The sequence below is a fragment of the Pseudomonas gregormendelii genome (assembly GCF_017114825.1).
GTDB lineage: Bacteria > Pseudomonadota > Gammaproteobacteria > Pseudomonadales > Pseudomonadaceae > Aquipseudomonas > Aquipseudomonas gregormendelii.
Genome location: NZ_JADEVO010000001.1, coordinates 287530 through 343853, shown reverse-complemented (window position 1 = coordinate 343853; position 56324 = coordinate 287530). Strand labels below are relative to the sequence as shown.

Below are 56324 nucleotides of genomic sequence, written 5' to 3'. Positions count from 1 at the left end.
TGGACAGCATCTTTTTCAGCTCTGGTGCCTGGCACGCAGGGCAGTCGACCAGCGCCGGAGCGCTGATCTTTTGAATGGCTTCCAACTGATGACCACAGGAAGCACATTGATAGTCGTACATCGGCATGGGGGTTGTCTCGGCGATCAGATTGCTACCGCAGACTCGGGGTTTTGCGGCAAAGAGCGGGATTATATCCATTAAATGCAGCCAGTGCAGCCGTAAGACTGCACAGACCGACACTCTGCAACTTTCACCCTGCCGCCCCGGTCAATGGGGCGCTCGACGAGCAAGCCCGCGCCTGTGCAAGCGAAGGAAAAATGGGATATCCAGATGACTTTTTAACCACCCTCGCAGGATTTTACTGCAACTGCAGGGAGATCATGGATGACGGTCCTGCTCCGTACAGTTTCCTGCAACACCCGGTGCAAAATCGTTCGAGGTGAAGGGTGTCGGACCACGCACGGGTGACACCCCCAAGGATGCCAGCCGTGCGCACGCGCCTTATTGGTCCAGCAAGGAACGCAGCATCCACGCGGTTTTTTCGTGAACCTGCATGCGCTGGGTCAGCAGATCGGCAGTCGGTTCGTCACTGACCTTGTCGAGCAGTGGGAAAATACCCCGCGCGGTGCGGGTAACGGCTTCCTGACCGGCAACCAGCTGCCGAATCATGTCCTCGGCATTCGGCACACCCTCTTCTTCCTTTATGGAAGACAGGCGCGCATAGATGGAATAGGCACCCGGTGCCGGAAACCCGAGGGCGCGAATGCGCTCGGCGATCGAATCCACGGCCAGGGCCAACTCGTTGTATTGCTCTTCGAACATCAGGTGCAGGGTCCGAAACATCGGCCCCGTGACGTTCCAATGGAAGTTGTGGGTTTTCAGATAAAGCACATAAGTGTCCGACAGCAGGCGCGACAGTCCGTCGACGATGGACTTGCGGTCTTCTTCACTGATACCAATATCAATTGCCATGCGGTTCCCCTAAAGGTGATTGATTCCATCCAACAGGTGCAGGGACCACTCTAGCAAGGCTGTCGCCACACCGCAGCACCGGATGGCCAGTCCCCGTGCGACAAATTGCCCGCATGACGCCGCTGGACTGCCTGATTTGAGTAGCCACAAGCTTTGCTGTTAAATAGGCAGTGTGTCGCCAGCGTCTATTTTTCCGGACGCTGCGCATAGGCTGACTTCGGGTACGTGCCCAACGCCTCTTATTGTTCTGAAGCGAACCGTGCTCCGTCAGCTCTTCCTTGTGATCCGTCTTAACGTGAGTTAATCAAAATGTTGAAAATCGTCCACCTGCTAATGGGCGCAGCAGCCTTGCTGCTGTCCTTCATCCCTAGCCTGCGATCCGAAGCTGTTCCTTACCTGCAACAACCCGATGCACTGTACCTGGCCTTTTTCGGCCTGCTCAACCTTACCCTCGCGCCTGTCATTCCCTACTGGAACAAAGGCCCGCGTCATCAACTGCAGAACCTGGTCAGCGCCTTGCTGGTCCTGGCTGTCGTATTGCAGACACTGACGCTTCTTGCGGAGATTGCATTTGTCTCCGGTCAACCCAACGTGCTGTTCAGCCTGGCTGCTGCCGTCATTGCCGTCCTCCTGCACCTGGCGATCAGCTTCTACAAATCTTCACCGGCCGCCGCTTCGCCCAGCTACGACATGACCAACCGCGATACCGGCACCGTCAAGTGGTTCAACACTTCCAAGGGTTTTGGCTTTATTTCCCGTGACTCCGGCGATGATATCTTTGTGCATTTCCGGGCCATTCGTGGCGAAGGTCACCGCGTCCTGGTCGAAGGCCAGCGCGTGGAGTTCTCCGTGATGAATCGCGACAAGGGCCTGCAAGCCGAAGACGTGATCGCGGCTCTGCCGCGCCGCTGATTCCCGGCTGAAAAAAACCGCGAACAGCCCGGCTGTTCGCGGTTTTTTTATGCCTACCCTTTAGTAATGGGGCGGCGGGGCTTCTTCTTCGGAAGACTCGAACTGCCCGACCATTTCCTCCTGACGTCGAATCAGGGCCGCCATCTGCAGCTGCAGCCGCTCGACGACGACCTGCTGCGCCACCAGTACATCGTTGAGGGTGTTAATGGTGTCATCCTGAAATGCCAGGCGGCTTTCCAGGTCATTGATGCGCTCCTCAAGACTCATGATTCAACCCTCCAGAAACGTGAAATCTTCAGTTAACACCCGCTGCAGCCGTTCGCGGATAGCTGCCACCTGCTCGGCACTGTACGCCACGGCCGGATGTTTGCCCCAGACCGGGGCCGGCCAGGCAGCGTCTTCGCGCTTGCGCACGATGACATGCATGTGCAACTGGCTGACTACATTACCCAGCGCTGCAATGTTCAGCTTGTCAGCGTCGAACGAGTCCTTCAGCGTCTGCGCCAACGCTGTAGTCTCCTGCCACAGCTGCAGCTGATCAGCGACATCCAACTGAAATATCTCGCTGATATCCTCGCGGCGTGGCACCAGGATGAACCAGGGGTAATTCGAATCGTTGGACAAGAGCAGCCGACAGAGCGGGAAATCCCCTATCGGTAAGGTGTCTTGTTGAAGTCGTGAATCCAAGGCAAACACTGTGCGCACTCCGGCAGATGATCATTTACAACCTGGCCACATCTTCAACGACGCTTGACCAGGCGACAGTTGAGCAGCATACCTGCGAACGTCGCTCGCATCACGACCATCGACGACGGCAGGCAGCACGCTCCGACATGGGCCTTTTCTGTGCAAGACGCACCATTTCAGCACGAACCAGGAAGGCGAAAGCGCTGAAGTGACTGATTATCAAGGCGACGTTCCAAACCACATCATGGCCGCGCTGAGTGAATTGCGCACAGTGCTGCAAATTTTTTGCACCAAAACCGCACATTGCGTCTACGCTGATGGGTCGGGGATCCACCTTTTACTCACTTGCGGGGTGAACCGGTAACATTTTGACTTGTCGCGCTGATAGCCAGAACGGTGAAACACGATGCCAATCCCGGCGTCAAGCTCGAACCTCGGGGCACGAACCCCCCGGTTTTATGAGGCCTTTACGGCTTTTGGCGATATTTCAGAAAAAAAACAGACAGATTTCCGATTTGAGCACGCTTGTTGCATTCACACCCACATCGCCTTTTGCGCCTCCGCTGGAAGTGGAAGCCGCCAGGCATATAAAAACAGTGGCAAGGTAGCCCGATGGAGATTCACTCGTTTCACCAGGGACTCTTTTTACCGATGCTCAGGCCCTGGAAAACAACAAACAAGTTGTCAGTCCTCTTGCATTGGGGCTGTAAATTTGCGACATCTACCCAGCTGTTTGCGACAGGGTCGTAAAGATGCTGAAAGGTTAGATGCGCAAGTATCGCCAACATGGTCGGCGTGATATAAGTTTGCGCCGACACAAAAAGAAAGAGCCGCCCAGATAATAAAACAGGTGGGACGGCAGTACTCTTCTAAAACCAAAGGAGCAAATCACGATGCGCGTGATGAAGTGGAGCATGATCGCACTGGCAGTTGCAGCAGCAGCCAGCACTCAAATGGCTACGGCCGCACCTTTCGTAGGCGACCAGGCCGAAGCCAAAGGTTTTGTTGAAGACAGCACTTTCAACGTGCTGCTCCGCAACTACTACTTCAACCGTAACAAGAAAGACGGCGCAGTCGATGACAAAGACTGGACCCAGGGTTTCCACGGTGTATTCAACTCTGGCTACACCCAGGGCACCGTGGGTGTTGGTATTGACGCTTTCGGTTACCTCGCCATCAAACTGGACGGTTCCGACAAGTACTCGGGTTCGGGTAACCTGAGCACCAACGCTGCTGGCGAAAACAATGACAGCCAGGGTAAAGCAGGCGCTGCACTTAAAGTTCGCATCTCCAAGACCGAACTGAAAGCGGGCGACATGCAGCCTAGCACCGCACCAGTATTTGCTGTTGGCGGTTCCCGTATCCTTCCGCAAACTGCCAGCGGTTTCCAACTGCAAAGCAGCGAGATCAAAGACCTTGACCTCGAAGCCGGTCACTTCTACTCGGCGACCAGCCAGGACAAAAACGGCCGTGACGGCGGTCTGTGGGCCAACTACGCTGGCGTCGAAGCTGACACCATCAACTACGGTGGTGCCAAATACGGCATCAACGAAAACTTCAGCGTATCGCTGTACGGCGCTCAGCTCGAAGACATCTGGAACCAGTACTACGCCAACGCCAACTACACCATCCCTATGGGTGGCGATCAGTCGGTGAACCTGGACGGTAACATCTACCGCACAGACGATTCCGGTAGTGCTGAAGCAGGCGACATCAGCAACACCGCGTTCTCCCTGGCAGCTGCTTTCTCGTTCCTGAAAGCGCACACCCTGACCGTTGGCTTCCAGAAAATCAACGGCGACACCCCGTTCGACTACGTCGGCGTGGGTAAAAACAACCGTGGCGGCGACTCGATCTTCCTCGCCAACTCCATCCAGTACTCTGACTTCAACGGTCCTGGCGAGAAGTCGGCCCAAGTACGCTACGACCTGAAAATGGCCGAGTACGGCGTTCCTGGTCTGAGCTTCATGACCCGTTACGTGAAAGGTTGGGACATCGACGGCTCCAACGCTCCGGTGAATGGCGCTTACGCTGGCCTGTACGGCGAAGATGGCAAACACCACGAAACCAACGTTGAAGCCAAGTACGTAGTACAAAACGGCCCGGCTAAAGACCTGTCGTTCCGCATTCGTCAAGCATGGCACCGCGCCAACGCTGACCAAGGCGAAGGCAGCATCGACGAGTTCCGCCTGATCGTTGACTACCCGCTGTCGATCTTGTAATCGAAAGCTGTTAGTTAGCTCTAGATAAAAAAAGGCCCATCTTCGGATGGGCCTTTTTTATTGTTTTCAGCTTATGCCTGTTACTGCACGGCCCCTTCCTGAACCACTCGAATCACCCGTTGCGGAAACGGAATATCGATACCAGCGGTTTTAAGACGATCCCGGGATTGCTCGTTGAACATGAACATCACGTCCCAGTAATCAGCAGTCTTGACCCAAACGCGCAGGGAAACAGTAATCGAACTGTCGCCCAGGGTGGAAATGACCGCTTGTGGCGCCGGCTCAGCCAATACGCGTTCGTCCTTGGCCAGGTCGAGCAACACTTCACGGGCTTTTTGCAAGTCCGCTTCGTAATCCACGCCCACATCGAACACGACTTTGCGGGTTGGCTGACGGTTGGTGTTGGTAATGATGCCGTTGGACAAGTTGCCATTGGGCACGATGATGGTCTTGTTATCACCGGTACGCAGCACAGTATGGAAAATCTGGATACTGTCCACGGTACCCGAAACACCCTGCGCTTCAATCCAGTCACCGATCCGGAACGGACGGAACAGCAAAATCAACACCCCGCCGGCAAAGTTCGCCAGGCTGCCCTGCAATGCCAGGCCGATGGCCAGGCCTGCCGCACCGATCGCCGCGACAAAGGAGGTGGTTTCCACGCCAATCATCGACGCGACGCTGACGATCAGCAACACTTTCAGGATGATGTTCGCCAGGCTGCTGATGAAGCCCTGCAACGCCAGGTCGGCGTTACGCAGTGCCAGCAGGCCGCCGAGTTTCTGCGTGACCTTGTTGATCAGCCACCAGCCAATGGCCAGGGTAATGATTGCGAGCAGCACGCGGCTGCCGTATTCCATGATCATTGGAATCCAGGCTTGGGACGCCTTGACCAGGTTGTCCACTTCAGCATTCAAATCCATTGTTGCTCTCCTTCGAAATCAATCGCGGAAGTTGTTGAACTGCAGCGGCATGTCGAAGGTTTTGGCGCGCAGTGCGGCGATAGCCTCCTGCAGATCGTCACGCTTTTTCCCGGTAATGCGTACTTGCTCGCCCTGAATGGCGGCCTGCACCTTGAGCTTGGCATCCTTGACGTGGGCGACGATCTTCTTCGCCAGCTCCTTGTCGATGCCTTCCTTCAGTACGGCTTCCTGCTTCATCAGCTTGCCCGATGCATAGGCGTCCTTGACCTCAAGGCACTGCACATCGATTTTGCGCTTGACCAGTGCCAGCTTGAGGATCTCAATCATGGCTTCAAGCTGAAAATCGGCTTCTGCGGTCAGGTTGACGGTCAGGTCTTTTTCCTTGAATTCGAAGGTGCCCTTGCCTTTCAGGTCATAGCGGCGATCGAGTTCCTTGACGGCGTTTTCGACCGCGTTGGTGACTTCGTGTTTGTCCAGTTCGGATACCACGTCGAACGACGGCATGTAATCTCTCCAGTAAAAGGGGTGCCCATGGAGCACGCCTGGCTTGCGGTTAAAATCCGCGCTGATTATAACGGGTCTTTCCGATCATTCACTGCGAGCCTCCGATGCGCGTCATAAACAGAGCAAAAAGCTGATGTCGACCACCTGGCACATCCTCGGTGCGGGCAGCCTCGGCACCCTATGGGCCACTCGTCTGGCTCGGGCCGGGGTGCCGGTCACGCTGATTGTGCGAGATCAGGCGCGACTGCAGGCCTACGAGGCGCAAGGCGCGCTGACCCTGGTCGAACATGGCGAGGCGCGCAGCTACCCGATCCCGGCGCAGACACCGGACAGCGCCGAGCCAATCAGGCGCCTGCTGGTCGCCTGCAAGGCCTATGACGCCGAGAGCGCCGTGGCCCAACTGGCGCCGCGCCTGGCACCCGACGCCGAGTTGATCCTGCTGCAAAATGGGTTGGGCAGCCAGGACGCCGTTGCCGCCCGGGTTCCCCACGCTCGCTGCCTATACGCTTCAAGCACCGAAGGGGCGTTTCGCGACGGCGACTGGCGAGTGGTCTTTGCCGGCCACGGCTATACCTGGCTGGGGGACGCCAGCCACCCGGTGCCGCCGATCTGGCTGGATGATCTGACAGCCGCTGGCATTCCCCATGAATGGAGCACCGACATCCTGACCCGGCTGTGGCGCAAACTGGCGCTCAACTGTGCGATCAATCCGCTCACCGTCCTGCACCAGTGCCGCAATGGCGGGCTTGAAGCGCATCATTGCGAAGTCGCCACACTCTGCGGTGAACTGAGCGAGCTGCTCCAACGCTGCGGCCAGCCGGCTGCCGCCGAGGATTTGCAGCAGGAAGTAGAGCGCGTGATCCACGCCACTGCGGCGAATTACTCGTCCATGTACCAGGATGTCGACAGCCGGCGGCGCACCGAGATCAGCTACCTGCTGGGTTACGCCTGTAAAGCCGCGCGCCGGCACTCGCTGCACCTGCGACACCTGGAGCAGCTCGAGTCGCGCCTGATCGCCCATCTGCAAAGCCTTGGATTGCCCAGCGACTAAGCAGCGGCTACGCTGGCCACTTGTTCCTTTGCAGCGACGAACCTGATGCCATTGCGCCAGCGCCTTGAAAACCTACCGGTCGGTCAGAAATTGCTGGCCGCCCTGTTGGTGCTGTTGACCACTGTTCTGCTAGTCGCCAACCTGACCTTTATCAGCGCCGCTTATTATATTTCCCAGGAAAGCATGGCGCCCCAGGCCTTACAGACCATTGGCCGCCTGGTGTCCAACCCCAGCCTGATCTCCGACGCCTTGCAGTCACCACAAAGCGCCGAACGCCTGCTCAACGAGCTCAACAGCTATTCGCCTCTGCGGGCAGCCGCCCTCTACGATGGCAAAGGCCAGCGCCTGGCGCAGTTGCAACAGGGGGAAAAGCTCAAGTTGCCAGAGCACTACCGGCACATCGAGTCCTGGCAAGCCACCGAATTTCGCAGCAACCAGGTGATCACCCTGCCCCGCCCCGGCACAGCGCCTGGTCACTTGCTGCTGGTTGCCAGCAGCGAACTGCCGATGGCGTTCTACACCGGTACGCTGACGGCAAGCCTGGGGATCCTGATCTTCAGCATCCTGTTGTGGCTGGTGATCGCCCGGCAGATCAAGCGCCTGATTACCCGGCCGATCCATCAGCTGGAAGAGTTGTCCCGGCAAGTCACAAGGGAAGAGAACTACGCCCTGCGCGCCTCTCGCGGCAACCATGACGAAATCGGCAGCCTTGCCGAGGCGTTCAATACCATGCTGTCGCGGATCGAAGCGCGGGAGCAGCAGCTCAAACGCGCCCGTGACGACTCCCAGGCCGCTTACGACCAGGCTCAGGGGCTGGCGGAAGAAACCCGCCATACCAATCGCAAACTGGAACTGGAAGTGCAGGTTCGCAGCAAGATCGAGAAAAAGCTCACGGGCTTCCAGAATTACCTCAACAGCATCATCGACTCGATGCCCTCGGCGTTGATTGCCCTGGATGAACAGCTCTACGTCACCCAATGGAATCAGGAGGCCAGCGCGCTGTCCGGGACTCGCCTGGACGAGGCCCTGAACCAGCCGATCTTCCTCGCCTTCGAACCGCTAAAGCCGTATTTGCCGCAGCTCAAGCAAACGGTCGAACAGCACACGGTGGCCAAGATCGAGCGGGTGACCTGGGTCAAGGATGATGAAGCCAGGCATTACGCCCTGACGTTTTATCCACTGATGGGCGGCGCGGGTCGTGGCGTGGTCATCCGTATCGACGACATTACCCAGCGTCTCTCGCTGGAAGAGATGATGGTGCAGTCAGAGAAAATGCTCTCAGTCGGCGGCCTGGCGGCGGGTATGGCGCATGAGATCAACAACCCCTTGGGCGCCATCCTGCACAACGTGCAAAACATCCGCCGGCGCCTGTCCCCGGAGTTGCCGAAGAACCTTGAACAGGCCGAGCACATCGGCATCGAACTGGAAACCGTGAACCAGTATCTGGTGGCTCGTGAAGTGCCGCAACTGCTCGACGGTATCCAGCAGGCTGGCGCCCGCGCGGCGAAGATCGTGACGCACATGCTCAGTTTCAGCCGGCGCAGCACCCGGCAAATGGCGCCCTGCGACCTGCCGGCGCTGATTGATCAGGCAGTGGAAATCGCTGGCAACGACTTCGACCTGGCGATCGGTTTCGACTTCAAGGGGCAGGCGATCATTCGTCAGTTCGACCCGCAGCTCGGCCCGGTCCCCGGCACCGCCAACGAGCTGGAGCAGGTGCTGCTCAACCTGCTGAAAAATGCCGCCCAGGCCATTCATCAGCGCGAGGACGACCGCGAACCGGGGCGGATCATCTTGCGCACCCGCCTGAACCCGCCCTGGGCGGAGATCCAGGTCGAGGACAACGGCATCGGCATGAGCGAGAGCGTGCGCAAGCGTACTTTCGAACCGTTCTTCACCACCAAGGAAATCGGCCAGGGGACCGGGCTCGGTTTATCGGTGTCGTACTTCATCATCACCAACAACCACAAGGGCCAGATGGAAGTGCAATCGACCCTCGGCCAGGGCACCTGCTTCACCCTGCGCCTGCCCTTGGCGAGCACTGCGCTCGTCTCTCAGGAACTCAATCAGCTATAGAGGTAACCCATGGGCTTTCGCTTGTCGAAAATCTACACCCGCACTGGCGACAAAGGCGAAACAGGCCTCGGCGATGGTCGCCGAGTGCCCAAGGACCATCCACGAATTGAAGCAATTGGTGAGGTTGACACGCTAAACAGTCAGGTTGGTGTGCTGCTGGCGGGATTGGCGCAGGAAACTGCTGCGTATCCTGGGCTTAATGAAGTGGTCGAGGTGTTAGCGCCTTGCCAGCACCGCTTGTTCGACCTCGGCGGCGAACTGGCAATGCCTGAGTATCAGGCTCTGAACATGGCAGAGATCGAGCGCCTGGAGGCGGCGATCGATGTATGGAACGAAGAACTGGGGCCGTTGGAGAATTTCATTTTGCCCGGCGGTTCGGCGCTGATTGCCCAGGCGCACGTGTGCCGCAGCCTGGCGCGCAGTGCGGAGCGGCGCTGTCAGCATTTGAATGCGACTGAGCCGCTGGCCGGGGTCGGGTTGGCTTACATCAATCGGTTGTCGGATTTGCTGTTTGTGATGGCAAGGGTCATTGCCAGGCGCCAGGGGGTTGCGGAAATCTTGTGGCAGCCGGCGGTGAAGCCCACAGAAGCGTAGCGCCTGTTCGGGCGCCATCGCTGGCAAGCCAGCTCCCACAAGTTTTGTCGTGTGCACAACATGTGTGAACGACACCAAACCCTGTGGGAGCTGGCTTGCCAGCGATGAGGCCAGCAGCCTCAATACACAATCAAGCCTCAGGCCAGAACGCGCGGATCCCCGCCACACCCTGAGCCCCAGCTTCCCAAGCCTGCTGCCGCTCAGCCGGGCCCACGCCACCCAGCAGGAACACCGGTTTGCTGAACCCTTCGATCAAGCTCACCGCCTGCTGCCAACCCAGCGGCTGGGCATCCGGGTGGGTCTGGGTCGGCTGTACCGGCGACAGGGTGACAAAGTCCACGCCCATCTGCTCGGCCAACGCCAGCTCCTCTGCGTTATGACAGGACGCCGCCAGCCAGCGCGACGCCGGCAGCGGTCGACCCGCTGCCGCGTATTTGCGCAGTTGGGCGGCCGTGATATGCCAGCCGGCCGAGGGAAAATCACCCAGCCACTCGAACGGCCCCTTGATCATCAACTGCGCCTTGCCCGCACACAGTCCCGCCGCATCCACCGCCAGATCCCGGTATTTGGGATCGTAGCCGTTTGGTGCGCGCAGCTGGATAAGCTTGATGCCGCCTGCGATGGCTTTCTGGATACCGCGCAATAGTGCCGGGGTCTCCAGATCTTCAGGGGTGATCAGGTATTCGGCCGGCAAGCGCGCAGCCGCGACGATCGGCTGGTTGGCCGCCGGAAATTCGTAGTCCAGCAGGTCCCGCGGAGCCACCCAGGCCAGCGGCTGGCCTTCGGCCCCATGCGGCTCACCGGTAAACGCCGAGACTTCCCAGACATCCAGCAATACTTGCTTGTCAGGATAATCGTGGCGGACCTTGATCAGCGGGTGCGCTGCGCTGACCACAATTCCCAGCTCTTCATGAAGCTCGCGAGCCAAGGCGGTTTCGACGGACTCGTCAGCCTCGACCTTGCCACCCGGGAACTCCCAAAGACCGCCCTGGTGCTGGGTATCGGCGCGCCGGGCGATCAGGATCTTGCCACTGCTGTCACGAATAACCGCAGCCGCTACATGTACGCGTTTCACTGCCCAACCTCCTTCAGACCTGCTTTCTGCCAGGCCTTGAACGCTGGCCATTGGTAGATCGTATCGATGTAGGCCTCATCCTCGGCCGGTACTTTCACCTGATAGGTGCGCAGGCGCACAGCAATCGGGGCGAAGACAGCATCGGCCAGGCTAACTTTGCCAAACAGGAACGGACCGGCGTCGGACGCAGCGGCCCGGCACTGCGCCCATAACGCCAGCACTCGTTCGATGTCCTCCTGGACTTCAGTCGGAGCCGACACCAGTGGCGCGTCGCGGCTGAGGTCAAACGGCATGTTGGCCCGCAGGGCGAAGAACCCGGCGTGCATTTGCGCGCAGGCCGAGCGGGCCTGGGCCCGGGCCGCTACATCGCTGGGCCAGAGCCCAGCATCCGGGAACTGTTCGGCCAGGTACTCGGCAATCGCCATGGAATCGGCGATGGTGCCATGCCTGGTTTTCAGCAGCGGGACTTTGCCGGTCGGCGAGTGTTTGAGCAGGCGTTCACGGGTGTCCGGCTGGTTCAGCTTGATCAGTTCTTCGCTGTAGGGGGCTTTGGCCAGATCAAGCGCCAGCGCGCCGCGCAAGGACCAGGAGGAATACAATTTGTCGCCGATGATCAGGTGGAGGCTCATGTTCGGGACCCTTGGATAAGAGGTATGGGCCAGATTTTTCAGCTTCTGGTTGACCGTCATCGCGGGCAAGCCCGCTCCCACAGGGTCAGCGCAATCCTGTGGGAGCGGGGCTTGCCCGCGATGGGCCGGGGTCGCGTTCGACCGACCCGGTCTGACTTAAGTACGGTACTCAGCGTTGATCTTTACATACTCATGAGACAGATCTGTGGTCCAGATCGTCTCGCTGCACGCGCCGCGACCCAGTTCGATCCGGATAGTGATTTCTTCCTGCTGCATCACCGCCGCACCCTGGGCTTCGGTGTAACTGGCCGCACGGGCGCCGTGGCTGGCGATGCACACCTCCCCGAGGAACACGTCGATCTTGCTCGCATCCAGATCGGGCACACCCGCGCGGCCAACGGCGGCCAGGATACGGCCCCAGTTCGGATCGGAAGCAAACAGTGCAGTCTTGATCAGGGGCGAGTGAGCCACGGTGTAACCGACGTCCAGGCACTCCTGGTGGTTGCCGCCGCCATTAACCTGGACGGTGACGAACTTGGTCGCGCCCTCGCCATCACGAACGATCGCCTGGGCGACATCCATGCACACTTCGAACACGGCCTGTTTCAGCTTGGCAAACAGCTCGCCTTCGGCGCGGGTGATTTCCGGCAGCGCCGCCTGTCCGGTGGCGATCAGCATGCAGCAGTCGTTGGTCGAGGTGTCGCCGTCGATGGTGATGCGGTTGAACGACTTGTTGGCGCCGTCCAGCAGCAGATTTTGCAGCACTTCACGGGACACTTTGGCGTCAGTGGCGATGTAGCCCAGCATGGTCGCCATGTTCGGCCGAATCATGCCCGCACCTTTGCTGATGCCGGTGACGGTGATGGTCACGCCGTCATGGTCGAACTGGCGGCTCGCCCCCTTGGGCAAGGTGTCGGTGGTCATGATGCCGGTGGCGGCAGCTTCCCAGTTGTTGACCGACAGGTCGTCGAGCGCAGCCTGCAAGGCGCCTTCGATCTTCTCGACCGGCAGCGGTTCGCCGATCACCCCGGTGGAGTACGGCAGCACCAGGCGGGCATCGACGCCGGTCAGCTCTGCCAGCTTCGCGCAGGTGCGCTCGGCGGCGGCCAGGCCAGGCTCGCCGGTGCCGGCGTTGGCGTTGCCGGTGTTGGTCAGCAGGTAACGCACCGGGCCTTGCACTCGCTGCTTGGCAAGAATCACCGGTGCGGCGCAAAAGGCGTTCAGGGTGAACACGCCAGCGACCGTCGAGCCTTCGGCACAGCGCATGACCACGACATCCTTGCGCCCCGGGCGCTTGATGCCGGCCGAAGCAATACCGAGTTCAAAACCGGCAACCGGGTGCAACGTTGGCAAAGGACCAAGACCAACAGCCATGAATGCGCTCCTTAAAAATAGTCATCGCCGACGCAGATGATCGGCGGTATCAAATGGCAAAACGCCGCGACGGCTGATGCCGGTCGCGGCGCGGGTATTTCAGCGTGCTGAACGGGTTTTACTGGATCTGCCCGTGGCAATGCTTGAATTTCTTGCCCGAACCGCAGTAGCACAGTTCGTTACGGCCCAGCTTCTGTTCGTTACGCACCGGCGCGGTGGCGAGGGCAACATCGACCTCTTCACCCAGCAGTTCCGGCTGCTCCAGACCTGGCGGCTCGTCGTGCTGGAATTGCATGCGTGCGGCCAGAGCTTCGGCTTCCTGGCGCAGGCGTTGCTCTTCTTCGATCGGGTCTTCGCGACGAACCTGTACGTGAGACAGCACACGAATCGAGTCGCGCTTGATCGAATCCAGCAGCTCGGAGAACAGCGTGAACGACTCGCGCTTGTACTCTTGCTTCGGGTTCTTCTGGGCGTAGCCACGCAGGTGGATACCATGACGCAGGTGATCCATGGTCGACAGGTGGTCTTTCCACAGGTCATCCAGTACGCGGAGCACAATCTGCTTCTCGAAGGTACGCAGCGCTTCGGCGCCAGCCTGGTCTTCTTTCTCGTGGTACGCGGCGATCAGCTCGTTCATCAGCTTCTCGCGCAGGGTCTCTTCGTACAGGTGATCGTCTTCGTCGAGCCACTGCTGGATCGGCAAGGCAACACCGAAATCACTCTGCAATGCAGCCTCAAGACCGGCCACGTCCCACTGCTCTGGCAGCGACTGTGGCGGAATGTGCGCGCTGACGGTGGCGTTGAGCACGTCCTGACGGAAGTCAGCGATGGTCTCGCCGATGTTGTCAGCGGCCAGCAACGTGTTACGCATGTGATAGATCACTTTACGCTGTTCGTTGTTGACGTCGTCGAACTCGAGCAGTTGCTTACGAATATCGAAGTTGCGGCCTTCTACCTTGCGCTGAGCCTTTTCGATGGCGTTGGTCACCATGCGGTGCTCAATTGCTTCGCCAGGCTGCATGCCCAGGGCTTTCATGAAGTTCTTCACCCGATCAGAGGCGAAGATACGCATCAGGCTGTCTTCCAGCGACAGGTAGAAGCGGCTCGAACCGGCATCACCCTGACGGCCGGCACGACCGCGCAACTGGTTGTCGATACGGCGCGATTCGTGACGCTCGGAAGCGATGACCTGCAGGCCACCGGACTCCAGCACTTGCTGGTGGCGTTTTTGCCAGTCGGCCTTGATCTGGGCGATCTGCTCAGGGGTCGGATTCTCCAGCGAAGCCACTTCCACTTCCCAGTTGCCGCCCAACAGGATGTCGGTACCACGACCGGCCATGTTGGTGGCGATGGTCAGTGCGCCTGGGCGACCGGCCTGGGCGATGATCTCGGCTTCCTTCTCGTGGAACTTGGCGTTCAGGACCTTATGCTCGATGCCTTCCTTGTTGAGCAGATTGGACATGTGCTCGGAAGTTTCGATGGTTGCAGTACCCACCAGCACCGGACGGCCCTGGGTCATGCATTCCTTGATGTCGTTGATGATCGCCGCGTATTTTTCGTCGGCGGTCAGGAACACCAGGTCGTTGTAGTCCTTACGTGCCAGCGGACGGTTTGGCGGAATCACCATGACCGACAGGCCGTAGATCTGGTGGAACTCGAACGCTTCGGTGTCTGCCGTACCGGTCATGCCGGACAGCTTGTTGTACAGGCGGAAGTAGTTCTGGAAGGTGGTCGATGCCAGGGTCTGGCTTTCGGCCTGGATGTTCAGCTCTTCCTTGGCTTCGATGGCCTGGTGCAAGCCTTCGGACAGACGACGACCCGGCATGGTACGACCGGTGTGTTCGTCGACCAGCACAACCTGCCCGTCCTGCACGATGTATTCGATGTTGCGATGGAACAGCTTGTGCGCACGCAGACCGGCATAGACGTGGGTCAGCAGGCCCAGGTTATGTGCCGAATACAGGCTTTCGCCTTCGGCCAGCAGACCGACGCGGGTGAGCATGTCTTCAATGAACTGGTGACCGGATTCGTTGAGCTCGACCTGACGCGTCTTCTCATCGACGGTGTAGTGGCCAGCTTTGGTGACTTCGCCTTCTACTTCCTCGACGTGCAACTCCAGTTGCGGGATCAGTCGGTTGATCTCGACGTACATCTTGGAGCTGTCCTCGGCCTGACCGGAAATGATCAGCGGGGTACGGGCTTCGTCGATGAGGATGGAGTCGACTTCGTCGATCACGGCAAAATTGAGTTCGCGCTGGAATTTTTCTTCCATGCTGAACGCCATGTTGTCGCGCAGGTAGTCGAAACCGAATTCGTTGTTGGTGCCGTAGGTGATGTCGGCGGCGTAAGCCAGGCGCTTCTCTTCCGGCGGCTGGAACGGCGTGACAACGCCGACCGTCAGGCCGAGGAATTCGTAGAGCGGACGCATCCAGTTGGCATCACGACGGGCCAGGTAGTCGTTCACGGTCACAACGTGCACGCCCTTGCCGGACAGCGCGTTCAGGTAAACGCCCAGTGTTGCCACCAGGGTCTTGCCTTCACCGGTACGCATTTCCGCGATCATGCCTTCATGCAAGGTCATGCCGCCGATCAGCTGGACATCGAAGTGGCGCATACCCATGACGCGCTTGCCGGCTTCGCGGGCGACCGCAAAGGCTTCAGGCAGCAGCTTGTCGAGGGTTTCCCCTTTGGCGATGCGGGCCTTGAACTCGTCTGTCTTGGCACGCAATTGATCGTCCGAAAGGGCCACCATTTGCTCTTCGAAGGCATTGACGAATTGCACCGTCTTGAGCATGCGTTTGACTTCACGCTCGTTCTTGCTTCCAAAAAGTTTCTTTAACAAAGGCGCAAACATATCGGCAGGATCTTCCACACTAAAGGGATGGAGGGCGGCCCCGTGAGTCGCCCGAGCAGCCCTCATGGCCGCATGCGAACGAGCATTCTACCCGGAAACGATGGAGAGGAAAGTGGCGTTATTCCACGATGCTGGCACAGCGCTGTGACGGGGCTCACTTACAATAAGGCCTTTTCTGCCAGTTTCAACCCGGATAAGTACGAAGTTAATCATTGATTTAATGGATAAAGCGTCGCCAGAACGATGGATGGGGTACGGCCAGGCCTTTCTGCTAAGATGGCTGCTCTGTTACTTCAGGTGTCTGATCATGGCATTTCGCCCTCTCACGGCCAGAGCACCCGCCGTTCTGCTTCGCGAAGCCAAACCGCTTAAAGCCATCTTTGGTCACGCTCAACGCCTGGGTCATCTGCAGCGCCTGCTGGAAAGCCAGCTGCAGCCTGCCGCCCGGGAACACTGCCATGTGGCCTCCTGGCGCGAAGGCAGTCTGCTGCTGATCGTGACCGATGGGCATTGGGCGACCCGGCTGCGCTATCAGCAGAAGCGTTTGCAGCGTCAGTTACAAATGTTTGACGAATTTGCCAGCCTGACGCGGATTCTGTTCAAGGTACAGCCGCCCACCGTTCAGCAAGGTGCTGCGGGACATACCATCAGTTTGTCGACGGATGCAGGCGCAACCATTCAGGCCACGGCCGACGGAATCAGCGATCCGAATCTCCGGGCAGCGCTGGAACGGCTGGCGGCTCACGCCAAACCAAAGGTTTAACGGCATCAGATCAAAAGATCGCAGCCTTCGGCAGCTCCTACGTAGGAGCTGCCGAAGGCTGCGATCTTTTGCTTTTAGCGGCGTTTGTTGCCTCCCAGCAACGACCCCATCAACCCCCGCACCAACTGCCGCCCCAGTTGATTGGCCGCCTGACGCATCGCCGACTTGAGCGCCTGACCCGCCGCCGTGCCAAGGAATTCCCCGGCCTTGTCGGTGAAGCTTGGCTCTTCAGCGCCTGCCTTGCCCGGTGTGGCTTCAGGCTCCGGCGCCAAGCCCTTGCGCCCCATCAGCACTTCATAGGCTGACTCGCGATCGATCGGCTTGTCGTAACGGCCTTTGAACGGCGAGCCGGCGATCAGCATCGTGCGCTCGGTCTCGGTCAGCGGTCCGATCCGCGACTGCGGCGGCGCTACCAGCACCCGTTGCACCATCGCGGGGGTGCCTTTGTCCTGCAAGGTGCCCACCAGCGCCTCGCCGATCCCCAATTCGGTCAGCACCGACAAGGCATCAAACGCCGGGTTGGGACGAAAGCCCTCGGCGACCGCACGCAGGGATTTCTGCTCCTTGGCGGTGAACGCGCGAAGCCCATGTTGCACACGCAAGCCCAACTGGGCCAGCACGTCATCCGGCAGGTCACCCGGCGACTGGGTCACAAAATACACCCCCACGCCTTTGGAGCGGATCAACCGCACCACTTGCTCCAGGCGATCACGCAGGGCCTGGGGAGTACCGGCGAACAGCAAGTGTGCCTCATCAAAAAACAGCGCCAGCAGCGGTTTGTCTGCATCCCCGCGCTCGGGCAATTGCTCGAACAGTTCAGCCAGCAACCACAACAGGAACGTGGCGTAGACCTTCGGCGCTTCATGTACCAGGCGGCTGGCGTCGAGCAGGTGAATGCGCCCGCGACCCTCGGCGGTCGGTTGCAGGATGTCTTCGAGCTGCAACGCGGGCTCACCGAACAGCGCTTCGGCCCCCTGCTGTTCAAGCGTTGCCAGGCGGCGCAACAACGCCTGGCTGGAACCGGTGGTCATCAGCGCGGCGTCGTCTCCCAGCAACTGCGGATGATCGCGCAGGTGATTGAGCAGCGCCTTCAGGTCTTTGAGGTCCAGCAGTAGCAGACCTTCCCGATCCGCGACCTTGAACGCGGCATACAGCGCCGACTGCTGGCTGTCGGTCAGTTCCAGCAGGCTGCCCAGCAGCAACGGGCCCATTTCACTGAGGGTGGTGCGCAAAGGGTGACCTGACTTGCCGTGGATATCCCACAAGGTCACCGGATACGCCTGGGGCTGGTGATTCAGCCAGGGCATGCCGGCGATGCGCTCGGCGATCTTGCCCTGGGGATTACCGGCAGCCCCGAGCCCGCACAGGTCGCCCTTGATATCGGCGGCGAACACCGCCACCCCGGCGTCGCTGAAGGCTTCGGCCAGGCGTTGCAAGGTGACCGTCTTGCCGGTCCCGGTCGCCCCGGCGACCAGGCCATGACGATTGGCCAGGCGCATCGCCTGGGCGATAGGGTTACCAGCGAGATCAGCACCAATAACAAGTTGCGAGGAGTCAGGCATTTCGTCACCCATGGTTAATCTTTGATTCCTGATGGCCGATACAGGGGATTGAAGAGCGTCGGTAATTTCCTACAGAAAAAACGGAGCTGTGCGCTTGTGATCGTCACCACCCACTTTCGCGTTCTCTTATAAAAGCACGCCCTGGCCATTAAGACCTTAGCGGAACCTCAAGCCATGAACAAAAACCTGCGTTTCAGCCATAAAATCCTGCTTGCCGCCGCGCTAATCGTCATTGCCGCCTTCGCCTCGTTTACGCTGTACAACGACTACCTGCAACGTAACGCCATCCGCGAAGACCTGGACAACTACCTCAACGAGATGGGCGACGTTACCGCCAGCAATATCCAGACCTGGTTGAGCGGGCGCATCCTGCTGATCGACAACCTGGCCCAGAACATCGCCATCAACCCCGAGCCGGGCACTGTGGCCAGCCTGCTTGAGCAGAAAGCGTTGACGTCGACCTTCATGGCCTCCTACCTGGGCGACGCGACCGGCAGTTTCACCATTCGCCCGGACGCCAAAATGCCTGCCGGCTTCGATCCGCGAGTGCGCCCCTGGTATAAAGGTGCCGAAAGTAGCAGCACCGCCACCCTGACCGAACCTTACATCGATGCGGCCACCGGGCAGACCATCATTTCCATTGCCACTGCCTCGAAAAAAGCCGGCCAGAGCGTCGGCGTAGTGGGCGGCGACCTGAGCCTGCAAACCCTGATCGATACCCTCAGCGCCCGGGATTTTGACGGCATGGGTTACGCGTTCCTGGTCAGTGCCGATGGCAAGATCCTGGTTCACCCGGACAAAACGCTGGTCATGAAGACGCTGAGCGAGGCCTTTCCCCAGGGGGCGCCGCGTTTGAGCAGTGACTTCAGCGAAGTGGAAGTCGATGGCAAGACCCGCATCGTTAACTTCACCCCGGTCAAAGGCCTGCCTTCGGTCAACTGGTACATCGGCCTGTCGGTCGACAAAGACAAAGCCTTCTCGATGCTCAGCGAGTTCCGTGCATCGGCGGTTGTGGCGACGCTGATCGCCGTGGCAATCATCATCGCCCTGCTGAGCATGCTGATCCGCCTGCTTATCCAGCCATTGCACGTGATGACCCGGGCCATGGAAGACATCGCCGACGGTGAGGGAGACCTGACCAAGCGCCTGACCATCCAGAACAACGATGAATTCGGCATCCTGGGCACGGCGTTCAACCGCTTCGTCGAGCGCATCCACGGCTCGATCCGCGAAGTGGCGTCGGCCACCGGCCAGGTCAATGAAGTGGCGTTGCGCGTCGTCGCCGCGTCCAATTCGTCGATGTTCAATTCCGATCAGCAAGCCTCGCGCACTAGCAGCGTGGCCGCCGCGATCAATCAACTGGGGGCCGCAGCCCAGGAAATCGCCCGCAACGCCGCCCAGGCATCAAGCCAGGCCAGCGACGCGCGCAATCTGGCCGAAGACGGTCAGCAAGTGGTGGATCGCAGCATTGCCGCGATGAATCAACTGTCGAGCATGCTCAGCGCCTCGAGCACCAATATCGAATCGCTTAACAGCAAGACCGTGAATATCGGGCAGATCCTCGAAGTCATCACCAGCATTTCCCAGCAAACCAACTTGCTGGCACTCAACGCGGCGATCGAGGCGGCACGCGCCGGCGAAGCGGGTCGTGGCTTTGCGGTGGTCGCCGATGAAGTGCGCAACCTGGCGCATCGCACCCAGGAATCGGCACAGCAGGTGCAGACCATGATCGAGGAACTGCAGGTCGGTGCACGGGAATCGGTGAGCAACATGAGCGACAGCCAGCGTCACAGCCAGGACAGCGTGGACATCGCCAACCTCGCTGGCGAACGCCTGAACAGCGTGACCCTGCGCATCGGCGAGATCGACGGGATGAACCAATCGGTAGCCACGGCGACCGAGGAGCAGACGGCGGTGGTGGAATCGATCAACGTCGACATTACCGAGATCAACACGCTGAACCAGGAAGGGGTGGAGAACCTGCAGTCGACGTTGCGGGCGTGTTCAGACCTGGAGCAGCAGGCGGCGCGGCTGAAGCAGCTGGTGGGTAGTTTCCGTATCTAACATCAGAACCGACGCCATCGCGGGCAGGCTCGCTCCCACAGGTTAACGTCCAGACTTGTGGGAGTGAGCCTGCTCGCGATGGCGCTCTCAAATCAAACACAACGCCAACTGCCCAGCCACCCGGCAAACCTCAACCGAACATCTATCCTTCAAAAAGGTCAACCGAGGGAGAACAACGGACCGGAGGGATGCTCATCGTGCATATCGCTGACATAACCATGTTCTACGCCCCTGCCAGCGGTGGCGTGCGCACGTATCTGGATGCCAAACACCGACGCCTGGGCATCAAGCCCAGCATTCGCCACAGCCTGCTGATTCCCGGCGCCCACCTGGGCGAACAGGACGGCGTATACACTGTTCCCGCCCCCCGCCCTGCCCTTCGGCAAAGGCTATCGTTTTCCCGTTCGCCTCGCCCCCTGGCGAAATGTCCTGCAGGATCTGCAGCCCGATCTGATTGAAGTCGGCGACCCTTACCTCACGGCCTGGGCAGCCCTGGACGCGCGACGTCAGCTGGATGTTCCGGTGATTGGCTTTTATCACTCGGATTTGCCGCTGCTGTGCAGCAATCGCATGGGCAACTGGGTAACACCCAATGTCGAAGCCTATGTCAGGAAGCTGTATGGCAACTTCGATCGGGTACTCGCGCCCAGCCAGGTCATGGCCGACAAGCTGATTGGCCTGGGGGTAAAAAATGTCTATGTGCAGCCTTTGGGCGTCGACCTGCAAACCTTCCACCCTGGCGCTCGCGACACGGGGCTGCGGGCGGAACTGGGCATTGCCGAAGACAGCCGCCTGCTGATCTTTGCCGGTCGCGGTTCCAAGGAAAAAAACCTGCCCGTGCTGCTCGATTGCATGAAGCGACTGGGCCCGCGCTTTCACCTGCTGCTGGTGGGTTCATCGATGCCAACACTCGTGCCGGATAACGTCACGGTGATCGATGAGTTCTGCCCGGCGCCGCACGTGGCTCGCCTGATGGCCAGCTCCGATGCACTGCTGCATGCTGGCGATCAGGAAACCTTCGGCCTGGTGATCCTCGAAGCCATGGCCAGCGGTATCCCGGTAATCGCGGTAGCGGCCGGGGCCTTTCAGGAAATCGTCACCGACCAGTGCGGCCTGCTCTGCGCACCCAACAGTCCGGCGGCAATGGCCAGCGCCGTCCACGCGCTATTCAGTTCGGGCAGTACGGCCCTGGGTCAACAGGCTCGCCGTCATGTGGAACAGCATTACGCCTGGGATACGGTGGTCGACAGCCTGCTGGGGCATTATCATGCTGTGCTGGGCACGCAATGGCCGCTGATCGCCAATGGTTGAATCCGCGAATCCCCCCTGCCTGCTGCTGGTGCTGCACGATGTCGCACCGCAGACCTGGCCCGACTATCAGCCTTTCGTCGAAGCTGTCGATGCCCTGGGCGCGGTGCCGATGACCTGGCTGGTGGTACCTGACTTCCACAAACACAATGACCTGCAAGCGCACCCGGACTTTCGCCGACTGCTGTCCCATCGTCTGGCCCGGGGTGACGAACTGGCGCTGCACGGCTATTTTCATTGCGACGAAGGTTCACCGCCGAGCACCCCACGAGACTGGTTCATGCGCCGTATCTACACCCACGAAGGTGAGTTCTATCACCTGACCGAGCAGCAAGCGCTGTCCCGCCTGCAGGCTGGCATCGAGATGTTCCGTCGCTACGACTGGCCCCTGGAAGGGTTCGTCGCGCCGGCCTGGTTGATGAGTACCGGAACACGGCAAGCCCTGCGCCAGTTGCCGCTGAGCTACACCAGTGATCCACAGCACCTTTACCGCCTGCCGGACTTCAGCGTTGTGGACGCGCCGGGACTGGTGTGGAGCGCCCGCAGTGCCTGGCGTCGCGGCCTGTCGAAGTGGCTCAGCGACCGCCGGGAGCAACGCTGGCAGCAAGCGCCGGTGATTCGCCTCGGCCTGCATCCGGTGGACATGCGCCACCGGTTCTCCCGGGATTACTGGCTGCAAACCGTCAAGCGTCTGCTGGATCAGGGGCGTATGCCGCTGACCAAGGCCGACTGGTTGCGACTGCCAGACGCTGCTGTCGGTCGCCGCGCATGAGCCGCGTCATTCTTCTTCTCGTCGCGCTGCTGGTTGCGGTGCTGATCCCGTCCCTGCTGGGCGGGAATGAAACCTGGTATCGGTTGCGGCATTTCCCCCTGCACTGGCTGCTGATCATGTTCGGCATGATTCTGTTGTGCTGGGTCCTGAACACCCTGCGCCTGCGACTGTTATTGGGCGATCAGTGTCACAAGGTCGGCCGCCTGAAAAGTCTTGGGGTGGTGATGGCCGCCGAGTTTGCCTATTGCGCCACGCCTGGAGGCAGCGGCGGACCTCTGACGATCATGGCCCTGCTCTCGCGCCAGGGCGTTCGCCCGGCCAGGGGCAGCGCGGTGTTTGCGATGGATCAGCTCAGTGACCTGGTGTTCTTCCTGTGCGCGCTGAGCGGGATCCTGATCTACGCACTGTTCCAGCACCTGAGCCAGCGAATGGAATGGCTATTGATGGTCAGCGCCATTTCAATGTTTGGCGGCCTGGTCAGTTGCATCGCGGTGGCGCGCTACCACCGATTGCTGATCCGCCTGAGCGGCCGCCTGCTGGCGCGTCTCAATGTCAAAGCCTCAACGCGCCTGCGTTGGGCACGCAAACTCCTGCACTTTCTCGCCGCATTCACCGACACCCTGAAACTTCCCCGTCAGACGCTGATCAAGGTATTTGCACTGACCTGCCTGCATTGGGGTTTGCGTTACAGCGTGTTGTACCTGGCCGTGCGCGGCCTGGGGGCGGACCTGCAGTGGGCCTGGACGTTCCTGATCCAGATGCTGTCTCTCAGCGCCGGGCAGTTCAGCCTGTTGCCCGGCGGCGCCGGAGCGACAGAACTGACCTCGGCCGCGTTGCTGGCGCCGATGGTGGGCAAGTCGACGGCGGCCGCGGCCATCCTGATCTGGCGGGCCGTGACTTATTACTTCTACCTGGTGGTGGGAGGACCGGTGTTCTTTTTGCTGCTGGGGCGACCGCTGCTGAGGAAATTGATGAGGCTCAAGCAGGCTTAGGGGTGGTTTGCCCCGAAGTTTCCACGGGGCCCAAATCCTCGTCCTCTGGATGCAACGTCTCCCACAACTCCCGCGCACCTGGAAACTCCGTGCCATCCTCGGCACTCAAGTCATCGGGATCGTAACGACTCAAACAGCCCTCCCCCAACGTCGCGGGAGGCGTGGAAGTCGCCTTGTCGATTGGATCAGCCATTAACAAATCCTCACTGCATAAACAACAAAGGGCCTGCAGCGATTGAACGCCCAGGCCCTTCGAAATTCAACAAGGTTGTGCGGCTATCAGAACACCACAGTCTTGTTGCCGTGGACCAACACCCGATCTTCGAGGTGATAACGCAGGCCACGGGCCAACACCATCTTCTCGACATCCCGGCCAAATCGCACCATGTCTTCAATGCTGTCGCTATGGCTGACACGCACCACGTCCTGTTCGATGATCGGACCGGCGTCCAGCTCTTCGGTCACGTAGTGACAAGTGGCACCGATCAACTTCACGCCACGCAGCGAAGCCTGGTGATACGGCTTGGCGCCAACGAACGAAGGCAGGAAGCTGTGGTGAATGTTAATCACCTTGTGCGCGTACTCGCTGCACAACTCCGGCGGCAGGATCTGCATGTATCGGGCAAGTACCACCACCTCGGCATCGTGCTGTTTGACCAGACGCGAGACTTCCTTGAATGCCGGTTCCTTGTCCTGCGGGTTCACCGGAACGTGGTAGTAAGGAATACCATGCCATTCGACCATGCTGCGCAAGTCATCGTGGTTGGAAATCACGCAGGAGATTTCGCAATCGAGCTCATCGCTGTGCCAGCGGTGCAGCAGGTCAGCCAGGCAGTGGGATTCACGGCTGGCCATCAATACAACACGCTTCTTCTGCGCGGTATCGGTAATGCGCCAATTCATCGAGAACTCTTCGGCAATAGGCGCGAAGGCCTCGCGAAAAGCTTCAATACCAAAAGGCAGCGAGTCGGCACGGATTTCGTGACGCATGAAGAACCAGCCACTGAGGTTGTCCGAGTGATGGCTCGCTTCAGTGATCCAGCCATTATGTGACGCCAGAAAGTTACTGACTTTAGCAACGATACCGACGCGGTCCGGGCAAGCAATCACCAGCCGAAAAGTGCGCATGAGGGGGAAACTCCAGAACTTCGCAAAGGCCGCCATTCTAGCGATTACGCAGCAAAACTGCAGTACTGATGATGGCGGGTGTTGCGCCTGGCCCGGGGAAACAGCTCCGGCAACCGTTCCGCTGCGCGCGATGGTGGTCTGACAGGCGATATTCAAGCGGCAATTGTGAAGATGGGCGAAGACAGGTTCAGAGTATTTAATTGCCCGCACAATTTAATGCCTACTCATCGTAAGTGAATTAAATAAACTTCGGTTAAATGTTTACTTGATGAAACACCCTGACTATTATTGGCGCACTGTCACCTGCTATCCAGCGTCCATCATAAGGTAGTCATCATGTCCTTGATCAACGAATATCGCGCCACCGAAGAAGCTATCAAAGAGCTGCAAGCCCGTTTGAAGAATCTGTCCCAAGACGACAAACTGCAAACCGAGCTGGAATTCGAAGGCAAACTGCGCACCTTGATGGGCGAGTACTCCAAGTCCCTGCGCGACATCATTGCGCTGTTGGACCCGGAATCCAAAACCAAGGCTCCACGCGGTGGCGCAGTAAAAACTACTGGCACCAAGCGTGCTCGCAAAGTTAAACAATACAAAAACCCGCACAACGGTGAAGTCATCGAAACCAAAGGTGGCAACCACAAGACTCTGAAAGAGTGGAAAGCCAAGTGGGGCGGTGACGTGGTTGAAGGCTGGGCGACTCTGCTGGGCTAAGCCACAGAGCGTGGCGCAGACTGATCCGCGCCAAAAAAAACGCCAGCTAAATGCTGGCGTTTTTTTATGCCCGGCATTCAACACCGGGCATGTTCGTTTTCAAAGGTTCAAACGAACCCGTAATACTTGGACATATTTTTGCCAGTCATCCAGCACTGCACATTGCTCCGGCGTGGCAGTAAGCATCAGTTGAGCTGCGGCCTCTGCAAAAGAGTTGAGGGTATTGGGCGCGCCCCACTCAGGTGCAGACAAACGCTGCCGACAGAATATCTGCCAGCGTTCCTGTTCTTCGAAACTCAGGGTGTCAGGGAAGTTGCGCGCGCGATATCGAAACAATAATTCAGGCAGGCGCTCATCATCGAACGGCCACTTCTGTTGTGCCAGTTGGGCGGGATCTGCCGCCCGGACTTGTTCACACAAACGCCGATCCCGATCGCCGATAAAACCATCGTATAACTGTTGTTCCGGGTCATCACTGGAAGGAAAACCTTCGCGGGCATAGATCGCCTGAACTTTATCTTTCCAAACTTGCTGTGCGTCACTTAGCCGCAGCGCACGCGCCTGATAAAGCGTCATGTCCAGCCCAAGGCGGTGCTGATCCTGCTCACGCAGTACCGACAAGGGCGCTACGACCGGGCACTTGTTGATGTGAATAAGCTTCAACGGCACCGGCAACTCGCCCTCGGCCAGATCATCGCTGCGGGTATACAGGCGCTCGCGAAGCGCTTCGGCATCCAGATCGAGCAAGCATTGGGGATCGAGGTGCAAGTCGCAGACGATCAGGGCGTTCTTGTTTTTCGGGTGCCACGCCAGGGGCAAGACCACCCCGACATAGTTGCGCGCCGCCGAGAAGCGCCCGGAGATGTGCACCATGGGTTGCAGCAGACGGATCTGATCCAGCACCTTCTGCTTGCCGCGCAACTGAAAGAGCCAGTCGTAAAGTTTTGGCTGCTTTTGCCGGATCAGCCGCGCCAGGGCGATAGTGGCGCGCACGTCCGACAGCGCTTCGTGGGCGTTGCCGTGGTCGATGCCGTTGGCTGCCGTCAGGCGTTCGAGCTTGAGTGTCACCCTTCCCTGTTCGTCCGTCGGCCACGCCAGGCCATCGGGGCGCAGGGCGTAGGCGGCGCGCACCACGTCGATCAGGTCCCAGCGGCTGTTACCGCCCTGCCACTCGCGGGCATAGGGGTCGAAGAAATTCCGGTACAGGCTGTAACGGGTCATTTCATCGTCGAAGCGCAACGTGTTGTAGCCGGCGCCGCAGGTTCCCGGTGCGGCGAGTTGGGCGTGCACCCGGGTCATGAAATCGGCTTCGCTCAAACCTCGCTCGGCCAGGCACCCGGGCGTGATGCCGGTGATCGCACAGGCGGCAGGATGCGGCAGGATATCCTCGCTGGGCTGGCAGTACAGGTTGACCGGCTCGTCAATTTCATTCAGCGCGAAGTCGGTGCGGATGCCGGCAACTTGCAGCGGGCGATCGCAGCGCGGATTGATGCCGGTGGTTTCATAGTCGTACCAGAAGATGGAAGTCACGGGCTGTTCCTGAACTGAAGATCGGCAAAGTCTAGGCGTTCAAGCAAGGCTGCGGCCAGTGCTGATGTGATTCCGGCAGCGCGAGTTGCATACGGGGTATTACATTGTGATGTCGTTTCCCCCCGGGAGGCTGTTAGCATCCAGTCGATCGAATCCCGAACAGGCTACATCAAGGTTGCCCATGCTCGAGACCCCGGCACTGCCAAGGAAAGCGACGCTGTCACCGCCACTGGACACGCGGCATCAGGTCGAGACGCCAGAGGGCATCGACCTGCCACTGCGTCCGGCCGGGTTGGTGGTACGTGTACTGGCTTTCTCCATCGACCTGGCCTTGCGCGGGTTGATCCTCGGCTTGCTGTTCATCGTGCTGTCTTTTCTGGGAAAGCTCGGCGCTGGCCTGGGTTCGATCCTGCTGTTCGTCGTGAGCTGGTGGTACATGGTGCTGTTTGAAGTGCTCAACCAGGGCCGTTCGCCGGGCAAGCAGTGGATGGGGTTGCGCGTGGTACAGGACGATGGCACCCCGGTCGGCTGGTCCGCCTCGCTGTTGCGCAACCTGCTGCGGTTCGTTGACATGCTGCCCTTCGGCTATGCCCTGGGCGCGATCAGTTGCCTGCAACACCCTACCTTCAAACGCCTGGGCGACCTCGCCGCCGGCACGCTGGTGATCTACCGCGAACAACCGCTCAAGCGCCCGGCGCTGCCTGACGTCGAACCCCGTCGTCCCGTGGTGACCCTTACCCTGGCCGAGCAGCGGGCCATCCTCGGATTTGCCGAACGCCAGGGTGACCTTTCTGCAGCACGGGCCGACGAGCTGGCCGCCATCGTCGCCCAACCCTTGCAACTCCACGCACCGAAGGCCGTCGCCGAACTCGGCGGGATTGCCCGCGGCTTGATGGGGCCGGCATGAAGCAGAGTCTGTTCGAGAACCGCCACAGGGTTGAGTGGGATCGATTTTCCCTGACGCTCGACGGCCTGGAACGGGGAAAAAAAACCTCCGGCGCGAGCAGTTTTCCTGCGGACTACCGTCGCCTGTGCCATCAACTGGCGCTGGCCCGTGAGCGTGGCTACAGCAGCTTCCTGGTTGACTCATTGCAGCAACTGGCCCTGCGTGGTCATCAGCAACTGTACCGCCAACGCGGCCAGCTGGGAGCCAAGGCCTTGGCGTTTATACTGGACGGCTTTCCGCGACTGGTGCGCGAGCAGTGGCACTTCGTCCTCGCGGCAGGCCTGCTGTTCTTCGCCAGTCTGATCGGCTTTGCGCTGCTGGTGTATTGGATTCCGGAGCTGATCTACAACCTGGTTCCGGCGGAGCAGGTCAGGCAAATGCAGGAAATGTATAACCCCGAATCCGGTCAGCTGGGGCGCACGCCGGAACGGGCCGCCAGCGAGGATTGGGTGATGTTCGGCTACTACATCATGCACAACATCGGCATCGCCTTTCAAACCTTCGCCAGCGGGTTGCTGTTTGGCCTTGGCAGCGCGTTTTTCCTGGTCTTCAACGGCTTGATGATCGGCGCGGTGGCCGGCCACCTGACCCATATCGGCTTCGGGCAAACCTTCTGGTCGTTCGTGATCGGGCACGGCGCCTTTGAACTCACAGCCATCGTGCTGGCGGGTGCTGCGGGCCTGCAACTGGGCTGGGCGTTGATCGCGCCGGGACGGCTGAGGCGCGCAGAGGCCTTGCGAACGGCGGCCAGGACAAGCGTGGGCCTGATCTGCGGAGTGATGCTGTTTCTGGTAATTGCCGCCTTTATCGAAGCGTACTGGTCATCGATGACCGGGCCGGCACCCGCCATCAAGTACCTGGTCGGCGCCGTGCTCTGGTCATTGGTCAGCGCGTATCTACTGTTTGCCGGACGGACGCGCCATGCGCCTGAGTGATGCAACGGTCGTGATTCGCCCCCGCCGAACCTGGGAAGCCATGGACCTGGGTGTGCTGCTGAGCCAGCGTCATCGCCGCTTGCTGATGACCAGTTGGGCCATCGTGACCCTGCCGGTGTTTGCGCTGCTCAGTGTGCTGCTATGGGACTCACCCACCCTGGCCGTGTTCATCTTCTGGTGGTTGAAACCGGCATTCGAGCGCCTGCCATTGTTCATCCTTTCGACAGCACTGTTCGGTGAAACACCGACATTAAAACAGGCGCTGCGCCAATGGCCGCGGCTGCTAAAGCCTCAGTTAATCGCCAGCCTGACCTGGCGCCGCCTGAGCCTGAGCCGCAGTTTCCTGATGCCGGTCATGCAACTCGAAGGCCTCGATGGCCAGGCAAGGGAACAGCGCCTGCAAGTCCTGATGCAGCGCGACGCCAATGCGGCGCGCTGGCTGACGATCATCGGCGTGCACCTGGAGAGCGCATTGTGGATTGGCCTGATGGTGCTGTTCTATCTGCTGCTGCCGCAACAGATTGAAGTCGACTGGGGCTGGCAAGCCTTGATTTCCGCCAGTCAGCAGGACTGGGGGTGGCTCGAACACCTGAGCAATCTCTTTTACGTGCTGGTGTTGATCGTGTGGGAACCGATCTATGTAGCCTGCGGTTTCAGCCTGTACCTGAACCGGCGCACGCTGCTGGAAGCCTGGGACCTCGAACTGGTGTTTCGCCGACTGCGCCAGCGCCTGAGCACTGCCGCCGTTGTACTGCTGGCGAGTTTTTTACTGATGCCCACGATGCAAGATGCCTGGGCCGCAGAGCCGGCCGTTTCCCCTGATAGCCAGCGCCTTCTGGAGCAACCCCTGACCAGTCAGGCCTCCCGGGACAGCATCAAGGCAATCGTCGATAACCCGCCGTTCAAGAACATGGAAACCGTGACCCGCTATCGCTTCGGCGAAGAGCAAGCGGGCCCTGGGAACGCTGATGATGACCCCACCCCTGGCTGGCTCAAGGCATTGCTCGAGCTGCTCGACGCCCAGCGTTTCGGCGCAGTGGCGACGTTGCTCGAAGCGTTGCTGTGGGGCGCAGTGATCGGGGCGGCGGGATTGTTGATCTGGCATTACCGCGACTGGCTGCAGGCCTTCGTCAGCCGTCGTCCGCCGACAGACCGAAAAACACTGCGGGCGCCGCCCCGGCAGGCATTCGGCCTCGACCTTGGCCGCGAAACCTTGCCCGCCGACATTGCCGCCAGTGCCGAACTGCTATGGCAGACCCAACCCCGAGAAGCCTTGGGCTTACTCTATCGTGCCCTGCTAAGCCACTTGCTGCACGACTTCAACATGCCGCTGAAACCGGCCGACACCGAAGGCCAGGTGCTGCAGCGTATCGAACAATTGAACCAGCCGGCATTGGCCGCCTTCAGTAAAAGCCTTACCGGCCACTGGCAGAACATGGCCTACGGGCATCGCGTGCCTCCCACACTGGCACAACAGCAGTTGTGTGACGGCTGGCGTGCCTTGTTCGGCCCGGGAGCCTCGCGTTGAAACGCGGTTACGGCCTGGTGCTCGGCACGATCATCGCGGTGCTGCTGGCGTGCCTGGCTATCTACCTGTATCTGAAGGCCACGCCTTATCAGGAGCAGATCGATCACGGTCCCGCGCCCGAAGCCCTGGCCAACCCTTATCTGGCAGCCGAACATTTCCTGCGCAAACAGGGCCTGAGCGTCGGCCACGCCAATGGCCTCGACATCCTGCCCTCGCTCGATCCGCGCCAGCACAGCCTGTTGCTGTTCGGCGACCGGTACAACATGACGCCCAGGCAGGTCGACCAGATCATGAACTGGACCCGTGCAGGCGGGCGCCTGGTGTTCGTCGCCGAATCCCTGTGGGATGACAGGACCGGGCAAAGCAACGACCTGCTGCTCGACCGCGTACAGCTGCATCAATCCCTGAGCAAAGACCTGAAAGATCCGCCGACAGCGCCCGGTGATGACCCCTACCCCAAACTCACCAAGCTTTACCTGGAAGATGACGCAGGGCCGGCCTACGCCGGTTTCGACACCGCCTTTCATCTCGAAGACCCGCACAACCTGGCGCAGGCCTGGGCCAACAGCGCCAAGGCTACGCACATGATGCAACTCAATCACGGATTGGGCTCGATCGTGGTGGTTACCGACGCCGACCTGTGGAAAAACCCGCCCATCGACCAGTACGACAATGCCTGGCTGCTCTGGTACCTCACCGCCGATACGCAGGTGACGTTGGTGTTCAATACCGATCACGACAACCTGGTGACCCTGCTGCTGCGCTATTTCCCCCAGGCACTGGTGGCGTTGATTGCGCTGATCGGCCTGGGCTGCTGGCACGCGGGCGTACGCCATGGCCCGTTGCAGGAAACCCCTGCACCAGCGCGCCGCCAACTGCAGGAACACTTGCGCGCCAGCGCTGCTTTCATGCTGCGTCGCAATGGCCAGCAGAGCCTGCTGCAAGCCTTGCGACAGGACATCCTGCGGCGCGTGCGACGCCGTCACCAGGGGTTTGATCAACTCGGCGTCGCCGAACAATGGCTGGTGCTGTCACGCCTGACCGGCCAACCCACACGCGCTATCAGCCAGGCCATGAGCCCGCGACCGAAGCAGCGGCTCAACAGCGCCGACTTCAGCCGCCAGGTGGCCCACCTGCAATCCTTGAGGAACGCCTTATGATGAGTGAACAGCCAGAACCTGGAACGCCAAGCCACGCCGCCCAGCAACGCCTGCGCGCCAGCCAGCTGGCCCAGGCGGTCAGGGCTGAGTTGCAGAAGGCACTGATCGGCCAGGATTCAGTGATCGATGACGTGCTGACCGCCCTGATCGCGGGCGGACATGTCCTGCTCGAAGGGGTGCCGGGGCTGGGCAAAACGCTGCTGGTGCGCGCCCTGGCCCGATGCTTCGGCGGTGAATTTGCGCGCATCCAGTTCACCCCGGACCTGATGCCCAGCGACGTCACCGGGCACGCGGTCTACGACCTGCAGACCGAACAGTTCAAGTTGCGCAAGGGCCCGCTGTTCACCAACCTGCTGCTGGCCGATGAAATCAACCGCGCCCCGGCCAAGACGCAGGCGGCGCTGCTGGAAGCCATGCAGGAACGCCAGGTCACCCTCGAAGGCCGCGCCCTGCCCATCGCGCAACCGTTCATGGTGCTCGCCACGCAAAACCCGATCGAGCAGGAAGGCACCTACCCTCTGCCCGAAGCGGAACTGGACCGCTTCATGCTCAAGGTGCGCATGGATTATCCCGACGCCAGCCAGGAACTGGACATGGTGCGCCAGGTCACCCGCTCGACCCGCGCCGACATGCTCGACGTGCAGCCTTTGCGCACGGTTCTACAGGCCAAGGACGTGCTTGCCCTGCAGCGCATTGCCAGCGACCTGGCACTGGATGACCAGGTGCTCGACTACGCCGTTCGCCTGGCGCGCACCACCCGCAGCTGGCCGGGCCTGACCCTTGGCGCCGGGCCACGGGCATCCATCGCGCTGGTGCGCTGTGCCCGGGCGCGGGCGTTGTTGCGCGGCGGCGAGTTCGTGATCCCCGATGACATCAAAGGCTGCGCCCTGGCGGTACTGCGCCATCGGGTGCGCATTGCCCCGGAGCTGGATATCGAAGGCCTGGACGTTGACCAGGTGCTCAGGCAGTTGCTCGATCAAGTGCCGGCACCCCGGCTGTGAAACCCTCGCGCCTGCTGCTGATCTGGCTGGCATTGCTGCTGGCCATCGGTATCGCGCTCGGAGCGTTACGCGCGCTCGGCGTCGCGCTGCCCGCCAGTCTGGCGTCGATCAGTTGGGGGTTGCTCCTGGCACTGCTGATGCTGGCGATACTCGACGCCATGCGCGTCAAACGCCAGGCCTCGCCGCGGATCACCCGGCATATGCCCACAAGCCTGGCTTTGGGGCGCTGGAGCGACGTGCGACTGGAGGTCGAACATGACTCAGCACACTCACAAATCCTTGAGCTGCATGACCACGCTCCCGATGGCCTGAGCGTCGAGAACCTGCCACTGTCGGTCGAACTTCAACCGGGACATCGCAGCCAGCTCAGTTATCGTCTGCGCCCACTCAAGCGCGGCCACTTCAGTTTCGAACACTGCGAAATCAATCTGGCGAGTCCACTGGGCCTGTGGACGCACAAGCGCCTGTTACCCGTGATCGACAGCACCCGAGTCTATCCCGACTTCGCCCGCCTCTACGGCGGCCAGCTACTGGCAGTGGACAACTGGCTCAGCCAGCTCGGCGTGCGCCAGCGGCAACGCCGGGGCCTGGGCCTGGAGTTTCATCAGCTGCGCGAGTTTCGCGAAGGTGACAGCCTACGCCAGATCGACTGGAAAGCCACCGCGCGCCAGCGCACGCCGATTGCCCGGGAGTACCAGGACGAACGCGACCAGCAGATCATTTTCATGCTCGACTGCGGTCGGCGCATGCGCAGCCAGGACGGCGAGCTGGCGCACTTCGATCACGCCCTCAACGCCTGCCTGCTGTTGAGCTATATCGCCTTGCGCCAGGGCGACGCCGTGGGCCTGTGCACCTTTGCCAGCGACCAGCCGCGCTATCTGGCGCCGGTCAAAGGCAGCGGCCAGCTCAACGTGTTGCTCAATGCAGTTTATGACCTGGACACCACCCAGCGCCCTGCGGATTACCAGGCAGCCGCCAGCCAGCTACTGGCCCGGCAGAAACGCCGCGCCCTGGTGGTGCTGGTCACCAATCTGCGGGACGAGGACGATGAAGGCTTGCTCAGCGCCGTTCAACGCTTGGGCAAACAACACAGGGTGCTGCTGGCAAGCTTGCGCGAAGAGGTGCTCGACCGCGTGCTGCAGACTCCGGTACAGACGCTCGAGGAATCACTCACCTACTGCGGCACGGTGGACTACATGAACTCACGGGCGCAGCTCCACGAGGGACTGAGCGCCCATGGCGTACCGGTGGTGGATGTGCGCCCGGGGGACCTGGGCGCGGCGCTGGTGACGCACTATTTAAGCCTGAAGCGCAGTGGCAGCACCTGAAGCTTGCGCTTGCTGTCAGGCCGAGGCCGGTAACGGCTGGAAACTGAAGTACTGCCTCAGTGCGCTGACCAGATAGCCATATTCCGCAGGCGTTCGCTGCAGGCTGAAACCGGCATCGTAATGATGCGGCGTCGCGTCTTCGTGGCACCAAAGACAACATCCCCGCACATCGATGATCTGCTGGCTGCCATCAGTGGCCGGGATTTTGAGGCGCAAATCAAAATCGGCGCCGACCATCATCGGCAACTGGCTGATCAACATCAGCCCGTCCTCGGACACGTTACCCAGAAATCCGATGGGTTTGTCTGTCACGCTGTTAAACACTCTCAGAAAATACGGCAGCTGATGCCGTTCGATCCGGCGGTCGGTGAACATGCTGAATTCGCTATGCCAGGCCCTTAAGCAGGGCCGCACTAATGCTTCGGAACGGACCCGCCTGCGTGGGCAATGGGTACGCTCTCCCCGATCCTGGTGCAACAGTCCGTGGCACCGCTGCCGCTTACTTGGACCGATCACAGGTGTGGCGCCGACCTGGAGACAGGGCCCCAGACCCGAGCCCTTGGACTATAGCTCACCCCACGCGGTGAGCCAGGCTTAGGATGACAACTGTAATCACAAACGCGTCGCCCGCACGGCGCCGGTGTTGGTGCTGCGCAGCGGGTAATGGCCCAGTGACTGCAGGGTCTCCAGGCGGGCACGGGCGCGGAACGCGTATTCGCTTTGCGGGTACGATGCGAGGATGAATTGATAGGTTTGCGCGGCATCGACAAACAGTTTCTGCCGTTCCAGGCACAATCCGCGCAACATCGACACTTCCGGCCATACATAAGGCCGCGCGCGGCTGGCGCGTTCGACTTTCGACAGTTCGAGCGTCACTTGCTCGCAATTGCCGCGGTCGTAGGCACTGTAGGCGTTATTTAAATGATGGTTCATCGACCAACGGGTGCAGCCCGTGATACTGAGGGCCAGGGCGGCTATGAGCACGAATCGCATGAGGGTTCTCCTGTCTTGAACTCTGTATCGACCCGTCGGCGAAAATCTTCAGCAATGTTCGTTTCAACAGACAAACGAATAAGTAGTGCACGGGAACAATGACTACAACCCAAGAGCATAGTAGCCTCACTCAGCGCTTGAACTCAGGAGTCTTTGCATGTCCGTCCGTCGTACCAAAATCGTCGCTACCCTTGGCCCGGCCAGTAACTCGCCGGAAGTTCTAGAACAGCTGATTCTGGCTGGCCTGGACGTCGCCCGCCTGAACTTTTCCCACGGCACCCCCGACGAGCACAAGGCTCGCGCGAAGCTGGTGCGGGACCTCGCTGCCAAGCACGGCCGCTTCGTCGCCCTGCTGGGTGACCTGCAAGGCCCGAAAATTCGTATCGCCAAATTCGCCAACAAGAAGATCGAGCTGAAGATCGGTGATCAATTCACCTTCTCCACCAGCCATCCATTGACCGAAGGCAACCAGCAGATCGTCGGCATCGACTATCCGGACCTGGTCAAGGACTGCGGCGTGGGCGACGAACTGTTGCTCGACGACGGTCGCGTGGTGATGCGCGTCGACACCGCGACCGCCACCGAACTGAACTGCACCGTGATCATTGGCGGTCCGCTGTCGGACCACAAAGGTATCAACCGTCGCGGTGGCGGCCTGACTGCACCGGCCCTGACCGAGAAAGACAAAGCCGACATCAAGCTGGCTGCTGAAATGGAGGTTGATTACCTCGCTGTGTCCTTCCCGCGTGACGCCGCAGACATGGAATACGCGCGCCAACTGCGCGACGAAGCTGGCGGTACCGCCTGGCTGGTGGCGAAGATCGAACGCGCCGAAGCCGTGGCCAACGATGAAACCCTCGACGGCCTGATCAAGGCTTCCGACGCGGTGATGGTTGCCCGTGGTGACCTCGGAGTGGAAATCGGCGACGCCGAGCTGGTGGGTATCCAGAAGAAAATCATCCTGCACGCTCGCCGCCACAACAAGGCCGTGATCGTGGCGACCCAGATGATGGAGTCGATGATCCAGAACCCGATGCCAACCCGTGCCGAAGTGTCCGACGTGGCCAACGCCGTGCTCGACTACACCGACGCCGTGATGCTGTCTGCCGAAAGTGCTGCCGGTCTTTACCCGCTGGAAGCCGTACAGGCCATGGCGCGCATCTGCATCGGCGCTGAAAAGCACCCGACCAGCAAGACCTCCAGCCACCGCATCGGCAAGGTCTTCGAAAGCTGCGACCAGAGCATCGCGCTGGCAGCCATGTACACCGCCAACCACTTCCCGGGTGTGAAGGCGATCATCGCCCTGACCGAAAGTGGCTACACGCCGCTGATCATGTCGCGCATCCGCTCCTCGGTACCGATCTACGCGTTCTCACCGCACCGTGAAACCCAGGCCCGCGCCGCCATGTTCCGTGGCGTCTACACCGTACCGTTCGACCCGGCATCATTGCCGCCTGAGCAAGTCAGCCAGGCTGCAATCGACGAGTTGCTCAAGCGCGGTGTCGTGGAGAAAGGCGACTGGGTGATTCTGACCAAAGGCGATAGCTACCACACGATTGGCGGCACTAACGGCATGAAGATCCTGCACGTTGGCGACCCGATGGTCTGAGACTTCAGCCAGTAAAAAGGAGGCCCCCCAGTTCGCGCTGGGGGGCCTTTTTTTGGGGTATCTGATGGGCCACCGCCAGGCAGCAGCACTCAACCGCGAGGCAGAAAGGCGTCGGCCAATAGTTGATTGCGCGGCAGTCCCGCCAGGTACAGGCGCCGGGCAAAGGCATCAACGCTGTCGGGGCCGCCGCATAGCAAGGCCTGGGTCTGCCGGGAAATCAGGCGCAGTTGTGCCAGTGTCGTGGGCAGATCCGCCGGGGTCCACAGCTCGATGCTGAGGTTCGCGCGCGTGGCGGCCATGGCCTGTAGCGGCTTGGCCAGGTAGTGTTCGCTGGGGTCGTGGGCCAGGTGAATCACGCGGATGGACCCTTGGTGATCCTGCAGCAATGCCTCGCGCAGGATGCCGAACAACGGCCCCAGCCCAGTGCCCGCCGCCAACAGCCATAGCGGGCGCTCGTGCCAGTCCGCATCGTAGTGCAGGGCCCCGCCGCGCAACTCGCCAAGACGGATCGAATCGCCGATCTGCAACAGCCGGGCGGCATCGCTGAACGCGCCCGGTTGCCGGCAATCGATGTGAAACTCCAGGAATCGATCTTCCTGAGGCAGGCTGGCAAGCGAGTAGGGTCGTGCGACTTGTCCCGCCCACAGCACCAGATGCTGCCCGGCGCTGTAACGCAGAGGGCGTTGCGGCACCAGGCGCAGGCGCAACACATGGGCGCTGAGCCAATCGATCGCACTCACCTCGGCGGGGCGACCATCGTGCTGTGGATCGAAGGTATGCACCTGCAAATCCTCCACAACCTGGCACTGACAGGCCAGCCGCCAGCCCTGCTGGCGTTGCTCGGGACTGAGGGCGTCGGGCCGGGTGTCGCTGGGCTGCCCTTGCAGGCACTGCACCAGGCACGCGTGACAGCTGCCGGCGCGGCAGCTATATGGCACGGCCTCGCCATTGCTGTTCAACGCGTCGAGCAGGTTGCTGCCCGGCGCGACCGACCACCGCCGCTCGCCCACGCGCAACTCAGGCATCGGCGTTCTCCCATGCCGCCGCGCAGCGATTGCGCCCGTCGCGTTTGGCGCGATAAAGCGCTTGGTCGGCGCGGTGCAAGGCATCGTCCAGATCGTCACCCAACTCCAGTAATGTCATCCCGGCCGACAGGCTGAGGTGGGTAACGCTGATGCCGATCAGCTCGACGTCGGTAAAGGCGATGCGCAAACGTTCGCAACATGAAGTCAGGCGCTCGGCATTGCAGTCGGGCAGCAGCACCACGAACTCTTCGCCGCCATAGCGGGCGAGCACGTCACCTTCGCGCAGACAGGCGCTGGCGACCGCCGCAAACGCCTGCAGCACCTGATCGCCGGCAGCATGGCCGTGGACATCATTGATTCGTTTGAAGTGATCCAGGTCGATCAGTGCCAGGCCGTGCACGACATCAGCATCCATCGCGTTCAACTCGCGGGTCGCCAGGCGCAGGAAGTGCCGACGGTTGAACAGGCCGGTCAGCTCATCGGTGGCCACCAGGTCTTCAAGCTGGCGCATCATTCCGCGCAGGGTGTCCTGGTGCGCCTGCAAGGCAAAACGGCGCTGGCGCATGCGTTGTCGCGAGGCCTGGACATAACGGGCGTAAAACACCAGCCAGACCAGCACGATAAACAGCAGGCAAACCTGGAGGATGGCCAGAGCCGGGTCAGCCAACTGAAAATGGTAACCGTCCCACAGGGTGATAGCGCTGAAACTGAAGAACACCAGCAGCGCGCAACGAATGAACGCGTAGCGCGACAGATGGAACAGGCCAAACAGCAGGATCAACACATAAAAGACCAGGAACGTGCCCCGGGCATCGTCCAGGTGGGCAATCAGCCAGGTTTGCCAGGCCAGGCCCAGCAGCACTTGTGCTTCGGTCAGGCTGGGGTCGGCAAGGCGCAGGTTGCGGCCACTGTAGAAGTACCCGAACAGTGCCACCTGAGTGATGACCACCAGCACACTGCCAATGACCACACTGGCAAGGGGCGCATCGTAATGACCGGTAAAAAAAGCCAGCCACAGTAGTAGCAAGGCCAGGGCATAGGTACCGGCGGCGAGGGCGAAGCGTTTGAGTAAAAGTCGTTGGATGGCGTTATGGGTCAATCGTTGACTCACCGTGCGAAAAAAACGCTGTTTGAGTGTCCTACTCTACAGTCCGGATGCCACTTTAGTGGCGAGCCTGATAAATGACCAATCAATTCTAAGATCGAAAAAATGGCGTCAAAACCATGACTCGAGTTGCTGGTCAATCCTGCCTTCGATGACGCCTGCATCCTATGCGACCAACGAATGACCTCTGGCGGGTGTTTACCAAACCGAGGCGCGGTATACTGCCGCGCCTTTTTAGCGTCGCGCCAGCAGCCCCGGCGTGCCTTGAAAGGTGCTTGCAACCGACCGATTCACCCAAGCTGCAAGCACCTTATTGAATGTTCCCGTCTTTAAGAGGAGCGCGACTCATGACCGTGATCAAGCAAGACGACCTGATTCAGAGCGTTGCCGACGCCCTGCAGTTCATTTCCTATTACCACCCCGTGGATTTCATCCAGGCGATGCACGAAGCCTACCTGCGCGAAGAATCGCCAGCGGCCCGTGATTCGATGGCACAGATCCTGATCAACTCGCGCATGTGCGCCACCGGCCACCGCCCGATCTGCCAGGATACCGGCATCGTCACCGTGTTCGTCCGCGTGGGCATGGACGTACGTTGGGATGGCGCCACGATGGGCCTGGACGACATGATCAACGAGGGCGTACGTCGCGCCTACAACCTGCCGGAAAACGTCCTGCGCGCTTCGATCCTCGCCGACCCGGCAGGCGCTCGCAAGAACACCAAAGACAACACCCCGGCAGTTATCCACTACTCCATCGTTCCGGGTAACACCGTTGAAGTGGACGTGGCGGCCAAGGGCGGCGGCTCCGAGAACAAGTCGAAGATGGCCATGCTCAACCCGTCCGACTCGATCGTCGACTGGGTCTTGAAAACCGTGCCAACCATGGGTGCCGGCTGGTGCCCACCGGGCATGCTCGGCATCGGCATTGGCGGCACCGCCGAGAAAGCTGCGGTAATGGCCAAGGAAGTGTTGATGGAATCCATCGACATCCACGAGCTGAAGAAGCGCGGCCCGTCCAACCGTATCGAAGAGATGCGCCTGGAGCTGTTCGAGAAGGTCAACCAGCTGGGCATCGGAGCCCAGGGCCTCGGCGGCCTGACCACCGTGCTTGACGTGAAGATCATGGACTACCCGACCCACGCCGCTTCGTTGCCGGTGTGCATGATCCCGAACTGCGCCGCGACTCGTCACGCGCACTTCGTGCTCGACGGTTCCGGCCCGGCCTCGCTGGAAGCGCCACCGCTGGACGCCTACCCGGAAATCGTCTGGGAAGCCGGCCCGTCGGCTCGTCGCGTCAACCTCGACACCCTGACTCCGGAAGAAGTGCAGAGCTGGAAGCCGGGCGAAACGGTCCTGCTCAACGGCAAGATGCTCACCGGCCGCGACGCTGCGCACAAGCGCATGGTCGAGATGCTGAACAAGGGCGAAACCCTGCCGGTGGACCTCAAGGGTCGCTTCATCTATTACGTCGGCCCGGTTGATCCGGTGCGCGAAGAAGTCGTTGGCCCTGCCGGCCCGACCACTGCAACGCGGATGGACAAGTTCACCCGCCAGATCCTCGAGCAAACCGGCCTGCTGGGCATGATCGGCAAATCCGAGCGCGGCCCGACCGCCATCGAAGCGATCAAGGACCACAAAGCCGTTTACCTGATGGCAGTGGGCGGCGCGGCTTACCTGGTGGCGCAAGCCATCAAGAAGTCCCGCGTGGTGGCTTTCGCCGAATTGGGCATGGAAGCGATCTACGAGTTCGACGTGAAAGACATGCCGGTAACCGTTGCAGTGGATAGCAAGGGTGAATCGGTACACATCACCGGTCCTGCCATCTGGCAGAAAAAGATCAGTGAAAGCCTGGCGGTAGAAGTGCAGTAAGCCTTTCAGACACGTCTGGCAAAGGCGACAGGGGTCATGCTCCTGTCGCCTTTTTTATGGCTCATGCTATGGTGCGCGCCCACCGTCCCGTTGTGTAACGCCCAGCATGTTCGAGTCCTCTCGCCCCTTGCGCCTGACGCTCTACTCCCTCGTTATCGTTGCCGGCGCCGTCATCGCCGCCACCCTGGCCATGCGCCATGCCGAGCGCCAGGCATTGGTGGAGGACGCTGCCCGGGCCAACCAGCAGCTGGGTTTGTACGCGACCTCGCTGCACACCTTGATCGAACGCTACCGCGCCCTGCCCGCTGTGCTGGCCCTGGACCCTGAGCTGCGTTCGGCACTCGATGGACCATTGACGGCCCAACAGCAGGACCTGCTCAACCGCAAGCTGGAAAAGATCAACGGCGCCGCCGAGTCTTCGACCCTGGAACTGCTCGATGAAACCGGCCTCGCCGTGGCCGCGAGCAACTGGCGCCTGCCCAGCAGTTACGTCGGCCACAACTACGGCTTTCGCCCCTACTTCAGCCAGACCCGCACCCTGGGGTCCGGACGCTTCTATGCAGTGGGGGTGACCAGCGGGATTCCCGGTTATTTCCTGTCCAGTGCGGTGACTGCCGACGATGGGCGTTTCCTCGGTGCCATGGTGGTCAAGCTCGAGTTTCCCGAGCTGGAGCGTGAATGGCGCCAAGGCAGCGATACTTTGCTGGTCAGCGATGCCCGTGGCGTGATCTTCATCGCCAATCAGCCAGGCTGGCGTTATCGCTTGCTCAAACCACTGAATGACAGCGATCACGCCGAACTCAAGGCCACCCGCCAGTACGACAAGCAGCCCCTGAAACAGCTGGACTATCAGCCCCTGGAGAGTTTCGACGACAACAGTCACCTGGCGCGGGTCGATGGCCCGGATGGCAAAGTTGACTACCTGTGGGAATCCCTGCCCCTGGCCGCCGAAGACTGGACCCTGCATCTGCTGCGTCGCCCGCAGGTGCCCTTTGAAGACAGCCGCACTGCCGCACTGGCTGCAGCCGGGTCGTGGCTGGCGCTGGTTTTCCTGCTGCTATTTCTCAATCAGCGTTGGCGTCTGGCCAAGATCCGCCAGCGCAGTCGCGAAGAGCTCGAGCGCCTGGTCGAAGAACGCACCCGCGACCTGCGCACCGCTCAGGATGGCCTGGTGCAGTCGGCCAAGCTCGCCGCCCTGGGCCAGATGTCCGCCGCCCTGGCCCATGAAATCAACCAGCCGCTGACCGCCCAGCGCATGCAACTGGCCACCCTGCGCCTGTTGCTCGACCACGGCCGGGTAGATGACGCCTACAAGGCACTCAAGCCGGTGGACGACATGCTGACGCGCATGGCTGCCCTGACCGGCCACCTCAAGACGTTTGCCCGCAAGAGCCCCAGCGGCCTGCGCGAACGCCTGGACCTGGCGACTGTGGTGGACCAGGCGCTGCAACTGCTCGAAACCCGCCTGCGCGAGGAACAGGTCAGCACGGTGCTGCACCTGACGCGCCCGGCCTGGGTGCGTGGTGATTCGATTCGCCTGGAGCAGGTGCTGATCAATCTATTGCGTAACGCCCTCGACGCGATGCACGACAAGCCCTGCAAGCGCCTGGAAATCCGGTTGGAAGAAGATGAAAAGCTGTGGCGCCTGACCGTGTCCGATAATGGTGGCGGCATTGCCGAGGAACACCTGGCAAAAGTCTTCGATCCGTTTTTCACCACCAAACCCGTGGGCGATGGCCTGGGCATCGGGCTGGCCGTATCCTTTGCCATCGCTCACGAATCCGGCGGCCGCCTGAGCGCGGCCAACCAGGGTAACGGCGCCGCTTTCACCCTCACCCTGCCAATCGACCAGGAGGCCCAGGGCCCATGCTCAACTCAGTAATCGTCGTCGACGACGAAAGCAGCATTCGTAGCGCCGTCGAACAATGGTTGAGCCTGTCAGGCTTCGAAGTGCAGTTGTTCAGTCGCGCCGAAGAGTGCCTGGCGCAGTTGCCCCGGCACTTTCCTGGGGTGATCCTCAGCGACGTGCGCATGCCCGGTATGACCGGCCTGGAGCTGTTGGCCGAGGTCCAGCGGCGCGATGCCGACTTGCCGGTGATCCTGCTGACCGGCCACGGCGATGTGCCGATGGCCGTGGACGCGATGCGCGACGGCGCCTACGACTTCCTCGAAAAACCCTTCAGCCCCGAGACGCTACTCGGCAGCCTGCGACGCGCGCTCGACAAACGCCGGCTGGTGCTGGAAAACCGCGCCCTGCATGAACAGGCCGACAACCGCGCCAAGCTCGATGCCACACTGCTGGGGGTATCCCGAGGACTGCAGACGTTACGCCGGCAAGTGCTGGAACTGGCGGCATTGCCGGTCAATGTGTTGATCCGCGGTGAAACCGGCAGTGGCAAGGAGCTGGTTGCTCGCTGCCTGCACGACTTCGGGACACGGGCCGCCAAGCCCTTTGTGGCGCTCAATTGCGCAGCGATCCCCGAGCAACTGTTCGAAGCCGAACTGTTCGGCCACGAGAGTGGCGCATTCACCGGCGCCCAGGGCAAGCGCATCGGCAAGCTCGAATATGCCGACGGCGGCACGCTGTTTCTCGATGAAATCGAAAGTATGCCACTGGCCCAGCAAGTGAAATTGCTACGAGTGCTGCAGGAACAGAAACTCGAGCGCCTGGGTTCGAACCAGAGCATTCGCGTGGACCTGCGAATCATCGCCGCGACCAAGCCCGACCTGCTGGACGAAGCCCGGGCCGGACGCTTCCGTGAAGACCTGGCCTATCGCCTGAACGTTGCCGAACTGCGCCTGCCGCCGCTGCGAGACCGGCGCGAGGACATCCCGCTGCTGTTCGAAACCTTCGCCCAGAGCGCCGCCGATCGCCTGGGCCGCACATTTCCACCACTGACCGGCGCGCAATTGAGCCACTTGCTCAGCCATGACTGGCCCGGCAACGTCCGTGAATTGGCCAACGTAGCCGAGCGCCAGGTGCTGGGGCTCGATGAGCCGGCACCGGTGGGCAGCGAACCGGGGCAGTCACTGGCGGCTCGTCAGGAGGCTTTCGAAGAACACTGCCTGCGGGCGGCCTTGACCCGGCATAAAGGCGATGTGAAAGCGGTGCTCGAAGAGTTGCAACTGCCGCGCCGCACCTTCAATGAAAAGATGCAGCGCCATGGGCTGACTCGCGAGATGTTTTTGTAGCGCCTGGATCGGCCTCTTCGCGGGCAAGCCCGCGAAGAGGCCATTGCTGCCAATACACCTCTACAAGCTGATAAGCGATTTTCCGCTCACCCCCATTTTCCAATAAGCGGAAATCCGCTTACGCACCCGTCCAAACCCCTCTAAACCGGCCCTCCCCCTGTTGGCACAGCTCCTGCTATAGCCCCCGCAGGCTGCGTTTCAATGCGCTCCAATACAACAATTAGATTAAGGATCCTTCGATGGATAACTCCAACACCCTGCCCGCAGGATCGGCTGCCGTGCCGGCCAAGACCAGAACCACTTCCAGTCGCATCAGATCGATCTTCAGCGGTTCGGTCGGCAATATGGTCGAGTGGTACGACTGGTACGTCTACGCCGCGTTCTCGCTGTACTTCGCCAAAGCCTTTTTCCCTAAAGGCGATACCACCGCACAGCTGCTTAATACCGCCGCGATTTTCGCCGTAGGCTTCCTGATGCGTCCGATCGGGGGCTGGCTGATGGGCCTGTACGCCGACAAGGTTGGTCGTAAAAAGGCGTTGATGGCCTCGGTTTACCTGATGTGCTTCGGTTCGCTGCTGATCGCCCTGAGCCCGGGCTATGAAACCATCGGCATCGGCGCGCCGATCCTGCTGATTTTCGCCCGTTTGCTGCAAGGCCTGTCGGTCGGTGGCGAGTACGGCACCTCGGCCACTTACCTCAGCGAGATGGCGACCAAGGAGCGTCGCGGTTTCTTCTCGAGCTTCCAGTACGTGACCCTGATCTCCGGCCAGCTCATCGCGCTGGGCGTACTGATCGTCCTGCAGAACGTCCTCACCACCGAGGAGCTGTATGCCTGGGGCTGGCGCATCCCGTTTGCCATCGGCGCGCTGTGTGCCGTGGTTGCGCTCTACCTGCGTCGCGGCATGGAAGAGACCGAGTCCTTCACCAAGAAAGAAAAGGCCAAGGAAAGCGCCATGCGCACCTTGATGCGCCACCCCAAGGAACTGCTCACCGTGGTCGGCCTGACCATGGGCGGTACGCTGGCGTTCTACACCTACACCACCTACATGCAGAAGTACCTGGTGAACACGGTCGGTATGAGCATCTCCGACTCCACCACGATTTCGGCAGCCACGCTGTTCCTGTTCATGTGCCTGCAACCGCTGGTAGGCGGGCTCTCGGATAAAGTCGGTCGCCGGCCGATCCTGATCGCCTTCGGCGTCCTTGGCACGCTGTTCACCGTGCCGATCCTGACCGCCCTGCACACCGTGCAGAGCTGGTGGGGCGCGTTCTTCCTGATCATGGCGGCGCTGATCATCGTCAGCGGCTACACCTCGATCAACGCGGTTGTGAAAGCCGAACTGTTCCCGACCGAAATCCGTGCACTGGGTGTTGGTTTGCCTTACGCGCTGACCGTGTCGATCTTCGGCGGTACCGCTGAATACATCGCGCTGTGGTTCAAGAGCAGCGGCATGGAAACCGGCTACTACTGGTACGTGACCGGGTGTATTGCAGTGTCGTTGCTGGTGTACATCACCATGAAAGACACCCGCAAGCACTCACGCATCACCACTGACTGACCGTCACATTCAGGTCGGCTGCACCGGCCTCTTCGTCGAAACGCCGTCCGGAGCTTGTGAGTTCCGGGCGGCATTGCGATGGAGCCCCCCAAAAATCTATCAGCTCAACTCGGCAGCCGCCGGCTTCGCGTACTTGTTTTGCGCGTAGGAAGCACCCGCAATCATCACCATCAGAATCCCCGCCAACACCAGCGAGGAGCCAATCGTACCGAAATCCAGCCCCCCCTTTTCATCCGGTTTTGTCAGGAAGTCACCTAGGGTCGCCCCGAACGGCCGGGTGAGGACAAATGCCACCCAGAACAGCAACACTGACGAAATCCTGGTCAAGTATTTGAGCAGCACCACCATCACAATGGTCGAGCCGATCAACAGCGCGCCACCGGCAAAACCCAGGCCCGAGTCGTCGGCCAGGTAATCGCCGAGTGCCGTGCCCAGGGTGTTTGAAAACAGGATCGCCATCCAGTAAAACATTTCGCCGCGCAAGGTCTGCACTTTGGTCACATTCAGTGAATCACCGCTCAAGCGCCAGGCGGCAAAAATCCCAACCAGGATGGCAATCAGAATCATCGAACCGGTGGCGTAGCCCAGACCCAGGGTACGATCCATAAAGTCCGACATCGTGGTGCCGGCCGTGCTGGTCGACAGGATCACGATCCAGTACAGCACCGGTTTGTAAGACTTGGACATCAGCTGAGTGATCAACGTCAGCACAAATACGCTGATCAGAATCAGCGAGCTGATGGCGTAGCCGACATTGAGAGTCATCGATAGCAAATCGCCTGCGGTCTCCCCCAAGGTCGTTGCGCAGATTTTCATCACCCAGAATGCCAGGGTTATTTGAGGAAGTTTATTCATCGAGGATAGCGCTCCAGCGTGCGTGGTCGTTTCTTGGTTTTGCACGCAGACTGGCGGGGGCTTGGTGAAAAATAGGTAGGTGCTTTATGAAAAATCTGTCACTTACGCAAATGGGAAGATTTTATGGCGACCGGGCTTGCTCGTGATGCTGTGTCAGATACATTGCTTTTGACCGACAGATTATCGCGAGCCAGCTCGCTCCTAAAGGAACGCTACTCCATGCCCGACGACATCCATTTCTACGAACCTGCCAACGGCCATGGCCTGCCCCACGATCCGTTCAACGCCATCGTCGGGCCGCGGCCCATCGGCTGGATTTCGTCGCAGGATGCCAACGGCCGCCTTAACCTGGCGCCCTACAGTTTTTTCAACGCCTTCAACTACATTCCGCCGATCATCGGGTTCTCCAGCGTCGGGCGCAAAGACAGCTTGAACAATATCGAGCAGACCGGCGAATTCGCCTGGAACCTGGCCACTCGTCCATTGGCCGAGCAGATGAATCAGAGCTGCGCGATGGTCGGGCCTGAGGTCAATGAATTCGAGTTGTCCGGGCTGACACCCGTGGCCTCGAAAGTGATCCAGGTGCCACGGGTCGCTGAAAGCCCGGTGTCCTTTGAATGCAAGGTAACGCAGATCATTCAGCTGCAACGGGCTGACGGCAATGTGGTGCCCAGCTGGCTGATACTCGGCGAAGTGGTGGCCGTGCACATTGCCAAATGGCTGCTCAAGGATGGGGTGTACGACACCGCCGCGGCAGAGCCGATACTGCGCGGCGGCGGGCCGGCGGATTACTTCCAGCTGGGGCCGGAGGCACTGTTCAAGATGTTCCGCCCAGGGGCGACCAGGTAGCTACTGCTCAGATGACTACCAGATCAGTTCGCCGTCTTCACCGACGCCCTTGAGGTGCGTCAGTTGCATGGCGGCAGCCTCGTCCGCCTCCTTGGCGGTCTTGAAGGTCTGTTCTTCCAGCAGCTTGTTGAAGCGCGGTGCGCCCGAGCTACCGATGGCTTTGGTGGCAATCGCCGCGTAGTAACCGCCCTCGCGGGGGACAACGGCCGATACGGCTTCGAAGGTTTCAAAGGCTTTACGTGCCATGTCGGGCATCCTGGCTGATTGAGAATGCCGTCATTAAACCCTCAACCCGCCATTTTGTGTACCCAGGACTGGGTCTGTCCGAGCGCCTGGGCGGCTGATACTTGCTCGAAGGTATGAAAATCCAGGCTGTTGACCACCAGGTCCTCCACCAACTCAGCAAAAATCTGCATGGCCGGGGTGCTGAAGTAGGCCGTCATGGCCTGTTGATCGAGCCAGAAACCGGACACCAGCCACAACTGCGGATCGCATTGTGAATGTTGCAAGGCGAAGCTCAGGCAGCCCGGTGCAGTAAGCGACGGTTCTATCAGGGCACTGAGACGCGCGCCCAGTTCCACCGAACGCCCGGCACGAGCACGAACAAAGGCCATATGGCTGACGGGAATTTGCGTAGACATGTTCAACCCTCCCAGGTACTCAAGTGGCAGCCGTGGGACGGGCTGCGACAGGATCAAAGGTTAAGCGCGCCCGGGAGAACGCGGTTAGTCGATTCCTGCCGGCTTGTTGCACGATCCTGCCAGGCCTCTCCGGGAACCTGTAACAACCTGTAAATGCTGTCACAGCATTGAAATATGACTTTCGAGCAAGTTTGCCCGGCTAGCGCCCGCCGCCACCGTGAAACACTTGAGCCCGGTGCAGAATCAGGCAAGCATTTCGCAGGATGTGTCTACCGTTGTTCCTTGCACAAATTTAAGCTCTGCTCATCCCACCACTTCGCCGAGGATGCCGTGCATGTCGTCGCTCGATCACTTTGAAGCCCCGCTGGACGCCGACATGGAAAAACAGCGGGCGGAACTGGCCGCTATCATTCGCCGCAACACGCTGGATGATGGCACCTATGCCACGGCCGTCGGCTCGCTGTTCATGTCGCGCCACAGCAAGTCCCACGATTTTGCCCCGGTGCTCGCGCAACCGGCACTGTGCATCATGGCCCAGGGGCGAAAAGAGGTGCGCCTGGCCGATGAGTTTTTCAATTACGACCCACTGAATTACCTGGTGGTGTCGGTCTCGATGCCGCTGAGTGGGCGGGTGGTGAATGTCACTTGCGAAGAACCGATACTGGCCGTGCGGCTGGATATCGACCCGGCGGAAATTACCGCGTTGATTGCCGACGCCGGCCCCCTTGGCGTGCCGACCCGCCCTACGGGGCGCGGCCTGTACGTGGAGCAGATCGATACCGCGATGCTCGACGCCGTGCTGCGCCTGGCCCGCCTGCTCAATTCACCCAAGGACATCGGCATGCTTGCGCCGCTGATTCGCCGCGAGATTCTCTACCGCCTGCTGCGCAGCCCGCAGGGGCATCGCCTGTATGAGATTGCCATTGCCAACAGCCAGAGCCATCGCATCAGCCAGGCGATCAAATGGCTCAATGGCAATTACGAGCAACCGTTGCGCATCGATGACCTGGCCAAGGAAGTAAACCTGAGCGTGTCGACGCTGCATCACCGGTTCAAGGCAATGACCGCGATGAGTCCGCTGCAGTATCAGAAGCAGCTGCGTTTGCAGGAGGCGCGGCGGTTGATGCTGGCCGAAGGGCTGGATGCGTCGGCGGCGGGGTATCGGGTGGGGTATGAGAGCCCGTCGCAGTTCAGCCGGGAATACAGCCGGCTGTTCGGTGCGCCGCCGTTAAGGGATCTGGCGCGGTTGCGGTTGTCGGTGTAATCCAAATAGTGATGGGTGGCCACTGGCCTCATCGCGGGCAAGCCCGCTCCCAAAGGTTCTGTGAACACCAAAAATCACTGTGGGAGCGGGCTTGCCCGCGATGAGGCCGCAAAGGCCGCCATCGAGTCAGGATCAGGCGCCGAGCACCCGGCACGCCTCGGCCGGCAGGGTTACCGACACCGGGTTGCCGATGCTCAGGCCGAAGCCCTGGCAAGGCGTACTCAAGGCAGTAAACGACACCCCCGAACACTCCACCGTGGTTTCAATCGTCGCGCCGATGTCGCGCACGAACGTCACCCTGCCCAGCAGACGGTTTCCCGCCGTGGCCTGGGGCTGCGACAGCTGCAGGTCCTCGGGACGAATCAGCATCTTGACCTTCGCCCCCGCCACTATGCTGCTGCAGATCGGCACTTGCAGGGCGTCCCCACCGGGCAAACCGACCTTGCCATTGCCCAGCGCCGTAGCCGGAAAAATGTTGCCCGAGCCGATGAAGTCGGCAACGAACTCGTTGGCCGGATGCCGGTAAATCTCGATGGGCGTCCCTACCTGCTGTACCCGATGCTCGCCCAACACGACGACGATATCGGCCATGGTCATGGCCTCACGCTGGTCGTGGGTGACCATGATGGTGGTGATGTTCAGGCGCTGTTGCAGTTGGCGGATTTCTACCTGCATCGATTCCCGCAGCTTGGCGTCCAGCGCCGAAAGCGGTTCATCCAGCAACAGGATTTTCGGGTGTGAGGCAATTGCCCGGGCGATCGCCACGCGCTGGCGTTGCCCGCCGGACAACTTGGACACCGGGCGATCAATCATCTCCTGCAACTGAATCAGCTGCAGCAACTCCACCACCCGCGCCTGTTGATCAGCCTTGCTGACCCCACGCAGCTTCAAAGGGTAAGCGATGTTCTCCCCCACGGTCATGTGCGGAAATAACGCCAGGGATTGGAACACCATGCCGAAATTGCGCAGATGCGCCGGGGTGTGGCCGATGTCTTCACCGTCCAGGCGGATCTCCCCGCCCGAGAGGGTTTCGAGCCCGGCGATCATGCGCAGCAGGGTGGTTTTCCCGCAGCCCGAGGGGCCGAGAAAACACACCAGCTTGCCCTCGGGCAAATGCAGGTTCACATCCTTTACCGCGCAGGCCGAGCCGTAGTGTTTTTCGACGTTTTCCAGAATCAGACCAGTCATGTTGCACCTCAAATCAAAAGGAAACGCCGCCCTCGCCCACCAGCTTCTCCAACGCCCAGATCAGGACGAAGTCGATCAGCACGATCAGCACGGCAAAGGAAAAGACAGTCGGGTCAAGCGATGACACGGTGCGGCTGTACATCCAGATCGGCACGGTCATGACATCGATGGTGTAGAGGAAGTAGGTCACGGTGAACTCGTTGAACGAGACGATGAACGCCAGCAGCATCCCCGCGAGAATTCCCGACTTCATCAACGGCACCACTACGTCAACGATCGCCCGGGTGGGCGACGCGCCGAGCATCTGCGCAGCCTCTTCGACCTCAGTGCCGATGGACAGCATCGCTGCGGTGCAATTCTTCACCACGAAGGGTAATGCCAGGATCACGTGCGCAATCACCAGGCGCGAGGTGGTCATCTGGAACGGCAGGCTGTCGAAAACCAGCAGCAAGGCCAGGCCCAGTACCACCATGGGAAACACCAGCGGCAACGACATCAGTTGCAGCGCCACGGCCTTGCCGCGGAACTCGCAACGGGTCAGCGCATAGGCCGCAGGCACCGCGATGATCGTGGCGAAGACCATGGTCAGGCAAGCCACCATCAGGCTGGTGGTCATGGCTTTGCCCAGGCTCAGCACATCGCTGGAGTCGGGCGAGACAAAGCTGTTCCAGGCGGCCTTGTACCACTGCAGGCTGTAGCTGCTGGGTGGGAAGTCGAGGTTTGAGGCGCCGCTGAATGACATGACGATCATCGTCAGGATCGGCAGCACCGCCAGCAGCAGGATAAAGCCCGACAGCACGCCGGCAAACTTGCCGGTATCGCCCGGCAGTAACGTATGACGCTTGTTGATCACAGTGCTCATTGCGAAGCCTCCATCCTGCGCCGACGCCGGCCAGTGAAATATTCCGACAGGGTCATGATCAGCAGCGTGGTGACAATCAGAACCACCCCGGCTGCGGAGGCAGCGGGCCAGTTCATCAGCGGGGCGATCTGGTCATGGACCATCACCGCCAGCATCGGCACGCGCCGACCACCCAGCAACAGGGGCACTACGAAGCTGCTGGCGTTGTAGGCGAACACCAGCGTTGCGCCGGTGATGATGCCCGGCAGACTCATCGGCAGCACCACCTGGCGGAACACCTGCAAGCGACTGGCGCCGAGGGTGGCCGCCGCCTCTTCGTAGGTGCGGGCGACTCCGCGCATGGCGCTGGCGATTGGCAGTACGGCCAGCGGGAAGGCGGTTTGCACCAGCCCCATCAGCACGCCGTTCTGGTTGTAGAGCAACATGATCGGACGCTTGATCAGACCCAGTCCCATCAAGGCCTGATTGAGCATTCCGCCAGGCCCGAGGATCACCAGCCAGCCATAACTTTGCAGCAGCAGGTTGACCAGCAAGGGCAGCAACACTGCTGCAAGGAAAATTCGCCGCACCAAGGGGGAGGTCAGGCGTGACATGGTGTAGGCCACCGGGATCGCCAGCACCACGGCAATCGCCGCGCTGATCAACGCCAGGCGCAGGGTCAGCAACAAGGATTTGAGGTAGTAAGGTTCCAGCAACTGCGCGTAGCTGGCCAGGCTGAAGCCGGTCCATTCCGCGCCTTTGGTGCCCACGCTCATGCGCAGTACCAGCAGGCTGGCGGCAATCAGCACGCCGAGGAACAGCATCGATGGCGTGAGAAAAAGCCAGGCGCGGGCGGTGGGTGACACGCCGCGTTTTGGCGGTGATGCCGCGATGTTGCCGGGGTGGGTCAGGGGTTGGTGATCCATGGCTAGGGTCTCGTCAATTGCACAGGACGATCTGGTGCACCCCCCCGGTAGGAGCGGCCGCTGGCTGCGATCTTTTGATCCTGAAAATCAAAGTCAAAAAATCGCAGCCTGCGGCAGCGCCTGCAGGGGACCGTGCCTTGCAGGTCGTATGGCAGATCAGGAAGAAAAGATTTCCGTGTAGCGACGAATCCATTGGTCATGCACAGAGGCCAGGAAGGCGTTGTCGTGCATGATCGCCTTCTCGGCAATTTGCTCCGGCGTGAGGATGTACGGGCTCTTGCGGGCCTCGGCGGAGATGATCGCCTTGGCGTTGACCGGGCCGTTGTAAATGTCCTCGGCCATCTTGCCCTGCACCAGCGGGTCCAGGGAGTGGTTGATGAAGGCGTAGGCCAGGTCGGTATCGCCGGGGCGATTTTTCGGCATCACCGAGAGCATCAGGTCGGTGTAGAAGCCTTCTTTCATGCCAAAGGTAGCACCCAGGCCGTAGGCCGGATCGCGGATCTGCTTGGGGAAAAAAGCCGGCGCATACAGGCCACCCATGTCCAGGGAACCGGTGCGGAACAGCTCGGCGATCTGGTTCGGGTTCTCGCCCAGCGTCACCACGCGGTCCTTGAGCTCTGCGAGCTTCCTGAAGCCCGGCTCGATGTTGTGCTCGTCACCACCGGCCAGTTTGGCGGCGATGATGATCAGGTCCATGGCTTCGGTCCAGTTCGGCGGCGGCAGGAAAATGTTCGGCGACAGGTCGGCGTCCCACAGCGCGGCATAGCTGTCCGGCGCTTGCTGGATGGTGCGGGTGCTGTAGACCAGGCTGTTGCACCAAAGCAGGTATCCAATCCCGTGGCCGTTGGCACCGGTGCGGTATTTTTCCGGCACATCGACCAGGTTGGGAATGCGGTTGAGGTCGGGTTTTTCCAGCAGGTTGGCCGCCGCCAGGCCCTCGGCACCAACGCCAGCCAGGGTGATGATGTCGTACTGCGCACGATCGCCGCCAGCCTTGAGTTTGGCGACCATTTCCGAGGTGCTGCCGGTACGGTCAGCGATGACCTTGCAGCCGTATTTGTCTTCAAAGGTCGCCGCGATGTTGCGCAGCGCGGCAAGGCCGGTGTCGTCGGACCAGGTCAACAGGCGCAGGGTTTTACCCTGGAAACGGGTGTCGCTGGCATTGGCCTTGATGAACGGCATGCTCATGGCCGCCGCGGCTACCGAGGCTACGCCCACGGTCTTGATGAATTGACGTCTGTTCAGATCATGCTCGCCCATTACGGACTCCCTTTGTTTTTGTAGGTATAAGGCAGGTCAAAACTGTTGCATCCGCGTCCGGATCAGCGTTATCCCTCGTATTTTCGGGGCTTGGCGGAACCAGCGAGTTCATCCTGAGGTCGTGCAAAACACCTGACTATCGATAAAAACTCATCGAAGCCATGACATCAGCACATGCCTCGACAAGAGGCACGCACTCACCATATTCGAGCGATCAGATGGCTCGAATGACGTGTTTTATTTCCTGGAAAGCCTGCAAGCCCCACGGCCCCAATTCGCGGCCAATGCTGCTCTGCTTGTAACCACCCCAGGCAGCCTGCGCAAAGATCACCTGTGGCGCGTTGATCCACACGAGCCCCGCCTGCAAGGCGTTCGCGACGCGATCCGCCGTTTCGGCATTGCGCGTGACGACACTGGCCACCAGACCGAACTGGCTATCGTTGGCCAGGGCAATCGCCTCGCCTTCGGAGGCGAAACTGCGCACGCAAATGACCGGGCCGAAAATCTCTTCACACCAAAGCGCACTGCCCTGGGGCACGTCGGTGAAGATCGTCGGCTGCAAAAAATAGCCTCGTGGAAGGTCCGCCGGGCGATTGCCGCCGCAGATCAGCTTCGCGCCAGCGCTCAAGCCACGGTCGATGTGGCCGAGTACCCGCTGGTATTGCGCCTGATTGACCAGCGCGCCCATTTCCACCGCCGGATCGAACGGGTCCGCCACACGAATGGCTTCGGCACGAGCCTTCAAGCGAATGAGAAACTCATCCGCCAGTTCATCGGCGACCAACACACGGCTGGTGGCCGAACACATTTGTCCGGCATTAAAAAACCCGCCGCCACACGCCACTTCCACCGCCAGCTCAAGGTCGGCATCAGCCAGCACCAGCAACGAGGATTTACCCCCCAGTTCCAGGCTCACGCCCTTGACGGTTTCCGCCGCGCGCTGCATCACCTGCACCCCTACCGCGTTGCTGCCGGTGAAGGAGATCTTGGCGATGCGCGGGTCCGCCGACAGCGGTGCGCCGACAGCCAGCCCAGTGCCGCAGACCAGGTTGAACACGCCCTGGGGCAGACCCGAACGGGCAATGATCGCCGCCAGCTCCAGCTCTGGCAGGGGCGTTACTTCGGACGGTTTGAGCACCACGCAGCAACCGGCGGCAAGGGCCGGCGCGAGCTTCCAGGCGGTGGTGACCATCGGGAAATTCCACGGCACGATAAGGCCGACCACACCGCAAGGTTCCCGGCGTACTCGAGCGCTGAAATCGTCTGTTGGTAACTCGACCGGGCTGTCCTGTTTCGCGTCCAGGCCTTCGGCCAGACCGGCGTAGTACTCGAAAGTGGCGATGACGTCATCGACGTCGATGGCGGCTTCGAACAGTGGCTTGCCGTTATTGCTCGACTGCAAATGCATCAACTGCTCACGACTGGCCTGCGCGCCTGCGGAGATCTTGCGCAGGATCGCACCGCGCTCGGCGCCGCTGGTCTGCGACCAGCTCTGGAAGGCTGCGGCGGCGGCAGTGACGGCTTGATCGACGGCAGCTGAGTCGCCACCATTAACCGTTGTCAGCAGGGCCTCGGTCGACGGATTGATCACCCGCAGATGTTCCGGACCGGCAGACCACTGGCCGTTGATAAACAGGCCGTGCAAAGTTGTCGGCAGGCTCATTTCGACACCGCCTGCATCCATTGCGCCTGATCGATCTCAATCAGGGTCGGGCCCTGCCGGTCAGCAGCGACGCGCAGCGCAGTGCGCAGTTGCTCGACCCCCTTCACCGCTTCGGCGGCACAGCCCAGAGCCTTGGCCACGCCGATGAAATCCGGTGTGTAGATGTCCACGCCCACCGGTTCGATGGCGCGGTTGACCATGTATTTCTTGATCTCTTCGTAGCCCTGGTTATTCCACAGCAGGACGATCACCGGGGTCCGGGCTTCTACGGCGCTGGCCAGTTCCGGCAAGGTGAATTGCAGGCCGCCGTCACCGATCAGGCACACCACCGCAGGACGCGCGCCGCCCTCGATGCTGCCACCGAGCCAGGCACCAATCGCCGCCGGCAAGGCATAGCCGAGGGTGCCGTAGCCGGTGGAGGAATTGAACCAGCGACGCGGGCGCTCCGGGTTGAACGTGAGGTTGCCGGTATACACCGGCTGGGTCGAATCGCCGACAAACACTGCATTCGGCAACTCGTGCAGCACGGTTTCCAGGAAGCGGGTTTGTGCCAGGGTCGGCGCGTCCCAGGTCGCTGCCAGCTCGGCGCGCAGACGCGCAGCACGCACCTGGCCCCAATCGGCACGGCGCTCGGCCAGGGATTTGTGCGAGAGCGCGCTCAACAGTGCCTGCGCGGCGTTGCGCGCATCGGACACCAGCGCGACCTGTGGCGGATAGTTGCGCACGGTCTGGTCGGGGTCGATGTCCACCCGCAACAGTGCACCGGGAATCTCGAAACCACCGGCGAACGTCACGTCGTAATCGGTCTCGGCCAGCTCGGTGCCGATGGCCAGCACAACGTCGGCCTCGGCGACCAGGGCACGGGTGGCGACCAGGCTCTGGGTCGAGCCGATCAGCAACGGATGCGCGGACTCCAGCATGCCCTTGGCATTGATGGTCAGGGCCACGGGCGCATCGAGCAACTCGGCCAGTTCAGTCAGCTCGGCTGCGGCATCAATGGCTCCGCCACCGGCAAGAATCAATGGGCGTTTCGCGCCGGCCAGCAGCGCGGTCATGCGGCTGATCGCGCTCGGCGAAGCACCCGCACGATCAATATTGACCGGCACGCTGGCGAGCAGGTCATCCGCTTCCTCGACCAGCACATCCAGCGGAATTTCGATATGCACCGGGCGCGGACGACCCGCCTGGAACAACGCAAAGGCGCGGGCCAACACGCCTGGCAGCTCGGCCGCCGACATCAGCGTATGGGAAAACGCCGCCACCCCGGCCACCAGCGCGCTCTGGTTTGGCAGCTCGTGAAGCTTGCCCCGGCCACCGCCCAACTGGCTGCGCGATTGCACGCTGGAGATCACCAGCATCGGGATCGAATCGGCGTAGGCCTGCCCCATGGCAGTGGTGATGTTGGTCATGCCAGGGCCGGTGATGATGAAGCACACACCGGGCTTGCCGCTGGTGCGCGCATAGCCGTCAGCCATGAAACCGGCGCCCTGCTCATGACGCGGAGTGACGTGGTTGATGCTCGAACGGGCCAGCCCGCGGTACAGCTCCACGGTGTGAACCCCGGGAATGCCGAACACCTGCTCGACCCCGTAACCTTCGAGTAACTTGACCAATACTTCGCCACACGTCGCCATGTCATTGCCCTTCCTGTTCGTTTGAGACGCCGGACCTGCGCAGTGTTTATGATGCGTGGGCAGGTCCAGGGATGGCCTCATTGGAACGGGCGACACGTCGCCTCAACAATGGATAAAAAGTCATACTAGCCATGTCCTTACGTCATACCTTGGATCCCCATGAAACGATTGCCTCCCCTGCCGGCGCTGCACACTTTTCTGATCACCGCGCAGTGCTGCAACTTCACCCGTGCCGCCGAGCAGT

51 protein-coding genes and 2 pseudogenes (2 of these 53 only partly in view) are annotated in these 56324 nt (G+C 60.7%); 26 read left to right on the top strand and 27 right to left on the bottom strand.

The window, feature by feature from the left end; all coding sequences use genetic code 11:
* Nucleotides 1-127, bottom strand: partial view of an FmdB family zinc ribbon protein gene (locus IMW75_RS01585; protein WP_045058234.1) — the 5' portion only. It extends 95 nt beyond the left edge of the window; the window shows 127 of its 222 coding nt (coding positions 1-127); its start codon is at nucleotides 125-127; the stop codon falls past the left edge of the window.
* Between the two features lie 375 nt (nucleotides 128-502).
* Complete coding sequence (locus IMW75_RS01580; RefSeq protein WP_045058235.1) at nucleotides 503-973, bottom strand: Dps family protein; 471 nt, start codon at nucleotides 971-973, stop codon at nucleotides 503-505.
* A 309-nt stretch (nucleotides 974-1282) separates the two neighbouring features.
* On the opposite strand from IMW75_RS01580, the gene IMW75_RS27140 reads away from it, so the two are divergent.
* The gene (locus tag IMW75_RS27140) at nucleotides 1283-1885 is read left to right on the top strand and encodes a cold-shock protein (protein ID WP_122840143.1); all 603 of its coding nucleotides are present in this window, start codon (nucleotides 1283-1285) and stop codon (nucleotides 1883-1885) included.
* 60 nt (nucleotides 1886-1945) lie between these two features.
* On the opposite strand, the gene IMW75_RS01570 is transcribed toward IMW75_RS27140, so the two are convergent.
* Nucleotides 1946-2152 carry a SlyX family protein gene (locus IMW75_RS01570; RefSeq protein ID WP_045058237.1) on the bottom strand — a complete coding sequence of 69 codons (207 nt, stop codon included), beginning with the start codon at nucleotides 2150-2152 and terminating at the stop codon, nucleotides 1946-1948.
* A gap of 3 nt (nucleotides 2153-2155) precedes the next feature.
* Nucleotides 2156-2581, bottom strand: coding sequence for an HIT domain-containing protein (locus IMW75_RS01565; protein WP_205891699.1), 426 nt, complete (start codon nucleotides 2579-2581; stop codon nucleotides 2156-2158).
* 884 nt (nucleotides 2582-3465) lie between these two features.
* Here IMW75_RS01565 and IMW75_RS01560 point away from each other — a divergent pair.
* Entirely contained in the window at nucleotides 3466-4794 is a 1329-nt protein-coding gene (locus IMW75_RS01560; RefSeq protein WP_045058239.1) for an OprD family porin, read from the top strand.
* 80 nt (nucleotides 4795-4874) lie between these two features.
* Here IMW75_RS01560 and IMW75_RS01555 read toward each other — a convergent pair whose 3' ends face one another.
* Together IMW75_RS01555 and IMW75_RS01550 are read right to left on the bottom strand one after the other, a co-directional pair.
* Nucleotides 4875-5717, bottom strand: a complete 843-nt coding sequence (locus IMW75_RS01555; RefSeq protein WP_045058240.1) for a mechanosensitive ion channel family protein — start codon at nucleotides 5715-5717, stop codon at nucleotides 4875-4877.
* An 18-nt stretch (nucleotides 5718-5735) separates the two neighbouring features.
* Complete coding sequence (locus tag IMW75_RS01550; RefSeq protein WP_007906601.1) at nucleotides 5736-6221, bottom strand: YajQ family cyclic di-GMP-binding protein; 486 nt, start codon at nucleotides 6219-6221, stop codon at nucleotides 5736-5738.
* 133 nt (nucleotides 6222-6354) lie between these two features.
* Between IMW75_RS01550 and IMW75_RS01545 the strand changes: the two genes are divergently transcribed.
* The 3 genes from IMW75_RS01545 to IMW75_RS01535 are packed head-to-tail and all read left to right on the top strand — an operon-like array spanning nucleotide 6355 to nucleotide 9942.
* Entirely contained in the window at nucleotides 6355-7272 is a 918-nt protein-coding gene (locus tag IMW75_RS01545) for a putative 2-dehydropantoate 2-reductase (protein WP_205891698.1), read from the top strand.
* A gap of 45 nt (nucleotides 7273-7317) precedes the next feature.
* The gene (locus IMW75_RS01540; RefSeq protein WP_045058242.1) at nucleotides 7318-9348 is read left to right on the top strand and encodes a sensor histidine kinase; all 2031 of its coding nucleotides are present in this window, start codon (nucleotides 7318-7320) and stop codon (nucleotides 9346-9348) included.
* Between the two features lie 9 nt (nucleotides 9349-9357).
* Nucleotides 9358-9942 (top strand): cob(I)yrinic acid a,c-diamide adenosyltransferase, encoded by a 585-nt coding sequence (locus IMW75_RS01535; protein ID WP_205891697.1) that lies wholly within the window; start codon nucleotides 9358-9360, stop codon nucleotides 9940-9942.
* A 130-nt stretch (nucleotides 9943-10072) separates the two neighbouring features.
* Here the strand turns inward: IMW75_RS01535 and IMW75_RS01530 are convergent, their stop codons facing one another.
* The 4 genes from IMW75_RS01530 to secA all read right to left on the bottom strand — a co-directional run bounded on the left by IMW75_RS01530 (nucleotide 10073) and on the right by secA (nucleotide 15874).
* Nucleotides 10073-11017, bottom strand: coding sequence for a Nudix family hydrolase (locus IMW75_RS01530; protein ID WP_205891696.1), 945 nt, complete (start codon nucleotides 11015-11017; stop codon nucleotides 10073-10075).
* Entirely contained in the window at nucleotides 11014-11646 is a 633-nt protein-coding gene (locus IMW75_RS01525) for a glutathione S-transferase family protein (RefSeq protein ID WP_205891695.1), read from the bottom strand. Before IMW75_RS01525 ends, IMW75_RS01530 begins: the two co-directional genes overlap by 4 nt.
* Before the next feature lie 156 nt (nucleotides 11647-11802).
* Nucleotides 11803-13020 (bottom strand): bifunctional glutamate N-acetyltransferase/amino-acid acetyltransferase ArgJ, encoded by a 1218-nt coding sequence (argJ, locus tag IMW75_RS01520; RefSeq protein WP_205891694.1) that lies wholly within the window; start codon nucleotides 13018-13020, stop codon nucleotides 11803-11805.
* 118 nt (nucleotides 13021-13138) lie between these two features.
* Nucleotides 13139-15874 carry a preprotein translocase subunit SecA gene (secA, locus tag IMW75_RS01515; protein WP_205891693.1) on the bottom strand — a complete coding sequence of 912 codons (2736 nt, stop codon included), beginning with the start codon at nucleotides 15872-15874 and terminating at the stop codon, nucleotides 13139-13141.
* Nucleotides 15875-16181: 307 nt separating this feature from the next.
* Between secA and IMW75_RS01510 the strand changes: the two genes are divergently transcribed.
* Nucleotides 16182-16637: a DUF721 domain-containing protein gene (locus IMW75_RS01510; RefSeq protein WP_007945864.1), complete on the top strand. Its 456-nt coding sequence runs from the start codon at nucleotides 16182-16184 to the stop codon at nucleotides 16635-16637.
* Between the two features lie 74 nt (nucleotides 16638-16711).
* Here IMW75_RS01510 and IMW75_RS01505 read toward each other — a convergent pair whose 3' ends face one another.
* Entirely contained in the window at nucleotides 16712-18199 is a 1488-nt protein-coding gene (locus tag IMW75_RS01505) for a helicase HerA-like domain-containing protein (protein WP_205891707.1), read from the bottom strand.
* A 174-nt stretch (nucleotides 18200-18373) separates the two neighbouring features.
* Here IMW75_RS01505 and IMW75_RS27535 point away from each other — a divergent pair.
* From IMW75_RS27535 to IMW75_RS01485, 5 genes and pseudogenes are all read left to right on the top strand, one after another.
* Nucleotides 18374-19405, top strand: a pseudogene (locus IMW75_RS27535) (HAMP domain-containing protein); the annotation flags it as partial.
* A gap of 93 nt (nucleotides 19406-19498) precedes the next feature.
* The gene (locus IMW75_RS27530) at nucleotides 19499-20263 is read left to right on the top strand and encodes a methyl-accepting chemotaxis protein (protein ID WP_442963620.1); all 765 of its coding nucleotides are present in this window, start codon (nucleotides 19499-19501) and stop codon (nucleotides 20261-20263) included.
* A gap of 188 nt (nucleotides 20264-20451) precedes the next feature.
* Nucleotides 20452-21574 (top strand): annotated as a pseudogene (locus tag IMW75_RS01495) (glycosyltransferase family 4 protein).
* Nucleotides 21567-22343, top strand: coding sequence for an N-acetylglucosaminyl phosphatidylglycerol deacetylase (locus IMW75_RS01490; protein ID WP_205891691.1), 777 nt, complete (start codon nucleotides 21567-21569; stop codon nucleotides 22341-22343). Before IMW75_RS01495 ends, IMW75_RS01490 begins: the two are co-directional and overlap by 8 nt.
* Entirely contained in the window at nucleotides 22340-23335 is a 996-nt protein-coding gene (locus IMW75_RS01485) for a glucosaminyl phosphatidylglycerol flippase (RefSeq protein ID WP_205891690.1), read from the top strand. The genes IMW75_RS01490 and IMW75_RS01485 overlap by 4 nt, the downstream gene beginning before the upstream one ends.
* Here IMW75_RS01485 and IMW75_RS01480 read toward each other — a convergent pair.
* Together IMW75_RS01480 and purU are read right to left on the bottom strand one after the other, a co-directional pair.
* The gene (locus IMW75_RS01480; protein ID WP_045058251.1) at nucleotides 23322-23528 is read right to left on the bottom strand and encodes a hypothetical protein; all 207 of its coding nucleotides are present in this window, start codon (nucleotides 23526-23528) and stop codon (nucleotides 23322-23324) included. The genes IMW75_RS01485 and IMW75_RS01480 overlap by 14 nt on opposite strands.
* 86 nt (nucleotides 23529-23614) lie before the next feature.
* Nucleotides 23615-24463, bottom strand: coding sequence for a formyltetrahydrofolate deformylase (purU, locus tag IMW75_RS01475; RefSeq protein WP_045058252.1), 849 nt, complete (start codon nucleotides 24461-24463; stop codon nucleotides 23615-23617).
* Between the two features lie 336 nt (nucleotides 24464-24799).
* On the opposite strand from purU, the gene mvaT reads away from it, so the two are divergent.
* Nucleotides 24800-25177 (top strand): histone-like nucleoid-structuring protein MvaT, encoded by a 378-nt coding sequence (gene mvaT / locus IMW75_RS01470; RefSeq protein ID WP_007933316.1) that lies wholly within the window; start codon nucleotides 24800-24802, stop codon nucleotides 25175-25177.
* Nucleotides 25178-25276: 99 nt separating this feature from the next.
* On the opposite strand, the gene sbcB is transcribed toward mvaT, so the two are convergent.
* Complete coding sequence (gene sbcB / locus IMW75_RS01465; RefSeq protein WP_205891689.1) at nucleotides 25277-26707, bottom strand: exodeoxyribonuclease I; 1431 nt, start codon at nucleotides 26705-26707, stop codon at nucleotides 25277-25279.
* Between the two features lie 181 nt (nucleotides 26708-26888).
* Here sbcB and IMW75_RS01460 point away from each other — a divergent pair, with 181 nt between their 5' ends.
* The 6 genes from IMW75_RS01460 to IMW75_RS01435 are packed head-to-tail and all read left to right on the top strand — an operon-like array spanning nucleotide 26889 to nucleotide 33605.
* Nucleotides 26889-27614, top strand: coding sequence for an RDD family protein (locus IMW75_RS01460; RefSeq protein WP_045058254.1), 726 nt, complete (start codon nucleotides 26889-26891; stop codon nucleotides 27612-27614).
* Complete coding sequence (locus IMW75_RS01455) at nucleotides 27611-28588, top strand: stage II sporulation protein M (RefSeq protein ID WP_205891688.1); 978 nt, start codon at nucleotides 27611-27613, stop codon at nucleotides 28586-28588. The genes IMW75_RS01460 and IMW75_RS01455 overlap by 4 nt, the downstream gene beginning before the upstream one ends.
* Nucleotides 28575-30116 carry a DUF4129 domain-containing protein gene (locus IMW75_RS01450; protein ID WP_205891687.1) on the top strand — a complete coding sequence of 514 codons (1542 nt, stop codon included), beginning with the start codon at nucleotides 28575-28577 and terminating at the stop codon, nucleotides 30114-30116. Before IMW75_RS01455 ends, IMW75_RS01450 begins: the two co-directional genes overlap by 14 nt.
* On the top strand, nucleotides 30113-31276 hold the full coding sequence (locus IMW75_RS01445; RefSeq protein ID WP_205891686.1) for a DUF4350 domain-containing protein: 1164 nt from the start codon (nucleotides 30113-30115) through the stop codon (nucleotides 31274-31276). The genes IMW75_RS01450 and IMW75_RS01445 overlap by 4 nt, the downstream gene beginning before the upstream one ends.
* Nucleotides 31276-32277 carry an AAA family ATPase gene (locus IMW75_RS01440; protein WP_122840238.1) on the top strand — a complete coding sequence of 334 codons (1002 nt, stop codon included), beginning with the start codon at nucleotides 31276-31278 and terminating at the stop codon, nucleotides 32275-32277. Before IMW75_RS01445 ends, IMW75_RS01440 begins: the two co-directional genes overlap by 1 nt.
* On the top strand, nucleotides 32274-33605 hold the full coding sequence (locus tag IMW75_RS01435; RefSeq protein WP_205891685.1) for a DUF58 domain-containing protein: 1332 nt from the start codon (nucleotides 32274-32276) through the stop codon (nucleotides 33603-33605). The genes IMW75_RS01440 and IMW75_RS01435 overlap by 4 nt, the downstream gene beginning before the upstream one ends.
* Before the next feature lie 15 nt (nucleotides 33606-33620).
* Here IMW75_RS01435 and IMW75_RS01430 read toward each other — a convergent pair whose 3' ends face one another.
* Both IMW75_RS01430 and IMW75_RS01425 read right to left on the bottom strand, forming a co-directional pair.
* Nucleotides 33621-33980, bottom strand: coding sequence for a PilZ domain-containing protein (locus IMW75_RS01430; RefSeq protein WP_045058259.1), 360 nt, complete (start codon nucleotides 33978-33980; stop codon nucleotides 33621-33623).
* Nucleotides 33981-34217: 237 nt separating this feature from the next.
* Nucleotides 34218-34598, bottom strand: a complete 381-nt coding sequence (locus IMW75_RS01425; RefSeq protein ID WP_045058260.1) for a tetratricopeptide repeat protein — start codon at nucleotides 34596-34598, stop codon at nucleotides 34218-34220.
* Between the two features lie 157 nt (nucleotides 34599-34755).
* On the opposite strand from IMW75_RS01425, the gene pyk reads away from it, so the two are divergent.
* A complete protein-coding gene (gene pyk / locus IMW75_RS01420; RefSeq protein ID WP_045058261.1) occupies nucleotides 34756-36207 on the top strand; it encodes a pyruvate kinase in 1452 nt (483 codons plus the stop codon).
* Nucleotides 36208-36296: 89 nt separating this feature from the next.
* On the opposite strand, the gene IMW75_RS01415 is transcribed toward pyk, so the two are convergent.
* Nucleotides 36297-37232: an iron-sulfur-binding ferredoxin reductase gene (locus IMW75_RS01415; RefSeq protein WP_205891684.1), complete on the bottom strand. Its 936-nt coding sequence runs from the start codon at nucleotides 37230-37232 to the stop codon at nucleotides 36297-36299.
* Entirely contained in the window at nucleotides 37225-38331 is a 1107-nt protein-coding gene (locus tag IMW75_RS01410; protein ID WP_045058263.1) for a GGDEF domain-containing protein, read from the bottom strand. Before IMW75_RS01410 ends, IMW75_RS01415 begins: the two co-directional genes overlap by 8 nt.
* A gap of 353 nt (nucleotides 38332-38684) precedes the next feature.
* Between IMW75_RS01410 and IMW75_RS01405 the strand changes: the two genes are divergently transcribed.
* From IMW75_RS01405 to IMW75_RS01390, 4 genes are all read left to right on the top strand, one after another.
* A complete protein-coding gene (locus tag IMW75_RS01405; RefSeq protein ID WP_045058265.1) occupies nucleotides 38685-40208 on the top strand; it encodes a fumarate hydratase in 1524 nt (507 codons plus the stop codon).
* Between the two features lie 106 nt (nucleotides 40209-40314).
* Nucleotides 40315-42090, top strand: coding sequence for a sensor histidine kinase (locus IMW75_RS01400; RefSeq protein WP_045058266.1), 1776 nt, complete (start codon nucleotides 40315-40317; stop codon nucleotides 42088-42090).
* The gene (locus tag IMW75_RS01395) at nucleotides 42075-43400 is read left to right on the top strand and encodes a sigma-54-dependent transcriptional regulator (protein WP_122840117.1); all 1326 of its coding nucleotides are present in this window, start codon (nucleotides 42075-42077) and stop codon (nucleotides 43398-43400) included. The genes IMW75_RS01400 and IMW75_RS01395 overlap by 16 nt, the downstream gene beginning before the upstream one ends.
* A gap of 239 nt (nucleotides 43401-43639) precedes the next feature.
* Entirely contained in the window at nucleotides 43640-44959 is a 1320-nt protein-coding gene (locus IMW75_RS01390) for an MFS transporter (protein ID WP_045058268.1), read from the top strand.
* A 99-nt stretch (nucleotides 44960-45058) separates the two neighbouring features.
* On the opposite strand, the gene IMW75_RS01385 is transcribed toward IMW75_RS01390, so the two are convergent.
* Nucleotides 45059-45814, bottom strand: coding sequence for a COG4705 family protein (locus tag IMW75_RS01385; protein WP_205891683.1), 756 nt, complete (start codon nucleotides 45812-45814; stop codon nucleotides 45059-45061).
* 219 nt (nucleotides 45815-46033) lie between these two features.
* Between IMW75_RS01385 and IMW75_RS01380 the strand changes: the two genes are divergently transcribed.
* Entirely contained in the window at nucleotides 46034-46663 is a 630-nt protein-coding gene (locus tag IMW75_RS01380; RefSeq protein ID WP_045058270.1) for a flavin reductase family protein, read from the top strand.
* Nucleotides 46664-46678: 15 nt separating this feature from the next.
* On the opposite strand, the gene IMW75_RS01375 is transcribed toward IMW75_RS01380, so the two are convergent.
* Complete coding sequence (locus IMW75_RS01375) at nucleotides 46679-46909, bottom strand: hypothetical protein (RefSeq protein ID WP_045058271.1); 231 nt, start codon at nucleotides 46907-46909, stop codon at nucleotides 46679-46681.
* A gap of 41 nt (nucleotides 46910-46950) precedes the next feature.
* A complete protein-coding gene (locus tag IMW75_RS01370) occupies nucleotides 46951-47304 on the bottom strand; it encodes a putative quinol monooxygenase (RefSeq protein ID WP_045058272.1) in 354 nt (117 codons plus the stop codon).
* A gap of 334 nt (nucleotides 47305-47638) precedes the next feature.
* Between IMW75_RS01370 and IMW75_RS01365 the strand changes: the two genes are divergently transcribed.
* Nucleotides 47639-48568, top strand: a complete 930-nt coding sequence (locus IMW75_RS01365; protein WP_205891682.1) for an AraC family transcriptional regulator — start codon at nucleotides 47639-47641, stop codon at nucleotides 48566-48568.
* A 132-nt stretch (nucleotides 48569-48700) separates the two neighbouring features.
* Here IMW75_RS01365 and IMW75_RS01360 read toward each other — a convergent pair whose 3' ends face one another.
* The 6 genes from IMW75_RS01360 to IMW75_RS01335 all read right to left on the bottom strand — a co-directional run bounded on the left by IMW75_RS01360 (nucleotide 48701) and on the right by IMW75_RS01335 (nucleotide 56080).
* Complete coding sequence (locus tag IMW75_RS01360; protein WP_045058274.1) at nucleotides 48701-49756, bottom strand: ABC transporter ATP-binding protein; 1056 nt, start codon at nucleotides 49754-49756, stop codon at nucleotides 48701-48703.
* A gap of 13 nt (nucleotides 49757-49769) precedes the next feature.
* On the bottom strand, nucleotides 49770-50618 hold the full coding sequence (locus IMW75_RS01355; RefSeq protein WP_045058275.1) for an ABC transporter permease: 849 nt from the start codon (nucleotides 50616-50618) through the stop codon (nucleotides 49770-49772).
* Nucleotides 50615-51523: an ABC transporter permease gene (locus IMW75_RS01350; protein ID WP_205891681.1), complete on the bottom strand. Its 909-nt coding sequence runs from the start codon at nucleotides 51521-51523 to the stop codon at nucleotides 50615-50617. Before IMW75_RS01350 ends, IMW75_RS01355 begins: the two co-directional genes overlap by 4 nt.
* 156 nt (nucleotides 51524-51679) lie before the next feature.
* Entirely contained in the window at nucleotides 51680-52783 is a 1104-nt protein-coding gene (locus tag IMW75_RS01345; RefSeq protein ID WP_205891680.1) for an extracellular solute-binding protein, read from the bottom strand.
* 214 nt (nucleotides 52784-52997) lie between these two features.
* Nucleotides 52998-54446, bottom strand: a complete 1449-nt coding sequence (locus IMW75_RS01340; protein ID WP_205891679.1) for an aldehyde dehydrogenase family protein — start codon at nucleotides 54444-54446, stop codon at nucleotides 52998-53000.
* Nucleotides 54443-56080 carry a 5-guanidino-2-oxopentanoate decarboxylase gene (locus IMW75_RS01335; protein WP_205891678.1) on the bottom strand — a complete coding sequence of 546 codons (1638 nt, stop codon included), beginning with the start codon at nucleotides 56078-56080 and terminating at the stop codon, nucleotides 54443-54445. The genes IMW75_RS01340 and IMW75_RS01335 overlap by 4 nt, the downstream gene beginning before the upstream one ends.
* A 159-nt stretch (nucleotides 56081-56239) precedes the next feature.
* Between IMW75_RS01335 and IMW75_RS01330 the strand changes: the two genes are divergently transcribed.
* A protein-coding gene (locus tag IMW75_RS01330; protein ID WP_045058280.1) for a LysR substrate-binding domain-containing protein crosses the window boundary here: on the top strand, nucleotides 56240-56324 show its 5' end (the start). It continues 797 nt past the right edge of the window; the window shows 85 of its 882 coding nt (coding positions 1-85); it begins with the start codon at nucleotides 56240-56242; the stop codon falls past the right edge of the window.

What these genes read in the sequence shown, in the direction of transcription:
- IMW75_RS01580 (WP_045058235.1), bottom strand. Translation starts at nt 973, where the DNA reads ATGGCAATTGATATTGGTATCAGTGAAGAAGACCGCAAGTCCATCGTC.
- IMW75_RS01555 (WP_045058240.1), bottom strand. Translation starts at nt 5,717, where the DNA reads ATGGATTTGAATGCTGAAGTGGACAACCTGGTCAAGGCGTCCCAAGCC.
- IMW75_RS01540 (WP_045058242.1), top strand. Translation starts at nt 7,318, where the DNA reads ATGCCATTGCGCCAGCGCCTTGAAAACCTACCGGTCGGTCAGAAATTG.
- IMW75_RS01370 (WP_045058272.1), bottom strand. Translation starts at nt 47,304, where the DNA reads ATGTCTACGCAAATTCCCGTCAGCCATATGGCCTTTGTTCGTGCTCGT.
- IMW75_RS01390 (WP_045058268.1), top strand. Translation starts at nt 43,640, where the DNA reads ATGGATAACTCCAACACCCTGCCCGCAGGATCGGCTGCCGTGCCGGCC.
- purU (WP_045058252.1), bottom strand. Translation starts at nt 24,463, where the DNA reads ATGCGCACTTTTCGGCTGGTGATTGCTTGCCCGGACCGCGTCGGTATC.
- IMW75_RS01355 (WP_045058275.1), bottom strand. Translation starts at nt 50,618, where the DNA reads ATGAGCACTGTGATCAACAAGCGTCATACGTTACTGCCGGGCGATACC.
- IMW75_RS01385 (WP_205891683.1), bottom strand. Translation starts at nt 45,814, where the DNA reads ATGAATAAACTTCCTCAAATAACCCTGGCATTCTGGGTGATGAAAATC.
- IMW75_RS01535 (WP_205891697.1), top strand. Translation starts at nt 9,358, where the DNA reads ATGGGCTTTCGCTTGTCGAAAATCTACACCCGCACTGGCGACAAAGGC.
- IMW75_RS01345 (WP_205891680.1), bottom strand. Translation starts at nt 52,783, where the DNA reads ATGGGCGAGCATGATCTGAACAGACGTCAATTCATCAAGACCGTGGGC.
- IMW75_RS01560 (WP_045058239.1), top strand. Translation starts at nt 3,466, where the DNA reads ATGCGCGTGATGAAGTGGAGCATGATCGCACTGGCAGTTGCAGCAGCA.
- IMW75_RS01570 (WP_045058237.1), bottom strand. Translation starts at nt 2,152, where the DNA reads ATGAGTCTTGAGGAGCGCATCAATGACCTGGAAAGCCGCCTGGCATTT.
- IMW75_RS01450 (WP_205891687.1), top strand. Translation starts at nt 28,575, where the DNA reads ATGCGCCTGAGTGATGCAACGGTCGTGATTCGCCCCCGCCGAACCTGG.
- IMW75_RS01375 (WP_045058271.1), bottom strand. Translation starts at nt 46,909, where the DNA reads ATGGCACGTAAAGCCTTTGAAACCTTCGAAGCCGTATCGGCCGTTGTC.
- IMW75_RS01405 (WP_045058265.1), top strand. Translation starts at nt 38,685, where the DNA reads ATGACCGTGATCAAGCAAGACGACCTGATTCAGAGCGTTGCCGACGCC.
- IMW75_RS01430 (WP_045058259.1), bottom strand. Translation starts at nt 33,980, where the DNA reads ATGTTCACCGACCGCCGGATCGAACGGCATCAGCTGCCGTATTTTCTG.
- IMW75_RS01545 (WP_205891698.1), top strand. Translation starts at nt 6,355, where the DNA reads ATGTCGACCACCTGGCACATCCTCGGTGCGGGCAGCCTCGGCACCCTA.
- pyk (WP_045058261.1), top strand. Translation starts at nt 34,756, where the DNA reads ATGTCCGTCCGTCGTACCAAAATCGTCGCTACCCTTGGCCCGGCCAGT.
- IMW75_RS01340 (WP_205891679.1), bottom strand. Translation starts at nt 54,446, where the DNA reads ATGAGCCTGCCGACAACTTTGCACGGCCTGTTTATCAACGGCCAGTGG.
- IMW75_RS01510 (WP_007945864.1), top strand. Translation starts at nt 16,182, where the DNA reads ATGGCATTTCGCCCTCTCACGGCCAGAGCACCCGCCGTTCTGCTTCGC.
- mvaT (WP_007933316.1), top strand. Translation starts at nt 24,800, where the DNA reads ATGTCCTTGATCAACGAATATCGCGCCACCGAAGAAGCTATCAAAGAG.
- IMW75_RS01335 (WP_205891678.1), bottom strand. Translation starts at nt 56,080, where the DNA reads ATGGCGACGTGTGGCGAAGTATTGGTCAAGTTACTCGAAGGTTACGGG.
- IMW75_RS01350 (WP_205891681.1), bottom strand. Translation starts at nt 51,523, where the DNA reads ATGGATCACCAACCCCTGACCCACCCCGGCAACATCGCGGCATCACCG.
- IMW75_RS01365 (WP_205891682.1), top strand. Translation starts at nt 47,639, where the DNA reads ATGTCGTCGCTCGATCACTTTGAAGCCCCGCTGGACGCCGACATGGAA.
- secA (WP_205891693.1), bottom strand. Translation starts at nt 15,874, where the DNA reads ATGTTTGCGCCTTTGTTAAAGAAACTTTTTGGAAGCAAGAACGAGCGT.
- IMW75_RS01460 (WP_045058254.1), top strand. Translation starts at nt 26,889, where the DNA reads ATGCTCGAGACCCCGGCACTGCCAAGGAAAGCGACGCTGTCACCGCCA.
- IMW75_RS01550 (WP_007906601.1), bottom strand. Translation starts at nt 6,221, where the DNA reads ATGCCGTCGTTCGACGTGGTATCCGAACTGGACAAACACGAAGTCACC.
- IMW75_RS01440 (WP_122840238.1), top strand. Translation starts at nt 31,276, where the DNA reads ATGAGTGAACAGCCAGAACCTGGAACGCCAAGCCACGCCGCCCAGCAA.
- IMW75_RS01480 (WP_045058251.1), bottom strand. Translation starts at nt 23,528, where the DNA reads ATGGCTGATCCAATCGACAAGGCGACTTCCACGCCTCCCGCGACGTTG.
- IMW75_RS01360 (WP_045058274.1), bottom strand. Translation starts at nt 49,756, where the DNA reads ATGACTGGTCTGATTCTGGAAAACGTCGAAAAACACTACGGCTCGGCC.
- IMW75_RS27140 (WP_122840143.1), top strand. Translation starts at nt 1,283, where the DNA reads ATGTTGAAAATCGTCCACCTGCTAATGGGCGCAGCAGCCTTGCTGCTG.
- argJ (WP_205891694.1), bottom strand. Translation starts at nt 13,020, where the DNA reads ATGGCTGTTGGTCTTGGTCCTTTGCCAACGTTGCACCCGGTTGCCGGT.
- IMW75_RS01455 (WP_205891688.1), top strand. Translation starts at nt 27,611, where the DNA reads ATGAAGCAGAGTCTGTTCGAGAACCGCCACAGGGTTGAGTGGGATCGA.
- IMW75_RS01415 (WP_205891684.1), bottom strand. Translation starts at nt 37,232, where the DNA reads ATGCCTGAGTTGCGCGTGGGCGAGCGGCGGTGGTCGGTCGCGCCGGGC.
- IMW75_RS27530 (WP_442963620.1), top strand. Translation starts at nt 19,499, where the DNA reads ATGTTCAATTCCGATCAGCAAGCCTCGCGCACTAGCAGCGTGGCCGCC.
- IMW75_RS01490 (WP_205891691.1), top strand. Translation starts at nt 21,567, where the DNA reads ATGGTTGAATCCGCGAATCCCCCCTGCCTGCTGCTGGTGCTGCACGAT.
- IMW75_RS01505 (WP_205891707.1), bottom strand. Translation starts at nt 18,199, where the DNA reads ATGCCTGACTCCTCGCAACTTGTTATTGGTGCTGATCTCGCTGGTAAC.
- IMW75_RS01525 (WP_205891695.1), bottom strand. Translation starts at nt 11,646, where the DNA reads ATGAGCCTCCACCTGATCATCGGCGACAAATTGTATTCCTCCTGGTCC.
- IMW75_RS01400 (WP_045058266.1), top strand. Translation starts at nt 40,315, where the DNA reads ATGTTCGAGTCCTCTCGCCCCTTGCGCCTGACGCTCTACTCCCTCGTT.
- IMW75_RS01425 (WP_045058260.1), bottom strand. Translation starts at nt 34,598, where the DNA reads ATGCGATTCGTGCTCATAGCCGCCCTGGCCCTCAGTATCACGGGCTGC.
- IMW75_RS01485 (WP_205891690.1), top strand. Translation starts at nt 22,340, where the DNA reads ATGAGCCGCGTCATTCTTCTTCTCGTCGCGCTGCTGGTTGCGGTGCTG.
- IMW75_RS01395 (WP_122840117.1), top strand. Translation starts at nt 42,075, where the DNA reads ATGCTCAACTCAGTAATCGTCGTCGACGACGAAAGCAGCATTCGTAGC.
- IMW75_RS01380 (WP_045058270.1), top strand. Translation starts at nt 46,034, where the DNA reads ATGCCCGACGACATCCATTTCTACGAACCTGCCAACGGCCATGGCCTG.